Origin of the sequence: Neisseria sp. P0004.S004 (genome assembly GCF_051963335.1) — a bacterium.
Classification (GTDB): Bacteria; Pseudomonadota; Gammaproteobacteria; order Burkholderiales; family Neisseriaceae; genus Neisseria.
This window is the reverse complement of sequence record NZ_JBQCUK010000006.1, coordinates 1-57,671: the sequence shown is the minus strand read 5'-3', so window position 1 is coordinate 57,671 and position 57,671 is coordinate 1. Positions and strand designations below refer to the sequence as shown.

Sequence of the window (57,671 nt, the reverse complement as noted above, 5' to 3'; positions counted from 1 at the left end):
AAGCCCTACAATCACGGCGTAGCCGCTTTGGCATTGTTCCTCCTGCTGGTGTGCAGCCCGATTATCGAACATTTCCTGTTTGACAACGCATTGAGCGAATCCCTTCCCGTCGGTGCCGGCGGCTTGGTCGGCTTACTTGCGGGTTCAGGCTTGGCTTGGCTTTTGGGCAAATCAGGCAGCCTGTTGATTATGCTGGTGATGTTGCTGTTGTCCATTTCCTTGCTGGCTCAGGTGTCATGGCTTGAAGTCATGGCCAAATCCGGCAGCCATGTGGGCGGCCTGTTTGGCAGCTTGATGAAAAAATTGTCGCAATATCAAAATAAAAAAGAAGACGTCAGCTCCGAAGCTTTGGAAACCCAAAATACGCGCCGCATGGTTAAAGAAGCCAAAACCATTACCGCTACTCCGGTTGCTCCGTTGGCAGGCAGCAGCAGCAACCGTAAAACCGTTGCTGTGTCCGTTGCACCGCCTCCTAAAATCCAAACTTCCCTGTTTGACGATACCGAGCCTAAAAACAACGGCGAATACCACAAACCCAATATGAACCTGTTGCGTATGCCGTCTGAAGAACCGGTTACCGTCAATCCGGATGAATTGCAACAAACCGCAGAATTGATTGAAACCAAACTGGCTGAATTCGGCATCGGCGTACAGGTTGTTTCCGCCACTTCCGGCCCTGTGATTACCCGCTACGAAATCGAACCGGCACAAGGTGTCAAAGGCAGCCAAATTGTCGCACTGTCAAAAGATTTGGCACGCTCGATGTCCCTGCAAGCGGTACGCATTGTTGAGACCATTGCCGGTAAAAACACTATGGGGATTGAATTGCCCAATGAGAAACGCCAAGACGTCATGTTGAGCGAAATCCTCTCTTCTCCCGTGTTTACCGATGCCAAGTCCAAACTGACCGTTGCCTTGGGTAAAGATATTGCAGGTACGCCCGTTGTCGGCGACTTGGCAAAAATGCCGCATCTTTTGGTCGCAGGCATGACCGGATCAGGTAAATCTGTCGGCGTGAACGGCATGATTATGTCCATGCTCTTCAAAGCCACGCCCGACGAAGTCCGATTCATCATGATTGACCCGAAAATGCTGGAATTGAGCATTTACGACGGCATTCCGCACCTGCTCTGCCCGGTTGTAACCGATATGCGCAAGGCAGGACAAGCGTTAAACTGGTGCGTTGCCGAAATGGAAAAACGCTATCGTCTGCTCTCACACGCCGGCGTGCGCAATCTGGACGGTTTCAACCAAAAAGTCGAACAAGCCAAAGCGGCAGGCAAGCCATTACTCAATCCGTTCAGCTTAAATCCTGACGATCCCGAGCCTCTGGAAAAACTACCGTTGATTGTGGTCGTCATCGACGAGTTGGCAGACTTGATGATGACCGAACGCAAATCCGTCGAGCAGCAAATCGCACGTCTTGCCCAAAAAGCGCGTGCGGCAGGCATCCACATGATTGTCGCCACCCAACGCCCAAGCGTTGATGTAGTTACCGGTTTGATTAAAGCCAACATCCCGACACGAATGGCCTTTACCGTACAAAGCAAAATCGACAGCCGCACCATTCTTGACCAAATGGGTGCAGATGAATTGCTCAAATACGGCGACTCATTGTTCCTGCAACCGGGCAGCGCAGAACCGACACGCCTGCAAGGTGCGTTTGTTTCCGATGATGAAGTGCATCAAGTCGTCAATTTCATTAAAGAACAAGCGCCGACCAATTATGTGGAAGGCTTGCTCAGCGGTGAAGCGGCCATCGAAACCACCAATATTGTCAATCCGAACGCCAACAGCGATGAACTGTTTGACCAAGCCGTTGCCTTCGTATTGGAAAGTCGGAAGACTTCCATCTCCTCCCTGCAACGCCAATTGCGCATCGGCTACAACCGCGCCGCCAATTTAATAGATGCGCTTGAAAATGCCGGCGTGCTTTCTCCGGCAGATGTCAACGGCAGCCGACGGATTCTGGCACAAAAAGACCAGCTTTAAAAAACAAAGTCAAAGCAAAAAGGCCGTCTGAAAAGAATTTCCCACTTTTCAGACGGCCTTTTTATGTTATTCGTGAAACATTGTGTTATACTAAGCAGCTAAATTTTGACCTTATGCATATTCCCGGAATCCTTCGGGGGATTAAGCAGAAGGATAACCGTTTAACACAACAAATTTAAGGGCTTACGATGAGCGTAACTGTTGAAACTTTAGAAAATCTGGAACGCAAAGTAGTATTGTCTCTGCCTTGGTCCAAAATCAACGCAGAAACTGAGAAAAAACTGAAACAAACCCAACGCCGCGCAAAAATTGACGGCTTCCGTCCGGGTAAAGCACCGTTCAAAATGATTGCCCAAATGTACGGCGCAAGCGCACAAAACGACGTTATCAACGAATTGGTACAACGCGAATTCTACGATGTTGCCGTTGCTCAAGAATTGAAAGTTGCCGGTTACCCACGCTTTGAAGCCGTTGAAGAACAAGACGATCAAGAGTCTTTCAAAGTTGCCGCTATTTTTGAAGTCTTCCCCGAAGTAACCATCGGCGACCTGTCTGCCCAAGAAGTAGAAAAAGTAACTGCAACCGTTGGCGATGCCGAAGTTGACCAAACCGTAGAAATCCTGCGCAAACAACGCACCCGTTTCAACCATGTTGACCGCGAAGCCCAAAACGGCGACCGCGTCATCATCGACTTCGAAGGCAAAATCGACGGCGAACCTTTCGCCGGCGGCGCGTCTAAAAACTACGCTTTCGTATTGGGCGCAGGTCAAATGCTGCCTGAATTCGAAGCCGGTGTTGTCGGCATGAAAGCCGGCGAAAGCAAAGACGTTACCGTAAACTTCCCTGAAGACTACCACGGTAAAGATGTTGCCGGTAAATCTGCCGTATTCACCATCACGTTGAACAACGTTTCTGAAGCTACTTTGCCTGAAGTTGACGCTGACTTTGCTAAAGCTCTGGGTATTGAAGACGGCGACGTTGCCAAAATGCGTGAAGAAGTGAAGAAAAACGTTGGCCGCGAAGTTGAGCGCCGCATCGGTGAACAAACCAAAGAATCTGTAATGAACGCCCTGCTCAAAGCAGCCGATTTGCAAGTTCCTGTTGCTTTGGTCAACGAAGAAGCTGCTCGCTTAGCAAACGAAATGAAACAAAACTTCGTTAACCAAGGTATGGCTGACGCTGCCAACTTGGATCTGCCTTTGGATATGTTCAAAGAACAAGCAGAACGCCGCGTTTCTTTGGGTCTGATTTTGGCTAAACTGGTTGAAGAAAACAAACTTGAGCCAACTGAAGACCAAATCAAAGCCGTTGTTGCTAACTTCGCTGAAAGCTACGAAGATCCTCAAGAAGTTATCGACTGGTACTACGCAGAGCCTTCCCGCCTGCAAGGCCCGACTTCTTTGGCAGTAGAAAGCAACGTTGTTGATTTCGTTCTGAGCAAAGCTAAAGTAACTGAAAAAGCGCTGTCTTTTGACGAAGTAATGGGCGCACAAGCTTAATTGCTCCAAGGCCGTCTGAAACAGACAATCAAAAGCACCGAAGCGCTTTAAATGCTTTGGTGCTTTTCCATCATTAACAGGAGACAAAAATGTCCTTCGATTTCAATAATTACCTTGTCCCTACCGTTATCGAACAAAGCGGTCGCGGCGAGCGCGCATTCGACATCTACTCACGCCTTTTGAAAGAGCGCATCGTTTTCTTGATCGGCCCGGTGACAGACGAATCTGCCAATCTGGTTGTTGCGCAATTACTGTTCTTGGAAAGCGAAAACCCAGATAAAGATATCTTCTTCTATATCAACTCTCCAGGCGGTTCAGTTACTGCCGGTATGTCGATTTACGATACCATGAACTTCATCAAGCCTCATGTTTCTACTTTATGCTTGGGCCAAGCGGCAAGTATGGGCGCATTCCTGTTGTCCGCAGGCGAAAAAGGCAAACGCTTTGCCCTGCCAAACAGCCGCATCATGATTCACCAACCGCTCATCAGCGGCGGCTTGGCCGGTCAGGCTTCCGATATTGAAATTCACGCTAAAGAGCTGCTGAAAATCAAAGAGAAACTGAACCGCTTGCTCGCTAAACATTGTGATCGCGATTTGGCCGACTTGGAACGCGATACCGACCGCGACAATTATATGTCTGCCGATGAAGCTAAAGAATATGGTTTGATTGACCAAGTTTTGGAAAACCGCGCCTCTCTGCAAGCCTAATCTTTATAGTTTTTAAATCAAAAGGCCGTCTGAAAAGTATATATTCAGACGGCCTTTCTTCAATCTTACTTCGTGTTTTCTTTGTTATTCACTTGAACCGGATACAGTAAAATCAAAGGATTGGCTTTCACTTGACTCCAGAAGCTTTTCAGCAAATTACGCATACTGCCCAAACGCGTGCCGCGAGAACGGAGTGCAACGGCCAAAGCTAAAGAAAAGCTGACCACCAGATTCACCATGCCGATTGCCAATACACTTGCCAAGCCAAGCATAAAAGTGAATATATCTGCATGACCGCTAATCGCAGCATAACCCAAATTTGCCGAAGAAAACGCCACATGTCGAATATCCAGCGGCAAGCCGAAAAGATGGCCAAAATAGCCTGTCATGCCTAAAAGCATACCGAAAATAAAATTACCCATAAGCGAACCATAATGCTTATGAATATAAGCGGCCAACCGGCGGCGCGGCTCCGGAGGCATGATTTTTCGTAAAAACGGATTAAACGGCAGGCGCTGACGCAGGTTCAGATAATCGGAACGGTTGTCAAAAAAGCCGGCAATAATACCCGAACAAAACAACCATACGCCGGCAATAGCGGCATACCATAAGGTCGGCTGGGTAAAAATCTCAATGGATTTGAACTGATAGGCCGTAACTGCCTCATTCAGCAAAGGCTGACCATGCGTATGGGCATAGCCAAAAGCAATCCCTGCCGCCAACAATACCGCAATCGATACATTGCCAAACACGGCGACACTTTGCGAACGGCACACGTCAATCAGCAGTTTAGCCAATTTATTGTCCACCGCTTTGCTGCCTTCATTCGAGTCCACCTGTTCGGCAAAGCTCGCTGCCGTCATAGCAGGCTGTTTGGTTGCAACAGTGCAATGCAGCATATGAATCAACATAAAGCCCAAACCATAATTGAGCCCGGCTAAGAATGCAGTAGTAAATTCGCCGAACCCCAAAGACGCAATATGGATTTTATTCAATGCCATCAAAGCAATAATTACGCCGCCGCCTGCTGCGGAATAAAACATTTTGAAATATTCGCTACGGTTGCGCGTAATGTAATGCTCACCATGATGACTTTTGTTTTCCGTAATACTGCGTGCCAGCATTCGGATACTGCTTTTACGCAAGTGGCCGGTGCTGTATTGCTCCACCGCCGCATAAATCATCGCATTCATTAGATTGACGGTTAATCGGGTGCGGCTGGTTTCGATTTGAATATTGGTCAACAATTTCAGGCGGTCTATGGTTTGTTGCAGGCGTTCGAGCAAGTGTGCAACTTTTACTGACGAACCAGACCCGGCTCCCGTACCACGACGGCGCAAATAGTCAATTTGCTTTTCACACTGGTCAAACATAACCTCCAGGTGCGCCGTGTCATAAGTTTCTTCACTATGGCGATAGTGTTCCACCATCTTCGCAACTTCGCGCTGTAAAGCGACAAATGCAGAATCCGCTTCCAACAAACGGGGGGCAATCCGTATTAAATCCGGCTCAATCGCTTCGGAAGCAATCCAGATGGACAACATTTCTACCGCACGCAAACGTGCATCTGTCAATTGTCGGCTGGCCGTCTGAAGCAAAGCGGGATCCGCCTTGGCCAACAACAATTCATACATACCCAGCCATTGTCGCAAACTCAGTGTTTGCAACCATTTATCATCGTTTTCAGAATGAAAAAGATATAAAAACACTTCGCGCAAGTTGGAAAAATCTTTATAAGACGGACTGAACCGCTCATAAATCCGTATGCCCATTTCCCGGGTAAAACTATGGCGAGAGAAAATACCCAGCTTAATCAGCGCAGGATAAATGTGAACTTTAGACAGCCAAGTATAAAAGCGCAGGCTGAATTGACGGCATAAAGCATCGTCTTGTTTTAACGTAGATAAAATCAAATCAAAACGTTCGGAAGCCTGTTTTTTGCCTCCTCGGCGCAGAAATTTGATTAAGGCGTTGAGGATAAGAACAAAGTCGGTATCGTTTAAGCGCTCCGACAAAATAATGTGAAGATTTTGATTAGTCAGTTTTTGCATTGTAGTATTATTACATTAAATCAGATATTTAGCAAGAACCTTGGTAAACAAGTTAAATTATATCGCATTCTTTATCAAACTAAGGCATAAGATTTTGATCAATTTCCCTAAAATTCAAAGAATAATCAGATTACATAACAATTATATAATATGAATCAATAATCAAGAAAGGCCGTCTGAATTTTTCAGACGGCCTTTTACAACAACATACTACATTGTTTTAACTTTATGCAAACAAGAGTTTACCACCCTCTTCTTTAACATGGATTGTGCTATCGGGCGCATATTTGCCTTCAAGCAAGGCTTTTGCCAGCGGGTTTTCGATTTCCGACTGGATGGCGCGTTTGAGCGGACGGGCACCATACACAGGGTCGAAACCGGCTTTGGCAATCAGATCCAAGGCAGCATCATCGACTTTCAGATGCAGATGTTGCGCTTCCAAACGTTTTTCCAAACCTTTAAGCTGGATTTTCGTAATGCTGCGGATATTGGCCTGATCCAAACCGTGGAATACGACGACTTCGTCAATACGGTTGATCATTTCAGGACGGAAATGTTCTTTCACATCCTCCATCACGACTTCTTTTACTGCTTCGTAGTCCTGAGTACCCATTTGTTGGATATGTTGGCTACCGATATTGGAAGTCATGACGATAATAGTATTTTTAAAGTCCACTGTACGACCTTGTCCGTCGGTCAAACGGCCGTCATCCAAAACTTGCAGCAAGATGTTGAACACGTCTGGATGAGCTTTTTCCACTTCGTCCAACAGAATCACGCTGTACGGTTTGCGGCGGACTTGTTCGGTCAGGTAGCCGCCTTCTTCGTAGCCGACATAGCCCGGAGGCGCGCCGATCAGGCGGGCAACGGCGTGTTTTTCCATGTATTCGGACATGTCGATACGAATCAGATGATCTTCGCTGTCAAACAAGAAGCCTGCCAAGGCTTTGCACAACTCGGTTTTACCCACGCCGGTCGGACCTAAGAACAAGAAGCTGCCGTAGGGTTTGTTCGGATCGGCAAGGCCGGAGCGGCTGCGGCGGATGGCATCGGACACGGCGCGCACGGCTTCGTCCTGTCCGACCACGCGGCGGTGCAATACTTCTTCCATTTTCAGCAGCTTGTCACGTTCGCCTTCCATCATTTTGGACACAGGGATGCCGGTCATGCGCGATACGATTTCGGCTACTTCGTCTGCGCCGACTTCGGTACGGAAGAGTTTGTTTTGTTTTTTGCCCTCAGGATTGCTTTCTGCTGCTTGCAACTGTGCACCCAATTTCGGCAACTCACCGTATTCGAGTTCGGACGCGCGGGCGAAATCGCCTTGACGTTTGGCCTGCTCGATTTTGACTTTGATGTCGTCCATCTGTTTCTTGATGTCGGCGGTGCTGGAAGACGCGGCTTTTTCGGCTTTCCAGATTTCGTCCAAATCAGCGTATTCTTTTTGCAAGCCGTCGATTTCTTCGTCTATCAGTTCCAAACGTTTTTTGCTGGCCTCGTCGCTTTCTTTAGCAACGTGCATTTTTTCCATTTTGAGCTGGATGATGCGGCGGTCGAGTTTATCCATCTGCTCGGGTTTGCTGTCCAACTCCATTTTGATACGGCTGGCAGCTTCGTCAATCAAATCAATCGCCTTATCAGGCAGGAAGCGGTCGGTGATGTAGCGGTCGCTCAACTCCGCTGCGGCAACGATAGCAGGGTCAGTAATATCGATGCCGTGGTGGATTTCGTAACGCTCTTGCAAACCACGCAAGATGGCGATGGTGTCTTCCACGCTGGGCTCGCCGACCAATACTTTTTGGAAGCGGCGTTCGAGTGCTGCGTCTTTTTCGATGTATTGGCGGTATTCGTCCAAAGTAGTCGCGCCGATGCAGTGCAATTCGCCGCGCGCTAAAGCCGGTTTCAGCATATTGCCCGCGTCCATCGCGCCGTCGGTTTTGCCCGCACCGACCAAAGTATGGATTTCGTCGATGAAAATCAGGGTGTTGCCGTCGTCTTTCGCCAAATCGTTCAACACGCCTTTCAAGCGTTCTTCAAATTCGCCACGGTATTTTGCGCCGGCAATCAATGCTGCCAAATCCAAAACCAGTAGGCGTTTGTTGCGCAGGGATTCGGGCACTTCGCCGTTAACAATACGCTGCGCCAAGCCTTCAACGATGGCGGTTTTACCCACACCCGGCTCACCAATCAGCACAGGGTTGTTTTTGGTACGGCGTTGCAATACCTGAATCGCACGGCGGATTTCATCATCACGACCGATAACAGGATCGAGCTTGCCGTCTCGGGCGCGTTGAGTCAGGTCGAGTGTGTATTTTTTCAAAGCATCGCGTTGGTCTTCAGCATTCGCATCGTTCACGTTTTGTCCTCCTCGTACCGCATCGATCGCGGCATTGATATTTTGTTCGGTCGCACCGGCTTCTTTCAAAATTTTGCCGGTTGCATCATTCTGCTGAACCAAAGCCAGCAGGAAAAGTTCGCTGGCGATATAGGCATCGCCACGTTTGGTTGCCGCTTTGTCCATCAAGTTCAATACAGCTTGCAGCTCACGGCTAGGCATAATATCGCCACCTTGACCGGATACTTTTGGCAAGCTGCTCAAATGTTGCTGCAAACGTTGTTTCACTTGAGGCACATTCACACCTGCATGAGCCAGCAACGCAGCAGCACCACTGTTTTGATCGTCAAGCAACGCTTTTAAGATAAAGCCGGCCTCGAGATAGCTGCTGTCCGCAGCCAAAGCCAGGCTTTGACCTTCTTGCAGAGCTTGCTGAAATTTAGCAGTCAATTTATCAAATCTCATTTTACGTTCCTCTACAAATATATTTCTGTTGAAGCCTATATAGGCGCAAATGTGGATAACTCAAGAGTTATTTTTTCATTAAATAGTAAATTTTATTTATGTTATTGTTTTATATTGATTTATTTTTATGATTTTATGTGTATAACTTTTCTTTTCCATTTACCCCATACGTAAAAGGCCGTCTGAAAAATCAAGAATAATCAGGTATAATCGGCACCATATTTATTTTCAGACGGCCTTTATGCCGAAGGATACTTTCATGAGCAAAAAACGAGTTTTAACAGGCGTTACCACAACAGGTATTCCACACTTGGGCAACTATGTCGGTGCCATCCGCCCGGCTATTCGCGCGGCGCAAGATTCCAATACCGAATCATTCCTCTTTTTGGCCGACTATCACGGCATCATCAAATGTCATGAGCCGGAAATGATTCATCAATCTACTCAAGCTGTTGCCGCCACATGGCTCGCCTGCGGGCTCAATCCGGAACAGACCACTTTCTACCGTCAAAGCGATATTCCCGAAGTCATGGAGTTGAACTGGATTCTGACCTGTATTACTGCAAAGGGTCTGATGAACCGCGCACACGCTTACAAAGCCGCAGTACAGGCAAATACCGAAAACGGTCAGGAAGATCCGGATCATGGCGTGGAAATGGGCCTATACAGCTACCCCATCCTCATGACTGCTGACATCCTTATGTTCAATGCCCATGAAGTACCTGTCGGTCGCGACCAAATCCAACACGTCGAAATGGCGCGCGATATTGCCGGACGCTTCAACCATCGCTTCCAAGAGCTCTTTACCCTGCCTGAAGTAAAAATCGATGAAAATGTCGAACTTTTGGTCGGCTTGGACGGGCGCAAAATGTCCAAGTCTTACGGCAATACCATTCCGCTTTGGGAAAACGACAAGAAAACCCAAAAATCGGTTAACAAAATCATCACCAACATGAAAGAGCCCGGTGAACCAAAACAGCCTGATGAAAGTCCTCTGTTTGAAATCTACAAAGCCTTCTCCACGCCGTCTGAAACTGCCGAGTTCACACAAATGCTGGCCGAAGGCCTTGCTTGGGGCGAAGCCAAGAAACTCTTGGGCGCAAAAATCAATGCCGAGCTCGCAGAACCGCGCGAGCGTTACAATGAGTTGACAGCCAAACCCTCTCAAATTGAAGATATTTTGCAGGCCGGTGCACAAAAAGCGCGTAAAGAAGCACGCGAATTATTGGATAACGTCCGCGATGCAGTAGGTATTCGTCCGTTGAAATAATAGCAAGGCCGTCTGAAAATCTCAGACGGCCATAATATCGTTTATTATTTGAAATATCACTATTTTTCAGGGTTTCTCATATGAAAAAGACCTTCCCCCTTATCCTGCTCAGCCTTTTATTGGCTGCCTGCGGCGACAAATCTGAAGATACTGCCGCCAATGATGCTGCTTCAGGCAAAGCGCCTAAACCTACCTTCAAAGTCAAATATATCGATGAACAAGCCATAGCCGGTTTGGATTTAGGTACAGCTCAAGAAGGCGAAACCAAAGAAGGTAAAAAACAACACACCTATCCGATTAACGGCATAGAGGGCGGCGTCATCAATCTGATTGGCAAGCACCCTAACGACTTAGAAGTCATCAGCGGCCAATGCATGGAAAAAAATGAAAAAGGCGTTTCAGCCGGCTGGTCAGCCAACGGCGTCTGCCACACTGCCTTTGCAAAAATGGTGGACAATATTGCCCAAGACGGCGGCAAACTGACCGACTATCTGATTTCACACGCTGCTTTACAGCCTTATACCGAAGGCAAAAGCGGTTATGCCGCCGTCCAAAACGGCCGCTATATTTTGGAAATTGACAGCGAAGGCATGTTCTATTTCCGCCGCCGTCATTACTAAAACCCTGCCCACCCTATTTTCCCCTGACACAAGGACTGAATCATGGCTCAAGTTACTTTCCAAGGCTCTCCTATTTCCACAAACGGCAATTTGCCTGCCATCGGCCAAGTTGCACCTGATTTCACATTGGTAGCAGCAGACCTATCTGAGAAATCATTGGCTGACTTTGCAGGCAAACGCAAAGTGCTGAATATTTTCCCTAGCATTGACACCGGCGTATGTGCCCAGTCCGTCCGCACTTTCAACAAACGTGCCTCGTCTTTGGACAATACCGTCGTCTTGTGCATTTCTGCTGATTTACCGTTTGCACAAGCCCGCTTCTGTGGCTCAGAAGGTTTGGAAAACGTAGTAACACTTTCTACATTCCGCAGCAGCTTTTCTAACGATTACGGTGTTACACTGACAGAAAGCCCATTACGCGGCCTAACTGCCCGTGCAGTGGTGGTTTTGAATGAGCAAAACCAAGTTCTCCACGCTGAGTTGGTTTCTGAAATTGCGAATGAACCTGACTACGAAGCTGCTTTAGCTGTTTTGTAATTAACCAAATAAAATCAGGCCGTCTGAAAATTTTCAGACGGCCTTTAGCTTATCCTCAAAATAAAAACGGCAGCTTAAAAGCTACCGTTTTCTGTTTCAAACCTTATACAGATTTATCCGTTTTTTCTGCTTCTACTGATTCAGCAGTCTGAACCTCATGTTGCTCAACAGGTTCAGCAGCTTCAGCAACAGGCGCTTCAGGCTCTTCTACTTTGTCATCACGGACATTGTGGCTGTAATCTTTAGGCGGGCTAGGCTGTTTACCGGCCATAATTTCCAAAACTTGGTCTCGATCGATGGTTTCCCAATCCATCAGCGCTTTGCACATGGTTTCCATCTTATCGCGATTTTCATCCAAGATTTTGTAAGCCACTTGGTATTGCTCATCCAAAATACGGCGGATTTCCGCATCGATATCTTGTTGGGTTTTCTCGGAAATATTTTGAGAACGGGTCACGCTGCGACCCAAGAACACTTCACCTTCATTCTCAGCATAAACCATCACCCCCATTTTGTCGCTCATACCATAACGCGTTACCATCTCGCGTGCCATTTGAGTTGCACGCTCAAAGTCGTTAGAGGCACCGGTAGAGATACGGCCAACAAAAATATCTTCAGCAATACGGCCACCGAACAAAATTGAGATCTGGCTCAACATTTGGTCTTTGTACATGCTGATGCGGTCACGCTCAGGCAGCTGCCAAGTCAAACCCAATGCACGGCCACGAGGCATAATCGTTACTTTGTGAACCGGATCGGTAAACGGCAAGCTTTCCGCTACGATTGCATGGCCAGCCTCATGATAGGCTGTCGCACGTTTTTCATCTTCGTGCATTACCATGCTACGACGTTCCGGACCCATGTAGATTTTGTCTTTCGCATCTTCAAAGTCACTTTGATCGACCTTAACTTTATTACGACGGCCAGCAAACAAAGCTGCTTCATTGACCAAGTTTGCCAAATCCGCACCTGAAAAACCAGGTGTACCGCGTGCTAAAGAAGTCAAATCTACGGATGCATCCAAAGGTACTTTTTTAGCGTGTACTTTCAAGATTTGCTCACGGCCACGGATATCAGGCAATGGAACAACGACTTGACGGTCAAAACGGCCCGGACGCTGCAACGCAGGGTCAAGTACATCAGGACGGTTGGTTGCTGCGATCACAATAACGGTTTGGTTGCTTTCAAAACCATCCATTTCAACCAACAATTGGTTCAATGTTTGCTCACGCTCATCATTACCACCACCCAAACCGGCACCGCGTTGACGGCCGACAGCATCAATTTCATCGATAAAGATGATACATGGCGCGTTTTTCTTGGCCTGCTCGAACATATCGCGGACACGGCTCGCACCGACACCGACAAACATTTCTACAAAATCAGAACCTGAAATACTGAAGAATGGCACCCCTGCCTCACCGGCAATCGCTTTGGCCAGCAAAGTTTTACCCGTACCGGGGCTGCCTGCCAACAAAATACCGCGCGGCACACGACCACCTAAGCTTTGATAACGATTGGGGGCTTTTAAATAATCTACGATTTCTTGTACTTCTTCTTTTGCCTCATCACAACCGGCAACATCGGCAAAAGTCACTTTATTGGAATCTTTATCCAACAAACGCGCACGGCTTTTACCAAAAGAGAAGGCACCGCCTTTACCGCCACCACCGCTTTGCATGCGCATGAAGTAGAACCATGCACCAATCAACAACAAAACAGGCAGCAGGCTGTAAAACAGACTGGCCAGCATGCTTGGTTTTTCTTCCGGAGTTACTTTGACGCGTACTTTGTTGTCCAACAGTGTTTTAACCAAGTTGTCATCCAAAGGCGCATTGGTATAGAAGGCAGTTTTATCGGTGCGCTCACCTTTAATCAGATAGCCGCTGACAACAGATCCTTCAATATTGACATTGGATACTTCGCCACTATTAACTTGCTGAATAAATTGAGAATATTCGATTTGCTGTTTATCTTCCTGCTTATCGCTGAGTGCATTGAATGCTGCTAAAAGCATAGCACCACCCACTACCCAGACTAATATGTTTTTAATGGTATTCCCCACTGAACAGGCTCCATGGTTACAAAATAAATAAAATCAAGGGAAAGAATTTTAAAGCACCCACCCTACATTGTCAGCGTTTATTTTTGCCTAATAGGTAAATCTCACTGGAACGATTGCGGGAAGCATCCGGCTTTCGAGTTTGCACACTGGCAAAAATTTCGCGCATTGCCGCCGTATATTCCTGATAGCCCGCGCCTTGAAACACCTTCACTAAAAAACTGCCTCCGGGTTTCAAATGCTGAGAGGCAAAATCCAAAGCCAGTTCACACAGGTAAAAACTGCGTGCCTGGTCTGTTACGGCATTGCCTGACATATTGGGTGCCATATCACAGATTACAAGGTCTAACGGGCGATTATCCAATAAGGCTTCAAACTGCTCCAAAACAGCATCTTCTCGAAAATCACCCTGAATAAACGACACACCATCAATCGCATCCATCGGTAAAATATCCAAAGCAAACACCGCCCCTGTTTTACCGACCAGCTTGGCCGCCACCTGCGACCAACTACCCGGCGCACTACCCAAATCCGCCAAGACCGTACCCGGCTTGATCAATTTATCTTTCTGATTGATTTCTAATAATTTATAAGCCGCTCGGGCACGATATCCATCCTTCTGTGCCATATGGACATAATGATCGTTGACATGCTCATGCAGCCATGCTTTTGAAGATTTTGAGCGTACAGCCATCTTGGTTTGAAATGCTTAAGTTAAAAACCAGTATTGTACGTTATTTCCCCCGTAAATGTTCTAAATCGCGTACAATATAGCCATTATTCTTTTTAATTGGATACTTATCAAAATGAGCGACAACAAACTAAGCACCAAAGAAATTTTGGCCTTGAAAGCCCAAGCACACCACCTCCATCCTGTTGTTATGGTTGGCCAACAAGGTTTGACTGACTCTGTCATTAAAGAAACCGACGCCGCATTGACAGCACACGAATTGATTAAAGTCCGCGTTTTTGGCGATGACCGTGCAGAACGTATTGAAATTTGCAATGCCCTGTGTGAGACACTGGGTGCCCAACTGGTTCAACACATTGGTAAATTACTTGTTTTATGGCGTAAAAAACCGGACGAAGAGTAATTCAAACTGAACAAACAGCAGAAGTATTTTCTCAACCCACTTTATTCCACCTTCTGTTGTATTTATGCAGCATAAAGCAATTTATTCCATCATTCTAAGTATAAAAATACAAATACGGTTGCCTGTTTTTGTAAATAACCCCAAAATTACAAAATCATAACGGCCGCACCCTGTCGGCCGATTATTTTATCCTTGAATCCTTCATAAACATAAAAAACGATGAATGCTCAACAATATGAAGAATCTTTTCTTCTGGCAAAAAAATTAATTACTCAAGACCCGCCTGACTTTGCGCAAGCTATTCCATTGCTCTGCGAGGCCGCAGAGGCAGGACATATCGAGGCTGCATTTCAGCTGGCAGGATGCCTGTTCGAAAACCACGAAAACGAACAAGATTTGGCAATTGCAGTTGAATATTTAAAACAAGCGGCAAGAGCCGGTCATCCCTATGCCCGCTACAATCTTCTCCAATTACAAGAAAATAACGGCGCAGAAGTAGAAACGCTTATTTCAGCCTATCAAGAACTTGCCGAAGAAGGCTTGGTCCCGGCCCAGCTACGCCTGATGCGTTTATATGCAGATAGCGGCAATGAACAACAAGCAGTCAAATGGGCATTGAAAGCTGCCGAGCAACAAAACCCTCAGGCGCAATATTTCTTAGCCCAACACTACCAATACTCAAGCACCCCCGATTTAGAATATTCCCATACACTCTACCAGCAATCTGCCGCACAGGGATTTATTGCAGCACACTGGCAACTTGGTCTTCAATATAAATTGGGCCAAGGTGTCGCACAAAATCCTGAAAAAGCAATCGAACATTTACGCATTGCCGCCAATTACGACATTGTTCCGGCGCAAACTTCTCTTGCAGAACTCTTGTCGGCATCAAACCCTGCCGAGGCATTAGAATGGTTTGAAAAAGCGGCAGAACAAGGAGACAGCAATGCGCATGTAGCGCTTGCCGAAATCTATCTTTTAGGAAAAAACACCGAGCGAGACCCTCAAAAGGCCTATCAACACGCCAAGTCTGCTGCGGATCAAAATGATCCGGAAGGCTTGCGCCTTTTGGGAGATATCCATCGCTACGGATTGGGACGAGCAGTTGATGCAGACACCGCCCGTCAGTATTATCAACGCGCAGCCGACTTAGGTAATCTTGTCGCTTACCAAAAACTTCTATCTGACAGCGCGTTGAATAACCAGCAAAACTATGAGTTGACCAAAGAAATCGCCCTCCAACGTCAAGAAGCTGAACGTCTGTACAAGCTGGCATTTGCAGCGCACTATGGCCTAAAACGCCAACAAAATTATGCCGAAGCACTGGAGCTATACCTTCAGTCTGCAGAACGAGGACACAGCAAATCACAAACCAATCTTGGCATGATGTATTACAGCGGACAAGGCGTACCTGTCGATTATGCCCAAGCGGCGAAATGGTTTGAAGCGGCAGCCAAACAAAGGGATACAATGGCTCAATATAATCTTGCCTGTCTGTATTACCACGGCCTGGGTGTAGAGAAAGACATCAATAACGCATGTTTTTGGCTGCAAGAAGCCATCCAACATGGACATGAGCAGCAAGATGTTCTCAAAGAGCTTTTAGCTCAATGGAAGCAATTTGCTCAAAAATCCTCTGCAGTTTAAAGGCCGTCTGAAATTCTCAGACTACTAGATAAATGACATGCCCAGCTATTCAACTAGCCTGTGCATGTCATTTTTTTAATTTTCCCATCCTCAATCATCGTCTTCTTAGAATTTCACTCTTTCTTAACCTCTTTCAAAATCTTCAGACGGCCCATTCGCTTGTAAAAAATAACACAGTCTGAATTTTCTTTTCCAAACTCAAAGTCTAAATTTTATTTTCGATTTTAGACAAATTTTGAAAATTAATTTTCGTATCCGAATTTATTCATCTAAACAACAGGGACTTTTACCGTGTCTGTTTAATGTTCCAATTTTAAAACCATCATAACGGCACTCTCAAAAAACCATCAATTCAACCTCTACCCTCCTATTAATATCAACAGCGCAATTTGCCAGTTTGCCCAATTACTGATAGCATTTGCAGGTTAGCCAGTTTGCAAAAAATTTTAATTTTTCAGAATTTTCATTGCTTAATATAACGTATTGAAAATATTTAAATAATTAAAATTTTTTCGAATTTGACTCTTGGAATTTTCGTTTATAAGCCGTATTTGTTCACAAACGAAAATATCGGGGTACTACTCCGTCATTGAAAAACACTCAACACAAGGATAGATATTATGTCCACCCAATTACACGATGTTGACCCAATTGAAACCAAAGAATGGTTAGACGCGTTAAGCTCTGTTTTAGAATACGAAGGCAGCGAACGTGCCCAATACCTGCTGGAAAGTTTGGTCAAATACAGCCGTGACAAAGGCATTCGCATGCCTCACGGCACCACTACTCCATATTTGAATACTGTTTCCGTTGAAAACGAAAAAGGCATTCCCGGCGACCAAAACATCGAGCACCGCATTCGTGCTTTCGTACGTTGGAATGCCGCGGCCATCGTATTGCGCGCAGGTAAAAAAGATTTGGAATTGGGTGGACACATTGCATCTTTCCAATCTGCTGCGACCATGTACGAAGTCGGCTTCAACCACTTCTGGAAAGCCAAAGGCGAAGGCGAAGAAGGCGATTTGGTATTCTTCCAAGGTCATGCCGCCCCCGGCATTTATGCACGTGCTTTCGTTGAAGGCCGTCTGACTGAAGACCAATTGAACAACTTCCGTCAAGAAGTTGCCGGTCATGGTCTGCCTTCCTATCCTCACCCTCACCTGTTGCCTGACTTCTGGCAATTCCCAACCGTATCTATGGGTCTTGGCCCATTGATGGCGATTTACCAAGCCCGTTTCCTGAAATACTTGGAATCTCGCGGTCTGGCTAAAACCAAAGGCCGTAAAGTATGGGTATTCTGCGGTGACGGTGAGATGGACGAGCCAGAAAGCCAAGGTGCTATTGCCCTGGCTTCACGCGAAGGCTTGGACAACTTGGTATTCGTCATCAACTGTAACCTGCAACGTTTGGACGGCCCAGTACGCGGTAACGGCAAAATCATTCAAGAGCTGGAAGGCAACTTTGCCGGCGCCGGCTGGAATGTTGTGAAAGTCATCTGGGGTCGTCGTTGGGACCGCCTCTTGGCAAAAGACAAAGATGGCATTCTGCGCAAACGCATGGAAGAATGCTTGGACGGTGACTACCAAACTTACAAATCCAAAGACGGCGCATACGTCCGTGAACACTTCTTCAATACCCCTGAACTGAAAGCATTGGTTGCCGATATGACCGATGATGAAATTTGGGCATTGAACCGCGGCGGCCACGACCCTCAAAAAGTGTACAACGCTTACGACCGCGCAGTGAACCACGCTGACGGCAAACCTACTGTCATTTTGGCTAAAACCATTAAAGGTTACGGCATGGGTGCATCCGGCGAAGGCCAAAACGTTGCCCACCAAGCCAAAAAAATGGACAAAGCTTCTCTGAAACAATTCCGTGACCGCTTTGACATTCCTGTTACCGACGAGCAAATCGACAGCGGCGACCTGCCTTACCTGACTTTTGCTCCCGACAGCGAAGAATACAAATACCTGCATGCACGCCGTGAAGCTTTGGGTGGCTACCTGCCTCAACGCAAACCTACCCAAGAAGTTCTGGAAGTGCCTGAACTGTCAGCATTTGAGACTCAACTGAAATCCAGCGGCGACCGTGAATTCTCAACCACCATGGCTTTCGTCCGCATCCTGTCTACTTTGCTGAAAGACAAAAAAATCGGCAAACGCGTGGTGCCTATCGTTCCTGATGAAAGCCGTACGTTCGGTATGGAAGGTATGTTCCGCCAATACGGTATTTGGAACCCTAAAGGCCAACAATACACTCCTCAAGATAAAGACCAACTGATGTTCTATAAAGAATCTGTTGACGGTCAAATCTTACAAGAAGGTATTAACGAACCAGGCGCCATGGCTGACTGGATTGCTGCTGCGACCAGCTACGCAAACAACGACTTTGCCATGATTCCTTTCTACATCTACTACTCTATGTTCGGTTTCCAACGCGTTGGCGACTTGGCATGGGCAGCAGGCGATATGCATGCACGCGGTTTCCTGTTGGGTGGTACAGCCGGCCGTACAACACTGAATGGCGAAGGTTTGCAACACGAAGACGGCCACAGCCACATTCAAGCAGACTTGATTCCAAACTGTGTAACTTACGATCCGACATTCCAATATGAAGTAGCCGTTATCGTACACGATGGCTTGCGCCGTATGTATGTTAACCACGAAGACGTGTTCTACTACATCACCCTGATGAATGAAAACTACACCCATCCGGACATGCCTGAAGGCGTAGAACAAGACATCCTGAAAGGTATGTACTTGCTTAAAGCCGGCGGCAAAGGCGATAAAAAAGTCCAATTGATGGGTTCCGGTACCATCCTGCAAGAAGTGATTGCCGGTGCCGAATTGCTGAAAGCCGACTTCGGCGTAGAAGCAGACATCTGGTCTTGCCCATCATTCAACCAGCTGCACCGCGATGCCATCGAAGTGGAACGCTTCAATCGTCTGAACCCATTGGAAACTGCAAAAGTACCGTTTGTTACTTCTCAACTGCAAGGTCATGACGGTCCGGTTATTGCCGCTACTGACTACATCCGCAGCTATGCTGACCGTATCCGCGCCTACATCCCTAACGACTACCACGTCTTGGGTACCGATGGCTTTGGTCGCTCCGACAGCCGTGTCAACCTGCGCAGCTTCTTCGAAGTTGACCGCTACAACGTTGCCGTTGCTGCATTGAGCGCCTTGGCCGAACAAGGCAAAGTCAGCAAAGAAACCGTTCAACAAGCCATTGAAAAATATGGCATCAAAGCCGATGCAGCTCCTAGCTGGAAACGCTAATTGATGTTTCAGACGGCCTGTTTGCTTCATGCCGACATTAGGCCGTCTGAAAACCAAATGCTTGAATGGTTTGAACAGACAAACTGTACCGATGCCGTGTGAAACAGTTTTCAGACGGCATCAAACTGAAAATATTAAAGGAACTCAAATGAGTATCGTAGAAATCAAAGTCCCTGATATCGGCGGTCATGAAAACGTCGACATCATCGCTGTAGAAGTTAAAGCAGGCGACACCATTGCCGTAGACGACACCCTGATTACTTTAGAAACCGACAAAGCCACTATGGACGTACCTGCCGATGCAGCAGGTGTAGTAAAAGAAGTGAAAGTTAAAGTCGGTGATAAAATTTCCGAAGGCGGCGTAATTCTGACCGTTGAAACCGGTGCCGCCGCTGCCGATGCAGCCCCGGCTCCTGCAGCTGAAGCTCCTGTGACTCCGGCTGCCGCTCCTGCTGCAGCCCCTGCAGGCGGTGCAACTGTAAAAGTTGTTGTACCGGATATTGGCGGTCATACAGATGTAGACATTATTGCCGTTGAAATCAAAGTTGGCGACACTGTTGCCGTTGACGACACTCTGATTACTCTGGAAACCGACAAAGCCACTATGGACGTACCATGTACAGAAGCCGGTGTGGTTAAAGCCGTATTTGTAAAAGTTGGCGACAAAGTATCTGAAGGTTCTGCCATTATCGAAGTAGAAACTGCCGGTTCTGCCGCAGCTGCTCCTGCCACTCAAGCTGCCGCACCTGCCCCGGCTGCTGCTCCGGCTCCGGCTGCCGCTCCAGCACCAGCCGCTGCGCCTGCTCCGGCTGCACCTGCAGCTGCCAAAATTGACGAAGCTGCTTTTGCCAAAGCACATGCCGGTCCTTCCGCACGCAAACTGGCACGCGAATTGGGCGTAGATCTGGGTCAAGTCAAAGGTACCGGTCTGAAAGGCCGTATCATGGGCGAAGACGTTAAAGCCTTCGTTAAATCCGTTATGCAAAGCGGTGCTGGCAAACCTGCCACTGCCTCTTTGGGCGGCGGTCTGGACTTGTTGCCATGGCCTAAAGTCGACTTCTCCAAATTCGGCAGCGTCGAAGTTAAAGAGTTGTCTCGCATTAAGAAAATTTCCGGTCAAAACCTGTCCCGCAACTGGGTTGTGATTCCTCACGTTACCGTACACGAAGAAGCGGACATGACCGAATTGGAAGAATTCCGCAAACAGCTGAACAAAGAATGGGAACGCGAAGGCGTGAAACTGTCTCCGTTAGCGTTCATCATTAAAGCCTCTGTTTCTGCGCTGAAAGCCTTCCCTGAATTCAACGCCTCTCTGGACGGCGACAATCTGGTGCTGAAAAACTACTTCAACATCGGTTTCGCTGCCGACACGCCAAACGGCTTGGTTGTTCCAGTGATCAAAGACGTGGATCAAAAAGGCTTGAAACAAATCAGCCAAGAACTGACCGAATTGTCTAAAAAAGCCCGCGAAGGCAAGCTCAAACCGCAAGAAATGCAAGGCGCATGCTTTACCATTTCCAGCTTGGGCGGTATCGGCGGCACAGGCTTCACTCCGATCGTGAATGCTCCTGAAGTTGCCATCTTGGGCGTGTGCAAATCCCAAATCAAACCGGTTTGGAACGGCAAAGAATTTGCTCCTCGCCTGATGTGCCCATTGAGCCTGTCCTTCGACCACCGCGTCATCGACGGTGCCGCCGGTATGCGCTTTACCGTATTCCTGGCTAACCTGTTGAAAGACTTCCGCCGCATTACTCTGTAATCCAAGCATTTTCAGACGGCCTTTTTACTCAGGCCGTCTGAAAAAGGAAGTCCGAACATCATTCAGAAAGATTAGACATGAGCTTAGTTGAATTAAAAGTGCCCGACATTGGCGGTCACGAAAATGTAGATATTATTGCGGTTGAAGTAAATGTAGGCGACACCATTGCCGTGGACGATACCCTGATTACTTTGGAAACCGATAAAGCGACTATGGACGTACCTGCCGAAGTTGCAGGTGTTGTTAAAGAAGTTAAAGTTAAAGTCGGCGATAAAATCTCCGAAGGCGGCTTGATTGCAGTCGTTGAAGCCGAAGGTGCGGCTGCCGCTCCTAAAGCCGAAGCACCAGCTGCTCCTGCACAAGAAGCCCCTAAAGCTGCTGCTCCTCAAGCTGCACAATTTGGCGGTTCTGCCGATGCCGAATACGATGTGGTCGTATTGGGTGGCGGCCCCGGCGGTTATTCCGCTGCATTTGCCGCAGCCGATGAAGGCTTGAAAGTTGCCATCGTCGAGCGTTACAAAACTTTGGGCGGCGTTTGCTTGAATGTCGGCTGTATCCCTTCCAAAGCCTTGTTGCACAACGCTGCCGTAATCGATGAAGTACGTCACTTGGCTGCGAACGGTATCAAATACCCAGAACCAGAACTCGACATCGACATGCTGCGCGCTTACAAAGACGGCGTGGTTTCCCGCCTGACTACCGGCTTGGCAGGTATGGCCAAAGGCCGTAAAGTAGACGTTATCCAAGGCGACGGTCAATTCTTGGATCCTCACCACTTGGAAGTGTCGCTGACCACCGGCGACGTGTACGAGCAAGCGACTCCTACCGGCGAGAAAAAAATCGTTGCCTTTAAAAACTGTATCATTGCAGCAGGTAGCCGCGTAACCAAACTGCCTTTCATTCCTGAAGATCCACGCATCATCGATTCCAGCGGTGCTTTGGCCCTGAAAGAAGTACCGGGCAAACTGCTGATCATCGGCGGCGGTATCATCGGCCTCGAAATGGGTACAGTTTACAGTACGCTGGGTTCACGCCTCGACGTCGTTGAAATGATGGACGGCCTGATGCAAGGCGCAGACCGCGACTTGGTGAAAGTATGGCAAAAACAAAACGAATACCGTTTTGACAACATCATGATCAACACCAAAACCGTTGCTGTCGAGCCTAAAGAAGACGGCGTTTACGTTACCTTCGAAGGTGCAAATGCACCTAAAGAACCACAACGTTACGATGCCGTACTGGTGGCTGCCGGTCGTGCGCCTAACGGCAAACTCATCAGCGCTGAAAAAGCCGGTGTTGCCGTAACTGACCGCGGCTTCATCGAAGTGGACAAACAAATGCGCACCAACGTGCCGCACATCTACGCCATCGGCGACATCGTCGGTCAACCGATGTTGGCGCATAAAGCCGTTCACGAAGGCCACGTTGCCGCTGAAAACTGTGCCGGCCACAAAGCCTACTTCGACGCGCGCGTTATTCCGGGCGTAGCCTACACTTCTCCTGAAGTGGCATGGGTGGGCGAAACCGAATTGTCTGCCAAAGCCTCCGGCCGCAAAATCACCAAAGCTAACTTCCCATGGGCTGCTTCCGGCCGTGCGATTGCCAACGGTTGCGACAATGGTTTCACTAAGCTGATTTTTGATGCTGAAACCGGCCGCATCATCGGCGGCGGTATCGTTGGTCCTAACGGCGGCGATATGATCGGCGAAGTTTGCTTGGCTATCGAAATGGGCTGCGATGCAACCGACATCGGCAAAACCATCCACCCACACCCAACCTTGGGCGAATCCATCGGTATGGCTGCGGAAGTGGCATTGGGTGTATGTACCGACCTGCCGGCTCAGAAAAAGAAATAAGTTCACTCAAATAAAGTTTGAACGAACTTAATGGAACAAAGGCCGTCTGAATGTTTCAGACGGCCTTTTCTCAAATAAGGAGAATTAATATGAAAAAAATCGAAGCCATTATCAAACCTTTCAAACTCGATGATGTGCGCGAAGTCTTGACCGAAATCGGCATTACCGGCATGACTGTCAGCGAAGTTAAAGGCTTCGGCCGCCAAAAAGGCCACACGGAAATTTATCGCGGCGCAGAATACGCGGTTGATTTCCTGCCCAAAGTAAAAATCGAATTGGTATTGGCTGACGACAAAGTCGATCAGGCTGTTGATGCCATTTTGGAAACCGCACATTCCGGCAAAATCGGTGACGGTAAAATCTTCATTTATCCGGTTGAAGAAGCCATCCGTATCCGAACCGGCGAACGTTCGGATGCTGCGCTTTAATAGAAATCACAAGATACAGAATACAAATGCCGTCTGGAAAAAGCCATGTCTTGTTTTAATCAGGGCTTATTTTTCAGACAGCATTATTGAATACCCTCCCATTTTCTAAAATCTATCCAAGTAACCCTATTACCGAAAACCTCACGCTATCAAGCATTGAGGAGTTCGAGGCAATGCTTCATCTGACCTTCGTGAACGACTTTACCGTATCAAATAACTCTTTTCAAAGTAAGACTTACCCAATCAAAACCTCAACGCCCTCCCTTTAAAATCAAATCCCTCGTATTTTTTTCCTATTCTTATTGTTGTCTAACTTTTCAGACGACCCCTTTATCCAAACTCCGTTATAATGACGGCTTTACAATTAATTTATCCAAAGACAGTCTTATCATGAAACACATCCACATTATCGGTATCGGCGGCACATTTATGGGCGGCGTAGCGGCTATTGCCAAAGAAGCAGGTTTTAAAGTCAGCGGTTGCGACGCCAAAATGTATCCGCCGATGAGTACCCAGCTCGAAGCCTTGGGCATTGACGTACACGAAGGCTTTGATGCCGCGCAGTTGGACGAATTTAAAGCCGATATTTATGTTATCGGTAATGTTGCCAAACGCGGCATGGATGTGATTGAAGCCATTTTGAACAAAGGCCTGCCTTATACTTCCGGCCCGCAATGGCTGGCTGAAAACGTATTGCACCGGCACTGGGTACTCGGTGTAGCCGGAACACACGGCAAAACGACCACAGCCTCCATGCTGGCATGGGTCTTGGAATATGCCGGCCTTGCGCCGGGCTTCCTCATCGGCGGCGTACCGGAAAACTTCAGCGTTTCCGCCCGCCTGCCGCAAACGCCGCGCCAAGATCCTAACTCAAAATCCCCATTCTTCGTTATCGAAGCCGACGAATACGACACCGCCTTTTTTGACAAACGCTCCAAATTTGTACACTACCGTCCGCGTACTGCCATTTTGAACAATCTGGAATTCGACCACGCCGACATTTTTGCCGATTTGGGCGCCATTCAAACCCAATTCCATCATTTGGTACGCACCGTGCCGTCTGAAGGCCTTATCGTCTGCAACGGACAACAACAAAGCCTGCAAGACACTTTGGACAAAGGCTGCTGGACGCCGGTGGAAAAATTCGGTACCGAACAAGGCTGGCAGGTTGGTACCGTCCATGCCGACGGCTCGTTTGACATATGCCATCATGGCGAAACGGTCGGACACGTCGCTTGGGAACTGATGGGCGAACACAACCGCATGAACGCCCTCGCCGTTATCGCTGCCGCGCGTCATGCCGGCGTCGATATTCAGACCGCCTGCGAAGCCTTGAGCGCGTTTAAAAACGTCAAACGCCGCATGGAAATCAAAGGCACGGTGAACGGCATCACCGTTTACGACGATTTCGCCCACCACCCGACCGCCATCGAAACCACCATCGAAGGCCTGCGCCAGCGCGTCGGCAACGCCCGCATCCTCGCCGTCCTCGAGCCGCGCTCCAACACCATGAAACTCGGCACCATGAAAGCCGCCCTGCCCGCAAGCCTCAAAGGTGCCGACCAAGTGTTCTGCTACGCCGGCGGCGTGGACTGGGACGTTGCCGAAGCCCTCGCGCCTTTGGGTGGCAAGCTGCACGTCGGCAAAGACTTCGATGCCTTTGTTGCCGAAATCGTGAAAAATGCCGAGGCAGGCGACCATATTTTAGTCATGAGCAACGGCGGCTTCGGCGGAATACACGGAAAGCTGTTGGAAGCATTGAAATAAGCCTTCTCCAATAACCAAGGCCGTCTGAAACAGTTTCAGACGGCCTTTTACTTATCTAACCCTCTTTATTTAACCGCAACCACCGCATTTGCCGCAGCCACTGCTGCAGTCGCGTTTTTTCGGTTTGAACACGAATTTTCGCAAGAGGAAGAATACGCAGGCGAGCATAATCAAGCCGACGATAATATATTGAGTCATGACGATAGTATCCTTGAAGAAAGTTGGTAAACCACAAATGCGGCAAAATAAGCCATCAGGAACAAATAGCCTGTAATCATAAGCATATTTTTCGTGGATTTGGTTTCGCGTCTAATCACGGTCAAAGTCGCGGCACACATCGGAGCATACACATACCAAGCCAAGAAGGCAAAGGCGGTCGGCAAGCCCCAGTTGTTGTGTATGATGGGAATTAATGCGTTTTGTACGGCATCTTCAGACGACGCGCTGACGGCATAAACGGTACCCAATGCGGCAACGACCACTTCGCGCGCGGCAATACCCGGAATCATGGCGATACACATTTCCCAAGTAAAACCCAAAGGTGCAAAAAACGGCTGAATAGCATGACCAAGCGTACCTGCCAAGCTGTAATCGATGGCGGCACCGGTTGCGCCTTCAGGCGGTTGCGGCCAGCTTACCAAGCCCCACAGAACCACGGCCAACGCAAAAATGATGGTACCCGCGCGTTTCAGGAAGGCTTTTACCCTATCCCACAAGCTGGTCATGATGTGTTTGAAGTTAGGCGTACGGAAAGTCGGCAATTCCATCAAAAGTGGGAATTGTTGCACATTGCCTTTCATCCGCGCCAAGCGTTTCATGATATACGCTGCCAATGCGGCCGACAGAATGCCTACGATATAAAGAATAAACAATGTCAGGCCTTGCAGGTTGAAAATCCCACCCACTGTACGGTCAGGAATAACAGCGGCGATAATCAGCGCATACACCGGCAAACGTGCGGAACAAGTCAGCAACGGCGCAACCGCGATGGTAACAAGGCGTTCGCGCGGGTCGTTAATGGTACGCGCCGACATCACGGCAGGAACGGCACAGGCAAAGCTGGACAAAAGGGGAATAAACGAACGGCCGGACAAACCGCTTTTTGCCATGATGTTATCCAGCAGGAAGGCTGCACGCGGCAGATAGCCTGAGTCTTCCAATAGCAGGATAAAGGCAAACAAAATCGTAATCTGAGGCAGGAACACCAACACGCTGCCCAAACCGGCAATGACGCCGTTGACCAGCAAATCGTTGAGGATGCCCGGCTCCATGTTGGCGCCTATCCATTCGCCCAGCGCGGTAAAGCCACCTTCGATGGCGTCCATAATCGGCGCCGCCCATGTGTAAACCGCTTGGAACACCATAAACAGGATGACCAGCAGCATAATCATGCCCCAGACGGGGTGCAGCACGATGTCGTCGAGTTTTTTGTGCCATGCGGGCAGCGTCATCTGGGTGCGTACCACTTGTGCCAAAATCGATTCGACTTCTTGATAAAGTTTGTCGCTATCCAGCGCATCGAGCGTGCGTTCGGCAGAGGCGGGGTTTGCGGGGAAAGAGCGTTTGCGCGGCAGCTTCGCCACGACTTCGCGTACAGCCTGTACACCCGACGCGCTCACTGCAACTGTTTCCAAAACAGGTGCATCCAACAACTCGCTCAGTTTGGCCGCGTCGATATTCAAGCCCCTTTTGCGGGCCACGTCGCTCAAATTCAGCGACACCACCATAGGCAGTCCCAGCGTTTTCAGTTCCAAAATCATGCGCAGGGTCATACGCAGGTTGGTCGCGTCGGCAACGGCAATAATGGCATCGGGCGGAATGCCCATCTTGCCTACCATTACATCTTTCGCCACCGCTTCGTCGGGGCTGGTCGTGCGTAGGCTGTATGTGCCCGGCAGGTCGATAATGCGGACGGCCTCGTCGTCGAGGAAGGCGCCCTCGCGCTTATCGACAGTTACGCCCGGATAATTGGCAACCTTGGCATGTGAGCCGGTCAAACCGTTGAACAAAACGGTTTTGCCGCAGTTTGGCGCGCCAATCAAGGCAAAATAGCTTAGTTCCATCATTTTTCCTTATTCTTTCAGACGGCCTTAAACGGCCTCAACGATACGACACATAATCTTCCCGGCCTCTTCCGAACGCAGGGAAAATTGGGATTGGTTACCCAAGCGTACTGCAAACGGTCCTCTTCCAAAACCGCCGACTGCAATCACTTGCAACGGCATTCCGCTGGAAAAACCCAAATCTGCAAGACGACGGGTTACCAAGGTATCCAAATCACCAAAAACAGGATTGGGAGCAATGGAATCAATATGTACGACTGCGCCTTTTTTCAGGCGCGACAAAGGAACAGCAGACATAAGTCTCTCTTTTCTTTTTGTTTTAAAAATAGATTATTGAAAAAACGTGAGAAGTATGATGAATGTGTAGCACATTTGAAAGATTGTTTACGAATGGCTATTTGCCCCTTCTTTCGATAAGTGCGGTTTGTTTTGAATACTGTTATTGTTTCCCTTAATGATAAGGTATATCAATATAAAAATCAAATGTAACAAGATAAACTAAAAAGGCTAAAATCCTTTTATCATTAGGATTTCAGCCTTTTTATGCACTCAACAAACTAAAGGCCGTCTGAAAGGTTTCAGACGGCCTTCAAAATAAAAAACCGAATCAAATCGGTTTTTTATTCCCATTCAGGGAAAGACTCTAAATTACAGAGCGTCTTTCAATGCTTTACCGGCACGGAATTTAGGAGTTTTAGCAGCAGCAATAGTCAAAGGCTCGCCAGTTTTTGGGTTGCGGCCTTGACGTTCGGCGCGTTCGCCGACGTAGAAAGTACCGAAACCGACCAGAGTAACAGTGTCGCCGTTTTTCAATGCGTTGGTTACGGCATTAGTAGTAGCATCCAAAGCTTTTTGCGCAGCAGATTTGGAAATGCCGGCTTCTTGAGCAATTGCTTCGATCAATTCAGACTTGTTCACAATTAGTCCCTTCCTATCGTAAAAAATGATGAAATGCCCGAATACTCGGGGCTTAAGCACTTTTAAAGCACATACGCACTTTATAGCAATTCTGAAATTATCATGTCAAGTAAAAGATGTGGAATTGCCCTATTTTTGTGGCATTCAGGGCAAAACCACATTTTTTGCAACATCAGACGACCAACTTAATGCTTGGTTGCCTTTGTTCTTGACTTCGTCTTAGAAGTTTGCGGGGTCTCGGCAACTGCCAATTCAGCCGCCCATTGCTCAGGCTGAGCTTCCAAACCCAAAGCCAACACTTCATCAATCCATTTGACCGGATGAATAGTCAGACCGGTTTTGACATTTTCAGGGATTTCTTCCAAATCTTTGACGTTGTCTTTTGGAATCAATACATGCTTGATACCGCCGCGCAAAGCAGCCAGCAGTTTTTCTTTCAAACCGCCAATCGGCAAGACTTCGCCACGCAAAGTGATTTCGCCGGTCATCGCCACGTCTGCACGCACCGGAATTTTGGTGAAGGCAGAAACCATCGCCAAAGTCATGGCGATACCTGCGCTCGGACCGTCTTTCGGCGTCGCACCTTCAGGTACATGGACGTGAATGTCTTTCTTCTCATAAAAATCAGGAGCCAGACCCACTGATTCAGCACGAGAACGGACAACCGACCATGCGGCCGATACCGATTCTTTCATGACATCGCCCAGTTGGCCGGTACATTGAATCGTACCTTTGCCCGGCAAAGCTACTGCCTCAACAGTCAACAACTCGCCACCGACTTCGGTCCAAGCCAAACCGGTTACCTGACCGATGCGGTTTTCGCTTTCGGCCACACCATAGTCGAAACGGCGCACGCCCAGATAGTCATGCAGATTTTTCTCAGTAACTTTAATTGCTTTAGGCTTGGCCTTGCTTACTGTTTTGGATTTGGACGCTTTTTTCTTGTCCTCATTCAAAGTAACCCGCATCACCACTTTACGGCAGATTTTGGCAATTTCTCGATCCAACGAGCGGACGCCGGCCTCGCGGGTGTAGTAACGGATAATATCGCGCACTGCACTTTCATCAACCACCAACTCGCCCTCTTTCACACCATTGCGCTTCATTTGTTTCGGCACAAGGTATTGCATGGCGATATTGATTTTTTCATCTTCCGTATAACCGGACAGACGGATGATTTCCATACGATCAAGCAGCGGAGTCGGGATATTCAAGCTGTTTGAAGTGGCAATAAACATCACATCGCTCAAATCATAATCGACTTCGGCATAGTGGTCGGCAAACTTGTTGTTTTGCTCAGGATCCAGCACCTCAAGCAATGCACTGGCCGGATCACCGCGGAAATCGCTGCCCATCTTGTCGATTTCATCAAGAAGGAACAATGGATTTTTCACCCCTGCTTTTGCCATGTTTTGCAGGATTTTGCCCGGCATAGAGCCGATATAGGTGCGGCGGTGGCCGCGGATTTCGCTTTCATCACGCACACCGCCTAATGCCATACGCACATATTGACGGCCTGTGGCTTTGGCAATTGATTCGCCCAAGGAAGTTTTACCGACCCCCGGAGGGCCGACCAAACACAAAATCGGGCCTTTGAGCTTATCCATACGTTTTTGAACGGCCAAATATTCCAAAATACGTTCTTTGACTTTTTCCAAACCATAGTGGTCGGCATTCAAAATCAAATCAGCCTTGGCAATATCTTTGCTGACACGGGATTTTTTCTTCCACGGCAGCTCAAGCAAAGTATCGATATAGTTGCGCACGACGGTAGATTCCGCAGACATTGGCGGCATCATTTTCAGTTTTTTCAATTCAGACAGACATTTTTCTTCAGCCTCTTTGCTCATGCCTGCTTCTTTGATTTTGTTTTCCAGCGCATCCAGCTCGCCGCGCTCGTCTTCTTCGCCCAACTCTTTCTGAATCGCTTTTACTTGCTCATTCAAGTAATACTCACGTTGGGATTTTTCCATTTGACGTTTTACACGGCCACGAATGCGCTTCTCGACCTGCATGATGTCGAGTTCGGCTTCCAACTGAGCCAGCAGAAATTCCAAACGCTCAACAATGCCGGCAGTCTCCAGCACATATTGACGCTGCTCTAATTTCAGCTGTAAATGCGCGGCAATAGTATCGGCAAGACGGCTGTTGTCATCGATACTGCTGATGGTGCTGATGACTTCGGCAGGGATTTTTTTGTTCAATTTCGCATATTGCTCAAATTGAGTCAGCAAGGTACGGCGCAAGGCTTCAATTTCAGGATTGTCCTTGTCGCTGTTTTCATCAATCGCCTCAACATGGGATAAAAACAGTCCGCCTGTTTCGTCAACCGTCAATGCGCGCGCACGACGGATACCTTCTACCAACACTTTAACGGTGCCGTCAGGCAGCTTCAAAACCTGCAAAACTTGGGCAACCGTACCAGTTTGGTGCAAATCTTCGGCTTTAGGGTCTTCTGTATTAGGGTCAAGCTGGGCCAACAGGAAAACCGGATCATCATTGGCCATTGCCGCCTCAAGGGCTGCAATCGATTTAGGACGACCGACGAACAGCGGCAATACCATATGCGGATACACCACTACATCGCGTAAAGGCAAAGTAGCCAGCGCACTGTATTCCTCGAAATATTTGTCTTTTGTCGGCATAGTTAATAATCTCAATCATTGTTAAATCAGAATGTAGCTCAAAATTGGGCTGAAGCGCTCCATTTCAAGACTTGAAAACAGCTTATCCGCACCTATTTTCAAAAACATCATTTTTAATAGCCCGATATGGACGTTTACGATAAAATATATCGGATTTTGGGCCGTCTGAAAACTTTTCAGACGGCCCTGGCTAACCAAACAAGGTAGTAAACCATGACAGACTCAACCGAAAAAAAATCATTAATTGAATTCCCTTGCACCTTCCCTGTAAAAGTCATGGGCGCGGTTCATCCGGAATTTGAATCCGCCATCTTGGAAACCGTGCGCAAACATGCTCCCGATACCGAGCCGCACCACATCACTACGCGCCCAAGCAGCAAAGGCAACTATACCGGCGCGACTGTCCATGTAAATGTTGAAAATCAAGAGCAGTTGGACAATATCTACCGCGACCTGACTTCCCACGAATTGGTTAAAGTGGTGTTGTAATGAAAATCGTGCACAAAGGCTTGGTCGATTACCTGCCGACTTTCGAAGCCATGAAGGCATTCAATGCCTCGCGTGACGAAAATACCGAAGACGAATTATGGGTGGTCGAACATCCGCCCGTATTTACCCAAGGCTTGGCCGGTAAGCCCGAACACCTCCTCATCCGCGACGATATACCCGTTGTCCAAATTGACAGAGGCGGTCAAATTACTTATCACGGTCCCGGCCAATTGGTCGTCTATACGATGATCAATTTCAAACGCCGTAAGACCAGTGTGCGCCATATCGTTTCCGCACTTGAAAACAGCATCATCGCCACCTTGGCAGAATACGGCATTGAAGCAGCCGCCGATCCCAAACGTCCCGGCGTTTATGTCGGCGAGCGTAAAATTGCTTCCCTCGGCCTGCGTATCAAAGACGGCTCCGTTTACCACGGTTTGGCGCTCAACGTGAGCATGGATTTAAGTCCGTTTACCCACATCAATCCCTGCGGTTATGCCGGTATGGAAATGACCCAAATTGCCGACTACGTCTCTCCGGCACCCAGTTTGGCAGAAGTTGCAGACAAGCTGACCAAGCATTTACAAAAAGAGCTGGCATAAGGCCGTCTGAAAAAATCCAGTCACACTGCCATCTTTTAACCGCCCTCTGAACTTTTACCCATAAACTTTTAGGTACAAATCCTCCTATAAGCTTTTCAGACGGCCTTTATAACGACAGAAAGAACACATCACCATGAGTGAAGAAGTAAAAAACGACCCCAAACGCGGCATCAAACTGAAAGGTGCAGACAAAACTGCACGCATTCCGATTAAAGTGGTTCCATTGGAACAAAAATTGAAAAAGCCCGAATGGATCCGCGCCAAATTGCCGGGCAAGAAATTCTTTGAAATCAAAAACATTCTTCGCGAACAAAAAATGCATACCGTGTGCGAAGAAGCATCTTGTCCCAATATCAGCGAATGCTTTACCAAGGGTACGGCCACATTCATGATTATGGGCGATATTTGTACCCGCCGCTGCCCATTCTGCGACGTTGGCCACGGCCGCCCGAATATGCTGGATCCTGATGAGCCTAAGCACTTGGCCGAATCCGTCAAAGCCATGAACCTGCGCTATGTCGTCATTACATCTGTCGACCGAGACGACTTACGCGATGGCGGCGCACAACACTTCGCCGACTGCATCAAAGCCATCCGCGAAACCAGCCCGAATACCAAAATCGAAATCCTCGTTCCCGACTTCCGCGGCCGCTTGGACATCGCATTGAAAATCTTGGCAGAAACACCGCCTGACGTGATGAACCACAACTTGGAAACCCATCCGCGCCTGTATAAAAAAGCCCGTCCGGGTGCCAACTACCAGCACTCCCTCGACCTTCTGCGCCGCTACAAAGAAATGATGCCACATATCCCGACCAAATCCGGCATTATGGTCGGCCTGGGCGAAACAGACGAGGACGTGCGCGAAATCATGCACGATATGCGTGCCAACAATATCGAGATGATTACCATCGGCCAATATCTGCAACCTTCAGACGGCCACTTACCCGTCTTGCGCTATGTAACGCCTGACCAATTCAAAGTTTTTGAAAAAGAAGCATACGAATTGGGCTTTACCAATGCCGCCATCGGCGCAATGGTTCGTTCCAGCTACCACGCTGACGAACAAGCAGCAGAAGCTTTGCGTGAAACCCACGGCGGGTGTAGCCATCACTAAGATATAAATAGCTAATGCCTTTACAACACAGCCTTTTCCTATCAAGAGTCGGGACTCAAACAAAGTTTTTTGGCTATTGATGGAAAAGGCTGTTTTATATTCGAATATAAATGATGAAAAAACTCTCCTTATCAGTATCTAGCTTACTATAATTAATTCTTTAGCCTTTACAGAGTGCCCCATTGATTTCCTTATTACTGTTCAGGTTCATAATAATCAAATCGTCTAACTTATAAAGCAGCTATACGTTTCTCTACTTATACCCTAGTACAAGTTGTCCATAATTACCTATATACAATAAACAAATGTAACTACAAAACAATCATTTCCCATCCAAGAATTCTTAAAAATACCTTCCCCCAACAATAAAGAAATGTCCAAAATGATTAATATGTTGATTCACTAGTTTATTCGTGTAAAATAAAAAGCCATCTGCACCAGTCTTTGGACTATCCCTCTATTCTAATAGGACAACCTAATGAAACCGATGATCGTATTATTGACTGCAGCCTTGCTTTCAATTTTCAGCATAAGTGCTTGCAGCAATTCGGAGAACAGTATGAGTATTCAACAAGAGACAGAAGCCAAATTTCATTTAAATCCTCAGCCTAAACAAGCATACCGCCTCAAGATTAAAATCAATGATGCCCCAGGCCCCTTAAAACTCATAGGAAAGATGGGCGTTGGCTATAAAGCTGAGGATTGCACATACATCATCAATAAAATTGAAGGTGCTCCCGCCCATCCTGAAAAAAATGTACAGTTTGATATCCATCAAATCAATGAGTTTGAATATGAATCCATTGTATATGCAGATGCTGTTTTAAATGAAGACTACTTTGGCGACGGAGTTTGTCATTGGAACCCAGAAGGATTTGGTTTTTCACTATCAGCAACGGGTAAACCTGAAGAAACCAGATTCAATTTTAGCGATATATTGGAAAAGCTACTGAGTAAAAAAACACTAACGCAATATTTCTCAACACGACCATATCCTTTTTCAAAAAAAGAAGACGGTACTATTTATATTGATAATCCCACTCATTACGGAATAACACCCTCAGAGCTATATAATCCAAATCAAGACAAAGAAAAATTCAGCATCACCGTTTCTTTAGAGGAAATTCGACCATGAGTGAAATTACTAGACAGCAACATGCCGATTTGGCTATAGATGCTTATACCTCACGCTCCGTTACCAAAGGAAACGAAACTATTAAAATCGGAGGTAATGAATATAAAGTAGCTGCTGTATGGAATAATCCGAGAACTGGATATTATGGTGCCGTATATCAAGATGTCCGTACCAATGACTTTATTGCTGCCCATAGAGGAACCGCGATCAGTCTTAAGGATTTGAGTGATGGGTATACAGACTTAAAAATGGTTACCCGGAGTATGAATAATCAATCAGCCGATGCAGAAAAACTAACACGCATGGCTATTTCAAAAGCAGAAGAGTTTCATCGTAATCGCCCATATCTACCCAAACCTTCTGTTACTCATACCGGACATTCACTCGGTGGAACACACGCTCAAATTCAAACATACCGCTTTGGCCATGAAGGAGTGACCTTTAATGCATATGGCGCTGTCCTTATGCATGGTGTACGACAGGGTAACGGTAATGTAACCAATTACGTTAAAGCTGCAGATGCCGTTTCTGCTGCTAATCCGCATTACGGTAAAGTTATCATTCTAGCCGAACAAGACGACCTTGCCCCTTTAAAAAAATCTGGCTATAACAATAAAAGCAATACGTCTGTTTACCATGCGGTGACTGCAGCAGCAAGAGCATTTAAAGCTCACTCATCTGATCATTTTGTGGGTAAAGATTCGATCCTTTCTGAACATAATTACACTCGTGCTCGCCAATTAGCGGAAGCAAATAAATTTATGATTTCAGACTATCGAGGTGATGTAGCTACCTCAAAAACTTTATTTGCTGCAGTCAGTTTTGCGAATGCCAATCTTTACGAAAAAATGAAAATCATGCGTAACATGACAGAAAAATTTGATAGAGATCAGGAAAAGATTAAAGAGCTTATTAATAGTACGCCTACTCCAAAATCTATATTCGATAGTCGGTCAATGCATCTTATGCAAGATAAGGGTAAACATCCTCATAGCGATAAAACTATTTATGCTGATGCAAATAAACTTGATCTTAGCAAACCTTTAGCTTCAAATGCTTCCTCTAAAGAATTCCGTGAATACGGTTTTGCAGCATTATTAGCAGACGACAAAACAATGCAACATTCGCTAGACAGTCTACTTGCTTCCAACATTAATCGAGGTTTACAACAAAATACGGAAAAAATGTTCCAGGAGCAAGAAAATATGAGATTAGCCGAAGAGCAATCAAAATCTTCAGGTATCGTCCGAAGTTAAGGAAAACATATGGATCTAGACCAAAAAATTGATCATCTGACTGATAATATCATTGCTTTAGCTGGACAAACGGAAAAGCGGGCAAAAAATGCTGAACTATTAATTTCACAAGCATTCCAAGAATTGAATACAGCAACTACCGATTTGAACCGCTCAGCAGATACTATTAAGCAAACAGCCGCAGAAGAAGTACATCGTGGTTTAAATCAGTCAGTAGATAAATTTACCGAAAGGATGGAGACAAGTGGAAGATGGTTGCTCGAAAATTCTCGTGAAATTGAAAAACAGCAGCAGCAATCAGCTAAAAATTTAAAATATTTGGTAATAGCATCAATCACTCTATTTTGCCTAACTGCTCTATTATGTTTAGGTACAATAGTTTATTCTATTCAACTGGCTAATACCCAGATAAAACGTATAGAATGGGTTGAGGAAATTAATAAAGCTATTGACAATGGTAAACTGATGCGATGTGGAGAGGATGGAGGTATTTGCACCAAAATAAAAGGCAAGTTAATCCGATTGGATCAATAAGTATTATTACGACCTAGCCAAAAACTGAGAATCAAATACAGGATTTCAGCTATTTTTGTTCCAAATCCCCCTTTATTTCCCCTCTCCTCCCTAAATATCCGATAATTGGCCATTCGGATTACCTTTTAGCTACTTAGTCTGAAAAATCAGTTTGCTGTTTTTTCAGACGGCCTTTATTTAATATGTAAAAACTCTTTAGTTTTCAAAAATGAACCTTAGTCGGACTCTAAAGAAAACTAAGAATTTAACACACTGATATTTATAATGAATTGAGAAAAAAAATGGGATTTATCCTTTTCCTCCTAATGGGTTTATGCTTAGTTGCAGCCGTCATTGCCTTTATCAGACTTGCTATATTCTACTCTAAGAAGCAGCTTGGAAAACAAGTTATTTTCTATGGTGTATTACTATCCATATTCCTACAGACCTTTATTTTTTTGAAATACGTCCGCATAAAAGAATATTGGGCATTTGATCCACTATTTACACAAATGAATTATCTATTTTTTAAACCATTTGTGCTTTCACTAGTTATCGTGCCTCTTGAGTTTGAGAAACTGTCCAAATTAAGCAAAATCGTCCTATCCGGCGTGATATGCGGTGCTGCTTTTTACTACTTGGCACTCCCACCTTTCATGACATTACTGTATTTCATTATTGCTGTGGCTTTGGCTTTTTCAAAAACTCAATATGCTCAATTTTTAAATAAGATTATTCTGATAAGTATCGTATCCTCATTAATACTGTCGTTCGTTACCATGCCGTTGCTTGAAAACGTATTGGAAGCCTTAGGCACCAGACGATATTATTAAAAATAAACCATAAATTTCAAATTGCATAAATTGAAATTCAGTAGCTTAAATCTTAATAAACTCTATTAATAACTATATGTCCGTATCAAGGCCGTCTGAAATATAATGATTGAGCCAATCTTAAGTAATACAAAAAAGCGGCAAAACAGGATAAATACTGTTTGCCGCTTTTTAATTTACTTCTTTATTTTACTTCTTCAACAATTTTGCCGCTTCAATCGCATAGTAAGTCAAAATACCATCGGCGCCGGCGCGTTTGAATGCCAACAGGCTTTCCAAAATAGTTTTTTCACCATCCAACCAGCCGTTTTGAATGGCAGCCTGAAGCATGGCATATTCGCCGGAAACTTGATAAGCATAAGTCGGTACGCCGAACTCATCTTTAACTCGGTGGACGACATCCAAATACGGCAGACCCGGTTTTACCATGACCATATCTGCGCCCTCTTGAATATCCAATGCTACTTCGTGCAAGGCTTCGTTAGTGTTTGCAGGGTCCATTTGGTAGGTTTTCTTGTCTGCCTTACCCAAATTGCCGGAGCTGCCGACAGCATCACGAAACGGGCCGTAGAATGCTGAAGCATATTTTGCCGAATACGCCATAATGCGTGTATGGATGTGTCCGGCATCTTCTAAGGCTTCGCGGATGGCAAGAATACGTCCGTCCATCATGTCTGATGGGGCGACGACTTGTGCACCTGCATCGGCATGACACAAAGCCTGTTTTACCAAAACTTCAATGGTTTCATCGTTGAGGACATAGCCATTTTCATCGGTTAAACCGTCTTGGCCGTGAATGGTATAGGGGTCCAAGGCAACGTCGGTCATAATCCCCAGCTCTGGGAATTTCTCGCGCAGGGTTCGCACTACTGTCGGTACCAAGCCTTCCGGGTTATAAGCCTCCTCCGCAAATTCGGTTTTGTTTTGCGTTACCACGGGAAACAAAGCCAGCATAGGAATACCGAGATTCAGTGCTTCTTCAGCGGTAAACAACAATTTATCCAAACTTTGGCGTTTGACGCCGGGCATAGACGGCACTGCCTCTTCCTGATTCTGACCTTCCAATACAAAAACCGGATAGATTAAATCATCTGCCGTCAAAGTATGCTCGCGCATCAGACGGCGTGAAAAATCGTCTTTACGCATACGGCGCATACGGGTGTTTGAGACATAACGCGGAGGGAAATTCATAACAATTGCCTTTCAATAATGAAGTCTTAAAATCAGTCTTCGACTTGACGTATGGCTTTGACCGAACGTTTGATTTCGCTGAGCGTACCGGTTTTATAACTATTACGTTCCTGCTCGGTCATACCGTTTTGATCCAATTTGGCGATATTTTTCAATGCTTCGGCATATTGGCCGTCTGAAAGTTTTTCCTGTTTGATGTGCCAACGGTTTTTCACTTCGGAAGCCGTCCACAAGCCTACTTTGTTGTAGTAGAACAAAATGCTTGCCGCAAGCGTCTTCATATCGCTGTCGGGTTTGGCACTGCCGATACTGCGGCCGATACGGTTGTTACGTTGATCGACTGCCTGGTCGGCAAGGTAACGGCTGAAGTAGTCGTCTTTACCTTCTCGCAACTCCATATCCGTCAGGCGCGCATTACCTGCTTTTTCAGCAATAATGCTGTCGAATTTAGAAGCAATCGCCGCCTGCCATAATGCTTGGCGTACGGCATTAACCTGTGTTCCCCTGCTGTCGCCGTTTGCTTTGTCATCCAAACCTGTACGCTCGGCAAAGCGTGTGGCATTACTGGTCATATTGATTAAGCCCTCGTCCTCCATCCCGATGACTTGGGCGGCCACGGGATGGTTAAGCGCAAATTGTGCCATTTTACTGCGGCGGCTTTGATCTTCCTGATACGATTGGCAACCGGACAATACCAGCATGCCGAGAACGGCGCATTGAATGTGTTTTTTAATATGTTTCATGATGTAACTATCGATATTATTGTGTGAGTTCAACTGATTGTTTAACATAGAAACGCCCGTAAGAGCAAAATAATTCCCATACGGCCAAATCGGCGCATGAATGGCTATTTTATAATAAAAATAAGGCCGTCTGAAAATTTTCAGACGGCATAAGTATTTTTAACCCACCAAGCTTCGAATTTGCGGCCAATAAAACAAACAGGCTATCGAGCAAATAGCAATACTGATACCGGCTGCATTAATGCTGCTGATTTTTTCTTTAAACATTGCCGCACCAATCAGCGTACCCAAAACAATCACGCCGATGTTCATACCGGCAAACACCAAGGTCGGATTATCCTTCATGATTTGGTGTGCCGAGATATAGGTAACAATATTTAAAAAGTTCAGGCAGCCTAAAATCATGCCGCCCACTATACCCTCTTTGGTCCATTTGCTTCCTTTGGCAAACAGGTAGCCAAACATCAAGATACCGGCCAAACAAAATGCCACCAGCAAATTGCCGGCAAACGCGGTACCGCTCTTTGCCACTTGTTTGAACAAAATATCAATGACGCCATAGCCGCACCAAACACCCAAAAGCAGCATCACTTGCGTGCTGAGACCGCCGGATTTCTTACCGCCATCGCTTTTCCAAAGCAAGAAAAACAATGCCGTAAATGCCAATACCAAACCAATCAGACGGCCTTCGGTCAGTTGTTCATGAAAAAGCGTGAATGAAGCGATAATGGGCAAAAACAGCGATAAGCGTTGTGCCGCGTCCGATTTAACGATACCTGCCGCATCGACGGATTTGCCCATAATGACAAACACGCTTGGCAACAAGATACCCAAAGCCGCAAAGAGCCACCAAGTCGGTAAAAATACCTGCGGATTGCTTAAATCGGGTTTTAACACCAGCATGGTCAAAGTGACGGCAACGATATAGTTCACCGCTACCGCCTGCTCAATATTGATTTTTTGCTTACGCGCCACTTTCAGCAATACGGAAACCAACACGCTGCAAACGATACTTGCCAATAAATATGCCATGCTTTAGAACCATCCTTGAGTAGGAACAGGCTTATCTTCATTCAGTTTAATCAGTCCGACGACTACGCGATAAATGAGCCAAATACCGGTTGCCACCAAAATCAGCCAACCGATTAAGATAAGTATGGTCAACATCCCGAAAAGCATACCCACCAACGATACCCAAAATGTCTTGGTCAAATAGTCAATATGGCTGGCATAAATACTGCCTTGCGCCTCATCGCGTTTGACATATGCCAAAATCACACCGACAACAGGCGCAAACCAGATAAACAGGCCCAACGCATAGGTAATATAGGCGATAAAAACATAGTTTTTCACTTCAGAATTAGACGTATTGACCATATTGGCCTCCGTATTATTGTTCCCTGTATTATGATTTTCCGTATGATTGACCACCGTATTATTGAAGCCGTTGTCTTGGACTTCCTGAGGCTCGTACTGCATCGCCGCATCATAAGCCAGACGTTTTTCCGGATGAGACAATACTTCAAACGCCTGTCCGATGGCTTTGAAACGCTCCGCATCTTTCTGAATATCCGGATTGGCAACCAATTTGCCGTAAGCCTCGCGGATAACGTTAATATCCGCATCCTGAGACACACCCAAGATTTCGTATAAATTTAATTGTTCCATCTTTATTCCTATCCTTTATGCATCCACTGCAACATGAACATCTTGCGGGTTGAGCGTACGCAGGTTTTCAGGCTTCATGCCCACGATAAACCCGCGTTTGCCGCCATTGATAAAAATCTCGTCCAAAGCCCAAATGCTTTCTTCCACATAAACCGGCAACGCGGTTTTCATACCGAACGGCGACGTACCGCCGACCAAATAGCCCGTCCATTTCGCCGCCTGATCCGCCGTTGCCGGCTCGATGTGTTTCAAGCCCAGTTCGCGCGCCAGATTGCGGGTGGAAATATGTTTGTCGCCGTGCATTAACACAACCAAGCCTTTTTTGTGTTCATCCTGCAGGACGATTGTTTTGATGACTTGATGCTCAGGCTTGCCCGCGCACTCGGCAAAACGCGCCGTGCCACCATGTTCTTCATACGCATAAACATAAGGGACAAAATCGATTTTCTTACTGCGTAAAAAGCGCACTGCCTGCGTAACCGGATATTCTGCTTTACTCATGGTTGTTTGCCGCCACCCTGTTCAGACGGCCCCTCTTAAATGTGGAACGTAAACAACTGCAATGTTACCATACCTTCTTTTTGAAATCAGGAGACAACATGGACATCCGCTATCTTGGCACAAGCAAACGCTATTCGGAAGCCGTCGTAGCCAACGGCTTGGTTTTCCTATCCGGCATGGTTCCCGAAAATCCTGAAGCCGATGCCAAAGCGCAAACTGAAAATGTTTTGGCACAAATCGATTCATGGCTCGCCCAATGCCAATCCGACAAGGCCCATATTTTAGAAGCTACCATCTATCTGCCCGATATGAACGACTACGCCGCCATGAACGAAGCCTGGGACGCATGGACAGCCCCCGAGCGCGCTCCGGCCCGCGCCTGCGTGGAAGCAAAACTGGCCTCACCCGACTGGAAGATTGAAATCAAAATTACCGCCCTTCAAATCAAATAAAGCACAAATATCAGGCCCTCTGAAAATGCCGCATTGACCAAACAAGCTCAGTTTTTCAGACGGCCTTTATTCTTTTGCGGTACAATACCGCCCTTAAATTTTTCTATTATTTCAAAGCACAAACAGCCATGTCCAAAAAAACCAAGCAAGAATTAGAAAACAACAAACTCAGCAAACGCCTGCGCCATGCCGTCGGCGATGCCATTAACGATTTCAACATGATCGAGCCGGGCGACAAAATCATGGTCTGCCTCTCCGGCGGCAAAGACAGCTACGCCCTGTTAGACATTCTGCGCCAGCTTCAAGCCAGCGCGCCGATTGATTTCGAGCTGATTGCCGTCAATCTCGACCAAAAGCAGCCGGGTTTCCCCGAAGAAGTATTGCCGACCTATCTCGAAAGCATCGGCGTTCCCTACAAAATCGTTGAAGAAGACACCTACTCCACCGTCAAACGCGTGTTGGACGAAGGCAAAACGACTTGTTCGCTGTGCAGCCGCCTGCGCCGCGGCATCCTCTATCGCACTGCAAAAGAATTGGGCTGCACCAAAATCGCCTTGGGACACCACCGCGATGACATCCTTGCCACCATGTTTCTGAATATGTTCTACGGCGGCAAACTCAAAGCCATGCCGCCCAAACTGGTCAGCGACAACGGCGAACACATCGTCATCCGTCCTCTCGCATATGTCAAAGAGAAGGACTTGATCAAATATGCCGAGCTGAAACAATTCCCAATTATTCCATGCAACCTCTGCGGCTCTCAGCCCAACCTGCAACGCCAAGTCATCGGCGACATGCTGCGCGATTGGGACAAACGCTTCCCCGGCCGTATCGAATCGATGTTCTCCGCGCTGCAAAACGTTGTTCCATCACATTTGGCCGATACCGAGCTCTTCGACTTTGTCGGCTTGGAACGCGGTCAAAACCTGAAACATGGTGGCGACTTGGCGTTTGACAGTGAAAAAATGCCGGAACGTTTCTCCGACGGCAGCGAAGAAGACGAAAGCGAAATCAAAATCGAGCCGCAAAAAGCCGAACGCAAAGTCATCAATATTCTGGCAAATAAACCTAAAACCTGCGGTTTATAATTCCATTTAATTTTCAGACGGCCTTTCGGTAGCTATTTACCGAAAGGCCGTCTGAATATTCATATTTGAAATTTTTCTATTCTTTTTTATCTATTCTTTCCCTGACAAACCGTGCAGCAGCAATCCCAATACGTCTTGCGGCAGCTTTTGCGGCGCGGCGGCATAAAGCGCGGCCAGTTGCGGATGGCGCATCAATATATCCGCCTGTCGGATGAACAGGTCGATGAGTTCCACCGGCAAATCGGGCTGGATCAGGCGGCGTTGTTGCAGGGTGTGGAAGAATCCGCGCATAAAGGCGTATTTTTCTTCGTTCAATTCGTGGAAAAACCGCTCCAGCTCCAAATCGGTGTTCTCTTCAATGTCGCGCAGGAAGGCGGCGGAATAAAGTTCTTCAAACGATTGTTTTTGCAGGGCAAACACAGCCTCGGCGGCTTCGCGCAGGCTGCATTGCCGTGCAAGCAGATTTTCAAATTCGGCACGGACGCGGTTTTTCTGCTCGGTAACAATTTTCTGCAAGAGTGCGTTTTTACCGCTGTAATATTTGTAAAAGGTAACGCGGCTGACGGCGGCCTCGGTACATATGCTGCCTACGGATACGGCGGAAAAGCCGTGTTCGCGGAACAGGCGGCGGGCGGTGTCGATGATGGTTTGTTGTTTGCTGGCAGTCATGACGGTAGTAAGGTTTTGATTTTGTTCATAAAGGAGGTTCATTAAAGTTATCCGCAAGTCGGATACCCATCATATAGTGGATTAACTTTAAACCAGTACGGCGTTGCCTCGCCTTAGCTCAAAGAGAACGATTCTCTAAGGTGATGAAGCACCAAGTGAATCGGTTCCGTACTATCTGTACTGTCTGCGGCTTCGTCGCCTTGTCCTGATTTTTGTTAATCCACTATATTTCCCCACGGCTGCAATGGCAATACGGCGGGGTTTCAGACGGCCTCTTTCCTTGTCCCTCCGCTCCGCCCTACGGATGAGGGCTGTCGGATGCTTGGCAGGCCAAATTCATGAAGATTACAGAATCTTCCTCCTCCAACCTTCTCCTGCCGAATAGGAGAGGGATTTTTTTAGACGATTCACAAGATAAGAGGGGAAGTAAAGTGAATGATAAACACTTGCATTCCTGTTTCTTATTTCTTATACTTTACATTAATAGTTTGTTTTATGTAAATGTGTAAACACAAATATTTGCATACTGACGGAACAATTGGATTGCCTGATGTTCAATCTGCCCCGACGTATGCCGTCTGAAAGGATAAGGAAATGCAGAAACCTACCCTCCGCCGCCTGCCGCTACTGCTTGCCGCCGCCTTTGCTTCCGAATGGATTTATGCCGCCGATGCGGCGCAAGACGCGGAACAAGTGCAGTTGGAAGAAGTCGTCGTCACCGGCGAACGTGCCAACCGCAGCGGCTTTGAAACCGCCACGTCCAACCGCGTTTTCACCACGCCCAACATCGACCGCAGCGGCCACAACCTTTCCGCAACCGACCTACTCAAACAGACCGTGAACACAGTGGACTTGGGCAGCGGAAACGATTTGCCGACCGTGCGCGGCGTGGACGGCTCCGGCCCCGCCGTCGGCGCGGTGGCGTTTTTCGCGGGCACACGGCCGCGCCTGAACCTGTCCATAGACGGCCGCTCTGCCACTTACAACGAATACGCCTTCGGCACGCAGTCGCTGTGGGACATGCAGCAGGTGGAAGTCTTGCGCGGACCGCAAAGCCATGTGCGCGGGCAGAACGCGGTGGCGGGCGCAGTGGTGATGCGCTCCAAAGACCCGACCGACGAATGGGAAGGCACGCTGCGCTTGGGTTTGGGCAACCAGAAAACGCGTAATGTCGCCGGCGTAGTGTCCGGCCCGATTGTGAAAAACAACCTTGCTTTCCGCCTGAGCGCGGAGCGGCAGCAGCGCGAAAGTTACGAGCCATTCGTGTCCTACGAGCCGACCGGCAACCCGCGCCGCGTGGAAAACACCAACGTGCGCTTCAAACTCCTGCTCACGCCCGAAAACCACCCCGATTTTTACAGCCGTCTGACGCTGAACCACATCCGTTCGCGCGCGCCGCAAAACGAAATCATGGGCAACACCGCCAGCCGCCGTTTTTTAAAAGAAAAGCCCGTGTTCGTAACCGGCTCGACATCGGGCATCTGGGACGTATCGTGGCAGCTTAACGACTATCTGAAACTGGAAAACAAACTGGTTTACGGCCGCTACCACAACGAGCGGCTGCACCTGCCGATGACCGTCAGCCCGCAAGGTGTGCCTGCAGAACTCAAAGGCCGCGAACTGCAATGGGAGCCGGTATTGCATTTTTCAAACAAAGGCCGTCTGAAAGGCCTTGCCGGACTGCACTACTTCCGCAGCAAACAAGACGAATGGGTAGATATCCGCAGCGTCGGCGGCCGCAACACCTTTGACGACCGCAACAGCGTGCGCGCCCTGTTTGCCGAAACCACATACAGCCCCAGCGAAAAATGGGACATCACGGCCGCCGCCCGCATTGAAAAAGAAACGCACAAACGAAGCGGCGGCAGCGGCGCGCTGCACCTTGATTTAGACAAAGGCCAGACCGTCTTCCTGCCCAAAATCGACATCGCCTTCAAACCTACCGACCAATGGGTCAGCGGCATCAAAGCCGCGCGCGGCTACAACCCCGGCGGCGCGGGCATCACCTTCGGCCGCCCCGTCGTAACCTACACTTATGAACCCGAATATGTGAACAACTACGAGTGATACACCCGCTGGCGCAGCGCAGACCGCCGCCTGCAACTCTCCGGCAACCTGTTCCTGAACCACTACCGCGACATGCAGCTCCCCTTCTATCTCGGCACCAACTCCGTCGTCATCCGCAACGCCAAAAAAGTCCATACCTACGGCGCGGAACTCGCCGCCGACTGGCAGGCGACCGACAGCCTGAAACTCACCACCGGACTGGGGCTGCTCAACACCAAAATCAAAAGCTATCCCGACAGCGGCATCGAAGGCAACAAACTCGGCCGCGCGCCCAAATACACCGCCAACATCGGCGTGAAATACCTGAACGACGAAGGCTGGGAAGCCGGCGGCGACGTGCGCTTCTACGGCGGCTACTACTCCGCCGCCGACAATGCCGAATCAGGCAAAATCGGCGCATACAACCAAGTCAACCTCTACACCGCATACAACTTCAAACAAGGCCGCGTCTCGCTCTACGCCGACAACGTGTTCAACCGCCGCCGACCCATATTCATTTCCAGCGCCGACCGCCAAGACGCACTCTACCAACGCCCCAGAAGCGTAGGTTTGAGCGCGGAATGGAAGTTTTAGACGAGGCTGAAATGATGGAGGCCGTCTGAAAAAACATAGGTCGGACATTTATGCCCGACCTACCATTTATTCCGCTAAAACACCCAAAGGAATCCCATGCACTACTTCACCCACGCCAAAACCCTGCCCGAAGGCACCATCTACCTGACCGACCTGACCCACGTCGCCGACTTCGCCGACTGGCTGGCCGAATTCAAAATCCTGTTAAGCCAAAACCGCCGCTTCGCCACCGTCTGCACCCCGATGCGGCGGCAGGTGAGCGACGAACAGCGCATTGCCGACCGCAAAACCTACATCGAATGGATAAAGGCACACCGGCCGCAACTGTCCGAACGCTGCGCCGCCATGCTCCTTATCGAACCCGACGCGGCGCAACTGGCGTTCTTCCGCGAACAATCCTCCAAACTCGGCCCTGCATTGGGCGTGAACTACATCGTCGAAGCAGATGAAACAACCGCCCTGCTTCGCGCAGAAGAAGCATTGAAGGCCGTCTGAAAAGATACTAAACCTATTTAAATACAAATCAAGTATTGCCACCCAATATGTTCAGACGGCCTTGTCCCTTTATTCGCCTCATCTTCAAAAGAATCATGTGATGTCCGACAATCAGATTTCCCCAAACTCACGCGACTGGCTGATGCTTATCGGCGGCAGCACCTACAAATTCACGCTAACCGGTTTTTACCTGGTCGCGCTGGTCGCCATTTTGAAAAACCACGGTTACAGCCTGAACCAACTAAGCTGGATTCATTTAATCGGCAGTATCGAAGCGGCGAAGGTGTTGTTTGCCGCGCTAATGGAACGGCGGCCGGCGGGGCGGTTCGGGCGGTTTCGCGGCTGGCTGCTGGCGGCGACGCTAGGGCTTTCGGCAGTGTTCGGGCTGATGGCCTGCACCGACATCACGCAGAACTTCCCGCTACTTCTGGCCTGCTGTGTTTTGCTCTCGGCCATGTCGGCAGTGTACGGCTGCGCGATGCTGGGTTTGTCGTGTATTGTCCTGCCTCACCGCGAACGCGGTTTCGGCGGCGTGATTCAAACGATGGCGGCGCGCGGCGGCAAGATGATCGGCGGCGCGCTGGTGTTGTGGCTGTATCAGGAATACGGACAGACGGCGGCGGCCGGCTTTATGCTGGCGTTCAGCCTGCTGATGCTGCTGCAACTCTTGTACTACCGCGAGCCGGAAAGCCCGACCGCGCAAGGCAGTTGGACGGCGTTGGCGGCGCGGCTGGTTTCTTTTTGGCAGCAACCTGAAACGGGCTGGCGGTGGCTGGTTTTGCTGTTTGCCGTTGCCGCACCGTATGCGTTTATGGCGGCAACTTTTGTACCCAAACTGGCGGATTTGGGCTTTACTCCGAAACAGACGGGCGGGATTCTGGCGGTAGGTATTCCTGTTGCCTGCCTGATTGTGACGCCGCTGTCGGGCTGGTTTTCGCGCAATTATCCGCGCCGCAAACTCGTGTTCCTGCTCTACGCGCTGCAACTGCCGCTTTTGGCATCTATGAACGCTATCGACGCGCTCGCCCGCGTCCACCCTTGGCTGCCGCCCGCTCAAATCATCGCCCTGAGCCTGAGCTACACGCTGCTGCTGCCGGTGATACTAGCGTTGGTGATGGACAAGTCCGACCGCGCCACCGCCGCACTCGACAGCAGCCTGCAATTTTCCGTCGTCCTGCTCGGCAGTTACGTGGCCGGTTTCGCTGCCCTGCGGCTGGCAAAGGCTATTGGTTATACAGATGCGTATTGGGTTGCAGTGTACTTGGCCGTATTGGTAGGACTGCTTTTATATTTGAATAGAAATTTATTCAATTATTCGGATCGTGATGCACAATAATTCGCTTAGATATTTATCCATCGATTTTAATTGAGCGCGCCTCCGGATAATTTTTCATTTTATTGCACAATCTCTCATGAAAATATAACAAAACGTGCCCATAATACTGCCGTTATTACACTCTTACATTCAAAAGGAACCTCATGACTGCTGTTCTCATCGTTCTCGGCTTGATTGCTATTGTTGTCGGCATCTTAGGCACTATTTATCCCGCCCTGCCTGGATTGGGTTTGATGTTTGGTGGCGCATGGTTGTTGGGTTATGCCGGCGATTATCAAGTGTTTGGCTCGGGCACGCTGACCTTTTTGGCCATCGTTGCCGTATTTGGTACTGCGATGGACTATGTGGCAGGGGCATTGGGTGCAAAATATACCGGCGCAAGTAAAACTGCGGTTTGGGGCGCGTTTATCGGCGGCATCGTCGGCGCATTCTTCTCTATTCCCGGTCTGTTGCTCGGCCCGTTGGCAGGTGCGGCCATCGGCGAATTTATCGCACGCAAAGACACTTGGCAGGCAGGTAAAGTCGGTATCGGTACGTTTATCGGTTTTATCATCGGTACCGTGGCCAAAATCGGCTGCGCCTTGACCATTGCAATGACCATCCTGTTTGTTTGGTTGGCCTCGTTGTTCTAAGACAAAACATTAAAGGCCGTCTGAATTTCAAGCATTCAGACGGCCTTTTCATTTCATTGTTTATTTGCCGCAGCAAGCTTTGTATTTTCTACCACTGCCACACGGACAAGGATCGTTGCGACCCACTTTTTCGCCTTCGCGGCGGACGGTTTGCGGTTTATTGATGATGGCCTGCCAGTACCAGTAAATATCCAACAGGACATGCGGCAAATCAGATTCCAGCTGGGTCAGCTCTTTTTCATTCAGATGCAAGATGACTTCGCCGTTTTCCTCATCGTCATAAATACCGCCCAAAGCCATAATCGGATAGAACAAATCTTCAAACTCTTCCTGATCGACTGCTTCAAACCAATCGGTAGGCACAATATCCAGTGCATAAAGATAGGCGTTACACCATGTGTAGAAATCCGGATTACCGGCTTCGTCTTCATAAAACCACAAATCCGGCAGGATTTTCTCATTGAGCTTCATGCGCATATCGGCGGCCATTGCCATCACCAAACGCTCGATTTCGGTACGCTCTTTGGCATCAAACAAAGATTCTTCACCCAAAATTTCAGGCAGCCAGTTGGTCGGATTCAAAGCATCCGGACCGCTCAATAAAGCCATCATAAAACCTTGAACTTCATCACAACGCATAGTGTTGTGTGCTTCGGATTTGGCATCCAGCAATTCCATCAATCGGCTGCGTGCCGCTTCATCAAAAGTCAGTATTTGCATTTTCGTTCCTTAAAATAAAATCATATTATGGTTTTCAGACGACCTGGGCATGGATACGCTGCCGCATTTGTTCAAACAGACAAACTGTTGCCGCCATCGCGACATTCAAGGATTCGGTTTGCCCCAACATGGGGATTTTGACACAGGCTTCAGCCTTCTCTTTTATTCGTTCACTCACGCCGCTGCCTTCGTTGCCAAACACCCAAGCGCAGGGTTGACTGAGGTTCATCTCATACAACCCGATATTGCGGCCGCCCAAAGCTGTTGCCCAAATTGGATGCTGATACGTTTCCATCCAAGCGGATAATTCCACCCGGCTGAAAATAGACAGCAAAAAATGCGCACCCATCCCCGCCCGCAACACTTTGGGCGACCAGATATCCACGGAATCATTGCTGCACACGATTTGCTTGACTCCGGCCGCCGCCGCGCTGCGCAAAATTGTGCCTGCATTGCCGGGGTCTTGTACCCGCTCTAATACCACGCAATCGCCGTCTGAAGGCAAGCCTGCCTGTTTCGGAATATCAATCCAAGTCATCACATCATCGGCATCGGTCAGACTGGTGATTTTAGACAGCGCTTCGTTACCAACCCAAGTAATCAATCCCTCGTCCAACTGCGCCGTAATTTCTTGAATTTCAGGATGTTGCTGTTTCTTTTCAGGCAGGTAAACCTGTTTGGGCGTACCGCCGCTTTGCAAATAAGTTTGCAGCAGATGTACGCCTTCCAATACGGTTTCACCGCTTTCGCGCCTTGTTTTGGCCTGCGTCAAAAGACGGAATAAATGTTTGAGCTGTTCGTTTTGAGCAGAGGTAATCAGTTTCATGGAGCGCATTATAACTGTTTTTGACTTCTTTGAAGCTATGCTTTCAGACGGCCTGACGGTTTTACTGCAAAAATAAAAACCCTTGCCATAAAGCAAGGGTTTTGCATGATTTCATTTTTTACTGCACAACAGTCTGCTGCTCATTTTTCTGCTCGGTACGGACAGTCGGACGGTTTTCAATCTTGCCGTCTTTCGCCGCATTCGGCACAACGGTTTCACCTGGTTCGGAAGCCGCTTTATCGTCAGGCGTACCGCTTACCGGAATGATATCTTGTGCAGGCTGAACATTAGACTTCTCGGCAACCGGCATAGCGTCACGAGAAGTTTGCGGCGTAAACTGCCATGCCGTCACAGCAATGGCACACACGCTGGCAGCGGCCGCAAAAAATTTAAAGAAGCCGTTATTGGCCGCTTCGCGATGAGTATATTTTTTCTGCTTGCCGGCAATCTCAGCTTGAGGCACTGTAAATGCTTTGCTTTGCATGGTTTCATCAGCCACCTTCGCAGCCGCACCCTGACGGATACAGTCGCCGATAATGTGGTACTCATGCCAAGCGCGCAATGCTTCCTCGTCTGCCAATACGGCATCCAGCATCTCATCAGTCAATGCTTCACCGTCCATCAATGCGGACACATACTCCAATGCTTTATTTGTTTTATCGTTCATTTTTATTACCACCTTTGATCTTCAGAAGTATCCAACAGCGGCCGCAAATCTTTTGCAATCAGTTCACGCGCTCTGAAAATACGCGAACGTACTGTACCTATCGGACAATCCACTACCCGAGCTATTTCTTCGTAAGACAAGCCGTCCATTTCCCTAAGCGTAATGGCTTGACGCATATCGTCTGGCAGTTGCGCAATGCTTGCTTCGACGGTCTGCAAGATTTCCCGATTCATCATCTCAGCTTCCGGCGTATGGTAATCCGCAATCTGATCAGTTAAATCAAGAACATCTCCTTCCTCATTGGCTGCTTCCGAACTGACAAAAAACTGACGACCCGAAGTAGTCAGGAAATTCTTTGCCGTATTGATACCGATACGGTACAGCCATGTATAAAATGCACTCTCACCTCGAAAATTAACCAGCGCACGATAAGCCCTAATCATTGCCTCTTGGGTTACATCGTGCACTTCATGCTCATCCTGAATAAAACGGGAAATCAGTCTGTTTAGCCGACGCTGATATTTGGACATCAGCATCTCGAATGCCTTATGGTCACCTTTCTGCGCGCGCTCCACCAAAACTTGATCTATTTGGCGATCGTTCATACTCACCCTTTAATCGTTTTACTGCTTTAAACCAAAAAATAGTAAAGCGTGCTGTGCACAATAAAGACAACACTGCTTTGAAATAGTTCCATAAGATTACATTTAATGGCAAAAGTTTATTCGTGTAGGTACTCTAATATAAGCTGTATTGCTTAATATACCTACACTTAGCACAAGTAGTTAAATTACTGATACTTACTAAATTTAGAGTTATTTACTTTACTTTTGCCATATATTCGACCAACTTTCTATGAACTGGCAGATAGCCTTGCTCTATTTGAACATCGCTTCCAACCCTAAGGTTAGCAACAGCAAGGCACTTGTTGCCCATACTTATGATAATCGGCCAATATTTACGCACGAGTGGCATGATATGACACTCCTGCAATAGTTTTTCGACTGATTTTTCCTTCTGACCGGACTGAATCACGTCGCCCTCGGATACAGTTCTAAGCACAGCCGGCTTTTCCAACTCCTCTTCCGGCAAACCGCCTTTAAACGGTAATAAAACAAAACCGTTTTCCAGCAAAATATCTTTCAGACGGCCTCGAACTTCCCAACCATTACACCAAGGCAGCTGTTGAAATTCACTTTCTTGCCAAATAAACAACTGATCCTGATAGGCGACCAATTCGCCGTTTGGCAAACTCAACTGCGCCTGTTCTGCGGTTTCCAATACTCGGGTAAAATCGACAATACTGTGATAAGAAGGCAATGATTCCGCTTGCTTTCGCAAAAAATACCAAAGCAACCGACGGCGCAAGAGTTGCGTACATTGCCGCCACAGACTGATACTGAATATTCCGTCCGGACTGATGCGCTGATATTCAGACTCAACCAATTCATCTAAAAGCTGCAAATCTTCCTGCAATAATCGGATATTGGCACAAATTTGCCGCTCAAAATTCGGAATCCGCTGCTGCCATTGCGGCAAGGTCTGATTTCTCATCCAATTGCGTAAATAGCCGGAGTCTTCGTTACTTTCGTCTTCGACAAAAGACAGCCCCCATTGTTGCGCATACCCTGCCAATTCCTGACGGGAAAATGCCAAAAGCGGCCGCCAGATTTGGATCTCTTCATTTAAATCACGCCATACCGGCATGGCCGCCATACCGCGCAATCCGCCGCCGCGTACGGCCGACAGCATAAATGTTTCAATTTGATCATTGCGATGGTGGGCCAAAACAATAATTTTCTTCAGGCCGTCTGAAAATGCCTGATATCGGGCAGCCCTGGCCGCCGCTTCCAAACCTTTTCCTTGTTTTTCCACATTGACACGGCACACCCTCAAGGCAACATCCAAACGCCGACAATAATCCTGACAAAATTTTGCCCAACTGTCGGCATTGGTGCTTAAACCATGATGAACATGGACGGCACGCAAATCAAAACGGCGAAATTCACGCATCCGGTGCAAAAGATGCAACAGGACAACGGAATCCAATCCGCCGCTCAAACCAACTTCAAAAACAGTATGGCTCGGCAAATCAAGAAAAGCTGCTTGAAAACTTTTAAATAGGGAATCAGGGGATAGTTGCGACATTTCAGACGGCCTGAAATTATGAATGACTCAAAAATAGAATACAAAAAAAGCAAGCAGCGACATCTGCTTGCTTTTTCAGCAGCCAAACTTATTTATCGGTAAATTTACCGTAAGCCATGATGCGGTCGAAACGGCGGGAAAGCAAATCAGGCATGGTCATGCTTTGCGCTTCGCTTAATTGCTGTTCCAAAACGGTTTTAACGTTTTTCATCGTGGTTTCGTAATCACGGTGTGCGCCGCCCAACGGCTCGTCAATGACTTTATCGATGAGATCCAATTCTTGCAGGCGTTTGGCGGTAATCCCCAATGCTTGCGCGGCGTCTGCTGCTTTTTCGGCAGTTTTCCAAAGAATAGAGGCGCAACCTTCGGGAGAAATCACCGAATAGGTCGAGTATTGCAGCATATTGATGTAGTCACCGACAGCTACTGCCAACGCACCGCCCGAACCGCCTTCGCCAATGATGGTGCACAATACCGGTACATGCAGGCGGGTCAGTTCGTACAAATTACGGCCGATGGCTTCAGACTGGCCGCGTTCTTCCGCGCCAATGCCCGGATACGCGCCCGGAGTATCGACAAAGGTCATGACCGGAATATTGAATTTCTCGGCAGTCTGCATCAAGCGCAACGCTTTACGGTAACCTTCGGGACGCGGCATACCGAAATTGCGGCGGATTTTTTCTTTGGTATCGCGGCCTTTCTGATGGCCAATGACCATCACGCTTTGACCGTTGAAACGTGCCAAACCGCCGATAATGGCATGATCGTCAGAATAATGACGATCGCCGTGCAACTCTTCAAAATCGGTAAAAATACCGTTGATATAGTCCAAAGTATAAGGACGTTGCGGATGGCGGGACACTTGTGAAATTTGAGCCGGAGTCAGCTTGCTGAAAATCGACTTGGTCAACTCGTTGCTTTTCTTTTGCAGTCTGGCAATCTCGTCGGAAATGTCGACGGCCGATTCATCTTGTACGAATCGCAACTCGTCGATTTTATTGGTTAATTCGGCGATGGGTTGTTCAAAGTCCAAAAAAACGGGTTTCATAAAACGAAGCTCTCGGTAATGGTTGCTGACATGATACGCTAATCAGACGTATTTGACAGCATTTCTCAAAGGGAAACTGCCATCTTTTGCAATAAAAAACTTTCAGACGGCCTTTAACAAAGAAATAGTATATCTGCACTAAACTCATGGAGTGCCGTATCTTATGATAAACTTCAATTCAGTTCAATCATTTCAAACAGGCTATGAAAAACGATCATGACAATTCGTCCATGCGCTTGGACAAATGGCTGTGGGCCGCGCGCTTTTTCAAGACCCGTGCGCTGGCACAAAAACACATTGAGCTAGGCAGGGTTTTGGTAAACGGCTCGAAGGTGAAAAACAGCAAAAATATTTCCACCGGCGACACCATCGACATGACTTTGAACTCCCTCCCCTACAAATTCAAAGTCGCCGCGCTCAATCATCAACGCCGCCCGGCACCGGAAGCGCGTTTATTGTACGAAGAAGACATGAAAACGGCTGCCGAACGCGAAGCTCAAAAACAACTCGACCAGGCCAGCCGCATCAGTGCCGCTTATCCGGACGGACGCCCGACCAAACGCGACCGCCGCCAGCTTGACCGCATGAAGCGCGATAGCTGGTAAAGCGTTTCATCCATTGTTTCAGACGGCCCTATATCCATGCCGTCTGAAAACCAAAAACAGGCAGGACATCCTGCCTGTTTTTTATTTGTGGTAATTAAAATTTATATTCTAACTGACCGCGAATAACGTTCACGTCCTGCTTATCCGTGCCAACGGTAGGCGTAACCTGTTTGCCGGCCAAATAGAAGCCTTTGAGTTTCCAGTTTTTCCAAGGAATATAGGTTGCACCGATTTGCACGCCTTGGACGTTTTTGCTGTAATCCTCAACAGAAGAGACACCGGACAACGAACCGACACGGCGGTAGTTCAAGAATACGTCGTAAGAATTACGGACGTTCCAGTCGGCCGATTTATAGCGCACTTCAGTGAACACGCCGTCATTTTTGATTTTTTGTCCGGCATCATTATAAGCTTTGATATTGGACTTGCTGACCGCGGCCATCCAACGCCAATCGTCATTAAATTTAATGTCCGTACCGATTTCTCCGAAGACCGCGTTTTTCTTCGCGCCGCGTACATCGATGTCTTTCATGTAGCTGACGGTTGCGCCGACGTTGATATTCTCATTCACAGGCAACACGCTTTGAACCGCGGCAAAATGTCTGCGGCGGCCGCCGATGCCCCATGCGTTGTCGTTCAGATTGCCTGTACGGCGGCCCGCATAGATTTTGGTCGGCAGGGTTTTATTGTCAAAGAAGATTTCACCGCCGGTAACTTCGGTATCCCACACGCGGCCGTATGAAGAGAACGCGCCAAATTTACCAACACGCGCTTTGATGTTGTTGTACACAGTCCCTTCGGCATACAGTTTATTGACCGGCACATCATGATCGCCGTTGAATTTACCGGTTTCCAAATCGATATTCGGCTCGATTTGCGCTACCAATTTCCAATCTTTGTACAGTTTTGCGCGTAACCAAAATTCCGCGTTGAAGTTGGCATTGGTGTCTTCAGGCGTCGGATTAACGCTGCTGTTGTTGGCATTGATGTCTTTGGTATCCGCACGTACGCGCAAACCACCGTTCACAGTTAACAAATCATTGAAAATGCTGATTTTATCGTCATCTTTGCGAATGATGCTGCCGGAATTGACATAATCGTTGGTGGTGGCCAAAGCCGCCGCATCACGCCCGCCATCAGCATTCTCTGCCAATGAATAAGATGATGAAGCCAATAAAATACAGGTTGCAATCAGTTTGGTTTGAAATTTCATGCCGACTCTCCAAAAGAAGGTATTGAAAGTGAAGTATTCGATAAAGCGTACAAAATCGTGGATTTTGTAAAAATTATTCATTTTGTTTACTAATTATTTTTATCGTATGTAAATTAGTGTAATCAGTCAAGCAGATTTAAACGCTTTATCCGCTTTCAGACGGCCTCTTGATTCAGGTCAAACAGAAGCCTGCATATCAGGCTGTTCAAACTGCCGTTCCAAGGCATCGGCTAATGCCGTCCTGCGTTTTTGGTGGCATCCCACAGCCTTAACCAATTCCTCTGCATTTCCCCAAAACACAAAACATTCACGCGCGCGGGTAATGGCTGTGTAAAGCAAAGCCTTATCCAACCCTCGAGCTTCCTCTTCGCCCTCCGTCGTTGCAGGCACTGACGGCGGTAAAAGCCATACTTCCCGATATTCCGAACCTTGGCTCTTGTGCACCGTCATGGCAAAAGCCGATTCAAAATCGGGCAAACGGCTGATGGCAATTTTTTTGAATCCATCTTTCTCAGGAAAATAGGCAGACAAACCATTCAACGATTCTTCATCTTTCATAATCAGCCCGATGTCGCCGTTAAACAATTCCAGCATGTAATCATTGTGGGTAATCATGATGATTTGTCCGGCAAACCAAGGCGTTTCGCCCGAAACCTTGCCTTGCCGTTGCAAATATTCTTGATAAGCCTGATTCAAATCATCCGCATCCTGCCGCCAAGCCGCCAATACCACCACATCGGCCGCATGACCGTAGGCGAGTGCAACATTATTCTCTGCCACAGCCTGCCAATAATCCTGTTGCTTTTGATACAGCAAGGCGACCTGCTCTTTCAGACGGCCTGATTTCATTTCCAACTCTTTGGGGAACTTGTCAAACTGTTCGACCGCAGTTTGCTTTTCCCCGGATACCACCGCCCTTGCCAAACAACCAATACCGCTGTCTGCGCCAAAACGGTGGCTGAACGTCAATTTAGCATTGTTTTGCGATAAAGCATGAGGCCGCTCTTTAATCTCAAAGCCATGATTGGGCAGGTACACTTCCAGCTTTTCAGCAGTTTCTTTATCCAAAGCCGTCGGACGCGACAACGCCGCCAATACGGCACCCAAGCCAACCGACGGCAACTGGTTTTCATCACCCAGCAACACCAGACGACAACCGGTCGGCACGGCGCGCAATAAATCCAACACCAGCGGCAAATCCAACATCGAAGCCTCATCCACCACCAAAACATCCAAAGCAAGCGGATGTTCATGATTGAACGCAGGGCGCATTTGCGGCGGCCGCAATTTCAACAATCGATGGACAGTTTGCCCTTCCAAGTTTTCCAAATGCACTTTAATGCTCGGAGACAAATCAAAACCGTCTAAAGCACGCTGCAAAGCCCGTGCCATATGTGCAGCCGCTTTGCCCGTCGGCGCAGCCAACGCAATACGGGGCAGCTTCGTACTGTTATTGCAAATCAGGCCCAAAAGCTTTGCGACGGTCGTGGTCTTACCCGTGCCCGGCCCGCCGGTAATCAGCATAAAGTTTTGCAGCAAGGCCAAAGCCGCAGCATCCCGTTGCTCTTTGCTGTCTTTAGGATCAAACCAATCACTCAGGCTTTTTGAAGCCGCCATGAAATTCACTTCTTCCGCCTCGGCACTTGCCAGCCGTTTGATTTCGACAGCCAAATCATGCTCCAACTGCCACATCCGCCCTAAAAACAATTTCCGGCCTTGCAGGATAAGCGGTTTATCCGCATTGCCGACTAAATTCGGCAAGTTGCTTAAGGCATCGACATCCGCTTTATCCAAATAAATAAACGAATGCCCGTTTTGCAAGGCTGCAAACAGTCGAACCACATAAGGCTCAATAATGGATGCGCCCTGTACTTCGTGGCGGCGGAAAAACGCTATGGCCGCATCTGCGGCAGAGGAAAGGATAGAGTCGGTCGGGTTCATGGCTCAGGATTGATGGATACGGAAAAAGAAAGGCCGTCTGAAAAACAGCGTTTCCATAAATGAAAGGGGCTGACGTAGATTAGCAGTTATGCTAGGCTACGAAAATGCAGATAACCAATTGTAAATTAAGCAAGAGATTTC

48 protein-coding genes and 3 pseudogenes (1 of these 51 running past the window's edge) are annotated in these 57,671 nt (G+C 47.8%); 28 read left to right on the top strand and 23 right to left on the bottom strand.

Annotation, left to right across the window (positions count from 1 at the left end; genetic code table 11):
* The 4 genes and pseudogenes from ACTHRY_RS06530 to clpP form a co-directional block, all read left to right on the top strand.
* Positions 1–250, top strand: a pseudogene (locus ACTHRY_RS06530) (DNA translocase FtsK 4TM domain-containing protein) (its annotated part extends 453 nt beyond the left edge of the window); the annotation flags it as partial.
* A gap of 101 nt (positions 251–351) precedes the next feature.
* Positions 352–1,992 (top strand): annotated as a pseudogene (locus ACTHRY_RS06525) (DNA translocase FtsK); the annotation flags it as partial.
* 188 nt (positions 1,993–2,180) lie between these two features.
* Positions 2,181–3,491, top strand: coding sequence for a trigger factor (gene tig, locus ACTHRY_RS06520; protein ID WP_049323216.1), 1,311 nt, complete (start codon positions 2,181–2,183; stop codon positions 3,489–3,491).
* An 89-nt stretch (positions 3,492–3,580) separates the two neighbouring features.
* On the top strand, positions 3,581–4,201 hold the full coding sequence (gene clpP / locus ACTHRY_RS06515; protein ID WP_003683589.1) for an ATP-dependent Clp endopeptidase proteolytic subunit ClpP: 621 nt from the start codon (positions 3,581–3,583) through the stop codon (positions 4,199–4,201).
* A gap of 65 nt (positions 4,202–4,266) precedes the next feature.
* On the opposite strand, the gene ACTHRY_RS06510 is transcribed toward clpP, so the two are convergent.
* Positions 4,267–6,252 (bottom strand): site-specific recombinase, encoded by a 1,986-nt coding sequence (locus ACTHRY_RS06510; protein ID WP_049323214.1) that lies wholly within the window; start codon positions 6,250–6,252, stop codon positions 4,267–4,269.
* A 226-nt stretch (positions 6,253–6,478) separates the two neighbouring features.
* Positions 6,479–9,052, bottom strand: coding sequence for an ATP-dependent chaperone ClpB (clpB, locus tag ACTHRY_RS06505; RefSeq protein ID WP_049323213.1), 2,574 nt, complete (start codon positions 9,050–9,052; stop codon positions 6,479–6,481).
* A 259-nt stretch (positions 9,053–9,311) separates the two neighbouring features.
* On the opposite strand from clpB, the gene trpS reads away from it, so the two are divergent.
* The 3 genes from trpS to tpx all read left to right on the top strand — a co-directional run bounded on the left by trpS (position 9,312) and on the right by tpx (position 11,479).
* A complete protein-coding gene (gene trpS, locus ACTHRY_RS06500) occupies positions 9,312–10,322 on the top strand; it encodes a tryptophan--tRNA ligase (RefSeq protein ID WP_049323211.1) in 1,011 nt (336 codons plus the stop codon).
* 80 nt (positions 10,323–10,402) lie between these two features.
* Positions 10,403–10,942 (top strand): hypothetical protein, encoded by a 540-nt coding sequence (locus ACTHRY_RS06495; protein ID WP_440374117.1) that lies wholly within the window; start codon positions 10,403–10,405, stop codon positions 10,940–10,942.
* A 42-nt stretch (positions 10,943–10,984) separates the two neighbouring features.
* Complete coding sequence (tpx, locus tag ACTHRY_RS06490; protein WP_049323208.1) at positions 10,985–11,479, top strand: thiol peroxidase; 495 nt, start codon at positions 10,985–10,987, stop codon at positions 11,477–11,479.
* Between the two features lie 103 nt (positions 11,480–11,582).
* Here the strand turns inward: tpx and ftsH are convergent, their stop codons facing one another.
* The gene (gene ftsH / locus ACTHRY_RS06485; protein ID WP_049323207.1) at positions 11,583–13,544 is read right to left on the bottom strand and encodes an ATP-dependent zinc metalloprotease FtsH; all 1,962 of its coding nucleotides are present in this window, start codon (positions 13,542–13,544) and stop codon (positions 11,583–11,585) included.
* Positions 13,545–13,614: 70 nt separating this feature from the next.
* Positions 13,615–14,235: a 23S rRNA (uridine(2552)-2'-O)-methyltransferase RlmE gene (gene rlmE, locus ACTHRY_RS06480; protein ID WP_049323206.1), complete on the bottom strand. Its 621-nt coding sequence runs from the start codon at positions 14,233–14,235 to the stop codon at positions 13,615–13,617.
* A 112-nt stretch (positions 14,236–14,347) separates the two neighbouring features.
* Here rlmE and yhbY point away from each other — a divergent pair, with 112 nt between their 5' ends.
* The 7 genes from yhbY (at position 14,348) to mpl (ending at position 25,376) form a co-directional block, all read left to right on the top strand.
* On the top strand, positions 14,348–14,635 hold the full coding sequence (yhbY, locus tag ACTHRY_RS06475; RefSeq protein WP_049323205.1) for a ribosome assembly RNA-binding protein YhbY: 288 nt from the start codon (positions 14,348–14,350) through the stop codon (positions 14,633–14,635).
* 219 nt (positions 14,636–14,854) lie between these two features.
* Positions 14,855–16,282, top strand: coding sequence for a tetratricopeptide repeat protein (locus ACTHRY_RS06470; protein WP_049323204.1), 1,428 nt, complete (start codon positions 14,855–14,857; stop codon positions 16,280–16,282).
* Positions 16,283–16,902: 620 nt separating this feature from the next.
* A complete protein-coding gene (aceE, locus tag ACTHRY_RS06465; protein WP_049323203.1) occupies positions 16,903–19,566 on the top strand; it encodes a pyruvate dehydrogenase (acetyl-transferring), homodimeric type in 2,664 nt (887 codons plus the stop codon).
* Positions 19,567–19,714: 148 nt separating this feature from the next.
* Entirely contained in the window at positions 19,715–21,325 is a 1,611-nt protein-coding gene (gene aceF, locus ACTHRY_RS06460; protein ID WP_049323202.1) for a dihydrolipoyllysine-residue acetyltransferase, read from the top strand.
* 77 nt (positions 21,326–21,402) lie between these two features.
* Positions 21,403–23,181 carry a dihydrolipoyl dehydrogenase gene (gene lpdA, locus ACTHRY_RS06455; protein WP_049323197.1) on the top strand — a complete coding sequence of 593 codons (1,779 nt, stop codon included), beginning with the start codon at positions 21,403–21,405 and terminating at the stop codon, positions 23,179–23,181.
* A gap of 89 nt (positions 23,182–23,270) precedes the next feature.
* Entirely contained in the window at positions 23,271–23,609 is a 339-nt protein-coding gene (locus ACTHRY_RS06450) for a P-II family nitrogen regulator (RefSeq protein ID WP_003746874.1), read from the top strand.
* Between the two features lie 390 nt (positions 23,610–23,999).
* Positions 24,000–25,376, top strand: coding sequence for a UDP-N-acetylmuramate:L-alanyl-gamma-D-glutamyl-meso-diaminopimelate ligase (mpl, locus tag ACTHRY_RS06445; RefSeq protein WP_049323196.1), 1,377 nt, complete (start codon positions 24,000–24,002; stop codon positions 25,374–25,376).
* A 69-nt stretch (positions 25,377–25,445) separates the two neighbouring features.
* On the opposite strand, the gene ACTHRY_RS06440 is transcribed toward mpl, so the two are convergent.
* The 5 genes from ACTHRY_RS06440 to lon form a co-directional block, all read right to left on the bottom strand.
* Positions 25,446–25,574, bottom strand: a complete 129-nt coding sequence (locus tag ACTHRY_RS06440; protein ID WP_003683546.1) for a FeoB-associated Cys-rich membrane protein — start codon at positions 25,572–25,574, stop codon at positions 25,446–25,448.
* Positions 25,571–27,439: a ferrous iron transporter B gene (gene feoB / locus ACTHRY_RS06435; protein ID WP_440374150.1), complete on the bottom strand. Its 1,869-nt coding sequence runs from the start codon at positions 27,437–27,439 to the stop codon at positions 25,571–25,573. The genes ACTHRY_RS06440 and feoB overlap by 4 nt, the downstream gene beginning before the upstream one ends.
* A 27-nt stretch (positions 27,440–27,466) precedes the next feature.
* Positions 27,467–27,736 carry a FeoA family protein gene (locus ACTHRY_RS06430; RefSeq protein ID WP_003746882.1) on the bottom strand — a complete coding sequence of 90 codons (270 nt, stop codon included), beginning with the start codon at positions 27,734–27,736 and terminating at the stop codon, positions 27,467–27,469.
* A gap of 351 nt (positions 27,737–28,087) precedes the next feature.
* A complete protein-coding gene (locus ACTHRY_RS06425; RefSeq protein ID WP_003683413.1) occupies positions 28,088–28,357 on the bottom strand; it encodes an HU family DNA-binding protein in 270 nt (89 codons plus the stop codon).
* Between the two features lie 185 nt (positions 28,358–28,542).
* A complete protein-coding gene (lon, locus tag ACTHRY_RS06420; RefSeq protein WP_049323194.1) occupies positions 28,543–31,002 on the bottom strand; it encodes an endopeptidase La in 2,460 nt (819 codons plus the stop codon).
* A gap of 213 nt (positions 31,003–31,215) precedes the next feature.
* Here lon and ACTHRY_RS06415 point away from each other — a divergent pair, with 213 nt between their 5' ends.
* From ACTHRY_RS06415 to ACTHRY_RS06385, 7 genes are all read left to right on the top strand, one after another.
* Complete coding sequence (locus ACTHRY_RS06415; protein WP_003746890.1) at positions 31,216–31,491, top strand: HP0495 family protein; 276 nt, start codon at positions 31,216–31,218, stop codon at positions 31,489–31,491.
* The gene (gene lipB, locus ACTHRY_RS06410) at positions 31,491–32,093 is read left to right on the top strand and encodes a lipoyl(octanoyl) transferase LipB (RefSeq protein ID WP_049323192.1); all 603 of its coding nucleotides are present in this window, start codon (positions 31,491–31,493) and stop codon (positions 32,091–32,093) included. The genes ACTHRY_RS06415 and lipB overlap by 1 nt, the downstream gene beginning before the upstream one ends.
* 133 nt (positions 32,094–32,226) lie before the next feature.
* A complete protein-coding gene (gene lipA, locus ACTHRY_RS06405; RefSeq protein ID WP_049323190.1) occupies positions 32,227–33,210 on the top strand; it encodes a lipoyl synthase in 984 nt (327 codons plus the stop codon).
* A gap of 559 nt (positions 33,211–33,769) precedes the next feature.
* The gene (locus tag ACTHRY_RS06400) at positions 33,770–34,345 is read left to right on the top strand and encodes a hypothetical protein (RefSeq protein ID WP_234398652.1); all 576 of its coding nucleotides are present in this window, start codon (positions 33,770–33,772) and stop codon (positions 34,343–34,345) included.
* A complete protein-coding gene (locus ACTHRY_RS06395; RefSeq protein WP_049359052.1) occupies positions 34,342–35,601 on the top strand; it encodes a hypothetical protein in 1,260 nt (419 codons plus the stop codon). The genes ACTHRY_RS06400 and ACTHRY_RS06395 overlap by 4 nt, the downstream gene beginning before the upstream one ends.
* A 9-nt stretch (positions 35,602–35,610) precedes the next feature.
* Entirely contained in the window at positions 35,611–36,135 is a 525-nt protein-coding gene (locus tag ACTHRY_RS06390; protein ID WP_049323184.1) for a hypothetical protein, read from the top strand.
* 281 nt (positions 36,136–36,416) lie between these two features.
* The gene (locus tag ACTHRY_RS06385) at positions 36,417–36,947 is read left to right on the top strand and encodes a hypothetical protein (RefSeq protein WP_049323182.1); all 531 of its coding nucleotides are present in this window, start codon (positions 36,417–36,419) and stop codon (positions 36,945–36,947) included.
* A gap of 189 nt (positions 36,948–37,136) precedes the next feature.
* On the opposite strand, the gene hemB is transcribed toward ACTHRY_RS06385, so the two are convergent.
* The 5 genes from hemB to ACTHRY_RS06360 form a co-directional block, all read right to left on the bottom strand.
* A complete protein-coding gene (hemB, locus tag ACTHRY_RS06380; RefSeq protein WP_049323181.1) occupies positions 37,137–38,138 on the bottom strand; it encodes a porphobilinogen synthase in 1,002 nt (333 codons plus the stop codon).
* A 32-nt stretch (positions 38,139–38,170) separates the two neighbouring features.
* Positions 38,171–38,881, bottom strand: coding sequence for a DUF6973 domain-containing protein (locus ACTHRY_RS06375; protein ID WP_036491232.1), 711 nt, complete (start codon positions 38,879–38,881; stop codon positions 38,171–38,173).
* A 159-nt stretch (positions 38,882–39,040) separates the two neighbouring features.
* Entirely contained in the window at positions 39,041–39,913 is an 873-nt protein-coding gene (locus ACTHRY_RS06370) for a DMT family transporter (protein ID WP_049323180.1), read from the bottom strand.
* A gap of 3 nt (positions 39,914–39,916) precedes the next feature.
* The gene (locus tag ACTHRY_RS06365) at positions 39,917–40,549 is read right to left on the bottom strand and encodes a DnaJ domain-containing protein (protein ID WP_049323179.1); all 633 of its coding nucleotides are present in this window, start codon (positions 40,547–40,549) and stop codon (positions 39,917–39,919) included.
* 15 nt (positions 40,550–40,564) lie between these two features.
* Entirely contained in the window at positions 40,565–41,050 is a 486-nt protein-coding gene (locus ACTHRY_RS06360) for an aminoacyl-tRNA deacylase (RefSeq protein WP_049323178.1), read from the bottom strand.
* A gap of 98 nt (positions 41,051–41,148) precedes the next feature.
* On the opposite strand from ACTHRY_RS06360, the gene ACTHRY_RS06355 reads away from it, so the two are divergent.
* Together ACTHRY_RS06355 and ttcA are read left to right on the top strand one after the other, a co-directional pair.
* Positions 41,149–41,502 carry a RidA family protein gene (locus ACTHRY_RS06355; protein ID WP_049323177.1) on the top strand — a complete coding sequence of 118 codons (354 nt, stop codon included), beginning with the start codon at positions 41,149–41,151 and terminating at the stop codon, positions 41,500–41,502.
* Positions 41,503–41,630: 128 nt separating this feature from the next.
* Positions 41,631–42,590: a tRNA 2-thiocytidine(32) synthetase TtcA gene (gene ttcA / locus ACTHRY_RS06350; RefSeq protein WP_049323275.1), complete on the top strand. Its 960-nt coding sequence runs from the start codon at positions 41,631–41,633 to the stop codon at positions 42,588–42,590.
* A 90-nt stretch (positions 42,591–42,680) separates the two neighbouring features.
* On the opposite strand, the gene ACTHRY_RS06345 is transcribed toward ttcA, so the two are convergent.
* Positions 42,681–43,301 (bottom strand): TetR/AcrR family transcriptional regulator, encoded by a 621-nt coding sequence (locus tag ACTHRY_RS06345; protein WP_049323176.1) that lies wholly within the window; start codon positions 43,299–43,301, stop codon positions 42,681–42,683.
* A 552-nt stretch (positions 43,302–43,853) separates the two neighbouring features.
* Between ACTHRY_RS06345 and ACTHRY_RS06340 the strand changes: the two are divergent.
* The 4 genes and pseudogenes from ACTHRY_RS06340 to ACTHRY_RS06325 all read left to right on the top strand — a co-directional run bounded on the left by ACTHRY_RS06340 (position 43,854) and on the right by ACTHRY_RS06325 (position 48,362).
* Positions 43,854–45,899, top strand: a pseudogene (locus ACTHRY_RS06340) (TonB-dependent receptor).
* 96 nt (positions 45,900–45,995) lie between these two features.
* Positions 45,996–46,394, top strand: coding sequence for a hypothetical protein (locus tag ACTHRY_RS06335; protein ID WP_049322766.1), 399 nt, complete (start codon positions 45,996–45,998; stop codon positions 46,392–46,394).
* A 100-nt stretch (positions 46,395–46,494) separates the two neighbouring features.
* Positions 46,495–47,730 carry an MFS transporter gene (locus ACTHRY_RS06330; protein ID WP_049322765.1) on the top strand — a complete coding sequence of 412 codons (1,236 nt, stop codon included), beginning with the start codon at positions 46,495–46,497 and terminating at the stop codon, positions 47,728–47,730.
* Between the two features lie 143 nt (positions 47,731–47,873).
* Positions 47,874–48,362, top strand: a complete 489-nt coding sequence (locus ACTHRY_RS06325) for a DUF456 domain-containing protein (RefSeq protein WP_049322764.1) — start codon at positions 47,874–47,876, stop codon at positions 48,360–48,362.
* A 60-nt stretch (positions 48,363–48,422) separates the two neighbouring features.
* Here the strand turns inward: ACTHRY_RS06325 and ACTHRY_RS06320 are convergent, their stop codons facing one another.
* The 6 genes from ACTHRY_RS06320 to ACTHRY_RS06295 form a co-directional block, all read right to left on the bottom strand.
* Positions 48,423–49,082 carry a YecA family protein gene (locus ACTHRY_RS06320; protein WP_049322763.1) on the bottom strand — a complete coding sequence of 220 codons (660 nt, stop codon included), beginning with the start codon at positions 49,080–49,082 and terminating at the stop codon, positions 48,423–48,425.
* Positions 49,083–49,116: 34 nt separating this feature from the next.
* Positions 49,117–49,908 (bottom strand): TrmH family RNA methyltransferase, encoded by a 792-nt coding sequence (locus ACTHRY_RS06315; protein WP_049322767.1) that lies wholly within the window; start codon positions 49,906–49,908, stop codon positions 49,117–49,119.
* A gap of 118 nt (positions 49,909–50,026) precedes the next feature.
* Complete coding sequence (locus ACTHRY_RS06310; RefSeq protein WP_003746920.1) at positions 50,027–50,575, bottom strand: sigma-E factor negative regulatory protein; 549 nt, start codon at positions 50,573–50,575, stop codon at positions 50,027–50,029.
* A gap of 5 nt (positions 50,576–50,580) precedes the next feature.
* Positions 50,581–51,180, bottom strand: a complete 600-nt coding sequence (gene rpoE, locus ACTHRY_RS06305) for an RNA polymerase sigma factor RpoE (protein WP_004519728.1) — start codon at positions 51,178–51,180, stop codon at positions 50,581–50,583.
* Positions 51,181–51,394: 214 nt separating this feature from the next.
* Positions 51,395–52,723, bottom strand: a complete 1,329-nt coding sequence (tilS, locus tag ACTHRY_RS06300) for a tRNA lysidine(34) synthetase TilS (protein ID WP_049322762.1) — start codon at positions 52,721–52,723, stop codon at positions 51,395–51,397.
* 88 nt (positions 52,724–52,811) lie between these two features.
* The gene (locus ACTHRY_RS06295; RefSeq protein WP_049322761.1) at positions 52,812–53,771 is read right to left on the bottom strand and encodes an acetyl-CoA carboxylase carboxyltransferase subunit alpha; all 960 of its coding nucleotides are present in this window, start codon (positions 53,769–53,771) and stop codon (positions 52,812–52,814) included.
* A gap of 203 nt (positions 53,772–53,974) precedes the next feature.
* Between ACTHRY_RS06295 and ACTHRY_RS06290 the strand changes: the two genes are divergently transcribed.
* On the top strand, positions 53,975–54,376 hold the full coding sequence (locus ACTHRY_RS06290; RefSeq protein WP_049322760.1) for an RNA-binding S4 domain-containing protein: 402 nt from the start codon (positions 53,975–53,977) through the stop codon (positions 54,374–54,376).
* A 94-nt stretch (positions 54,377–54,470) separates the two neighbouring features.
* Here the strand turns inward: ACTHRY_RS06290 and ACTHRY_RS06285 are convergent, their stop codons facing one another.
* Positions 54,471–55,670 carry a hypothetical protein gene (locus ACTHRY_RS06285; RefSeq protein ID WP_049322759.1) on the bottom strand — a complete coding sequence of 400 codons (1,200 nt, stop codon included), beginning with the start codon at positions 55,668–55,670 and terminating at the stop codon, positions 54,471–54,473.
* 96 nt (positions 55,671–55,766) lie between these two features.
* Entirely contained in the window at positions 55,767–57,530 is a 1,764-nt protein-coding gene (recD, locus tag ACTHRY_RS06280) for an exodeoxyribonuclease V subunit alpha (RefSeq protein WP_049322758.1), read from the bottom strand.
* Positions 57,531–57,671 lie beyond the last annotated feature (141 nt).

Bases quoted from the DNA above. Each gene is read 5' to 3' on its own strand.
- ACTHRY_RS06325 (WP_049322764.1), top strand. From the start codon at position 47,874: ATGACTGCTGTTCTCATCGTTCTCGGCTTGATTGCTATTGTTGTCGGC.
- rlmE (WP_049323206.1), bottom strand. From the start codon at position 14,235: ATGGCTGTACGCTCAAAATCTTCAAAAGCATGGCTGCATGAGCATGTC.
- ACTHRY_RS06400 (WP_234398652.1), top strand. From the start codon at position 33,770: ATGAGTATTCAACAAGAGACAGAAGCCAAATTTCATTTAAATCCTCAG.
- ACTHRY_RS06360 (WP_049323178.1), bottom strand. From the start codon at position 41,050: ATGAGTAAAGCAGAATATCCGGTTACGCAGGCAGTGCGCTTTTTACGC.
- lipA (WP_049323190.1), top strand. From the start codon at position 32,227: ATGAGTGAAGAAGTAAAAAACGACCCCAAACGCGGCATCAAACTGAAA.
- ACTHRY_RS06365 (WP_049323179.1), bottom strand. From the start codon at position 40,549: ATGGAACAATTAAATTTATACGAAATCTTGGGTGTGTCTCAGGATGCG.
- ACTHRY_RS06285 (WP_049322759.1), bottom strand. From the start codon at position 55,670: ATGAATAATTTTTACAAAATCCACGATTTTGTACGCTTTATCGAATAC.
- mpl (WP_049323196.1), top strand. From the start codon at position 24,000: ATGAAACACATCCACATTATCGGTATCGGCGGCACATTTATGGGCGGC.
- clpB (WP_049323213.1), bottom strand. From the start codon at position 9,052: ATGAGATTTGATAAATTGACTGCTAAATTTCAGCAAGCTCTGCAAGAA.
- lpdA (WP_049323197.1), top strand. From the start codon at position 21,403: ATGAGCTTAGTTGAATTAAAAGTGCCCGACATTGGCGGTCACGAAAAT.
- trpS (WP_049323211.1), top strand. From the start codon at position 9,312: ATGAGCAAAAAACGAGTTTTAACAGGCGTTACCACAACAGGTATTCCA.
- ACTHRY_RS06310 (WP_003746920.1), bottom strand. From the start codon at position 50,575: ATGAACGATAAAACAAATAAAGCATTGGAGTATGTGTCCGCATTGATG.
- ACTHRY_RS06495 (WP_440374117.1), top strand. From the start codon at position 10,403: ATGAAAAAGACCTTCCCCCTTATCCTGCTCAGCCTTTTATTGGCTGCC.
- rpoE (WP_004519728.1), bottom strand. From the start codon at position 51,180: ATGAACGATCGCCAAATAGATCAAGTTTTGGTGGAGCGCGCGCAGAAA.
- ACTHRY_RS06335 (WP_049322766.1), top strand. From the start codon at position 45,996: ATGCACTACTTCACCCACGCCAAAACCCTGCCCGAAGGCACCATCTAC.
- ttcA (WP_049323275.1), top strand. From the start codon at position 41,631: ATGTCCAAAAAAACCAAGCAAGAATTAGAAAACAACAAACTCAGCAAA.
- ACTHRY_RS06470 (WP_049323204.1), top strand. From the start codon at position 14,855: ATGAATGCTCAACAATATGAAGAATCTTTTCTTCTGGCAAAAAAATTA.
- clpP (WP_003683589.1), top strand. From the start codon at position 3,581: ATGTCCTTCGATTTCAATAATTACCTTGTCCCTACCGTTATCGAACAA.
- lipB (WP_049323192.1), top strand. From the start codon at position 31,491: ATGAAAATCGTGCACAAAGGCTTGGTCGATTACCTGCCGACTTTCGAA.
- ACTHRY_RS06330 (WP_049322765.1), top strand. From the start codon at position 46,495: ATGTCCGACAATCAGATTTCCCCAAACTCACGCGACTGGCTGATGCTT.
- feoB (WP_440374150.1), bottom strand. From the start codon at position 27,439: ATGGAACTAAGCTATTTTGCCTTGATTGGCGCGCCAAACTGCGGCAAA.
- yhbY (WP_049323205.1), top strand. From the start codon at position 14,348: ATGAGCGACAACAAACTAAGCACCAAAGAAATTTTGGCCTTGAAAGCC.
- tpx (WP_049323208.1), top strand. From the start codon at position 10,985: ATGGCTCAAGTTACTTTCCAAGGCTCTCCTATTTCCACAAACGGCAAT.
- ACTHRY_RS06345 (WP_049323176.1), bottom strand. From the start codon at position 43,301: ATGAACCTCCTTTATGAACAAAATCAAAACCTTACTACCGTCATGACT.
- ACTHRY_RS06290 (WP_049322760.1), top strand. From the start codon at position 53,975: ATGAAAAACGATCATGACAATTCGTCCATGCGCTTGGACAAATGGCTG.
- ACTHRY_RS06375 (WP_036491232.1), bottom strand. From the start codon at position 38,881: ATGAAACATATTAAAAAACACATTCAATGCGCCGTTCTCGGCATGCTG.
- ACTHRY_RS06390 (WP_049323184.1), top strand. From the start codon at position 35,611: ATGGATCTAGACCAAAAAATTGATCATCTGACTGATAATATCATTGCT.
- ACTHRY_RS06320 (WP_049322763.1), bottom strand. From the start codon at position 49,082: ATGCAAATACTGACTTTTGATGAAGCGGCACGCAGCCGATTGATGGAA.
- ACTHRY_RS06370 (WP_049323180.1), bottom strand. From the start codon at position 39,913: ATGGCATATTTATTGGCAAGTATCGTTTGCAGCGTGTTGGTTTCCGTA.
- ACTHRY_RS06385 (WP_049323182.1), top strand. From the start codon at position 36,417: ATGGGATTTATCCTTTTCCTCCTAATGGGTTTATGCTTAGTTGCAGCC.
- tig (WP_049323216.1), top strand. From the start codon at position 2,181: ATGAGCGTAACTGTTGAAACTTTAGAAAATCTGGAACGCAAAGTAGTA.
- aceF (WP_049323202.1), top strand. From the start codon at position 19,715: ATGAGTATCGTAGAAATCAAAGTCCCTGATATCGGCGGTCATGAAAAC.
- ACTHRY_RS06395 (WP_049359052.1), top strand. From the start codon at position 34,342: ATGAGTGAAATTACTAGACAGCAACATGCCGATTTGGCTATAGATGCT.
- tilS (WP_049322762.1), bottom strand. From the start codon at position 52,723: ATGTCGCAACTATCCCCTGATTCCCTATTTAAAAGTTTTCAAGCAGCT.
- ACTHRY_RS06440 (WP_003683546.1), bottom strand. From the start codon at position 25,574: ATGACTCAATATATTATCGTCGGCTTGATTATGCTCGCCTGCGTATTC.
- ACTHRY_RS06430 (WP_003746882.1), bottom strand. From the start codon at position 27,736: ATGTCTGCTGTTCCTTTGTCGCGCCTGAAAAAAGGCGCAGTCGTACAT.
- ACTHRY_RS06315 (WP_049322767.1), bottom strand. From the start codon at position 49,908: ATGAAACTGATTACCTCTGCTCAAAACGAACAGCTCAAACATTTATTC.
- lon (WP_049323194.1), bottom strand. From the start codon at position 31,002: ATGCCGACAAAAGACAAATATTTCGAGGAATACAGTGCGCTGGCTACT.
- ACTHRY_RS06415 (WP_003746890.1), top strand. From the start codon at position 31,216: ATGACAGACTCAACCGAAAAAAAATCATTAATTGAATTCCCTTGCACC.
- recD (WP_049322758.1), bottom strand. From the start codon at position 57,530: ATGAACCCGACCGACTCTATCCTTTCCTCTGCCGCAGATGCGGCCATA.
- ACTHRY_RS06510 (WP_049323214.1), bottom strand. From the start codon at position 6,252: ATGCAAAAACTGACTAATCAAAATCTTCACATTATTTTGTCGGAGCGC.
- aceE (WP_049323203.1), top strand. From the start codon at position 16,903: ATGTCCACCCAATTACACGATGTTGACCCAATTGAAACCAAAGAATGG.
- ACTHRY_RS06355 (WP_049323177.1), top strand. From the start codon at position 41,149: ATGGACATCCGCTATCTTGGCACAAGCAAACGCTATTCGGAAGCCGTC.
- hemB (WP_049323181.1), bottom strand. From the start codon at position 38,138: ATGAATTTCCCTCCGCGTTATGTCTCAAACACCCGTATGCGCCGTATG.
- ACTHRY_RS06295 (WP_049322761.1), bottom strand. From the start codon at position 53,771: ATGAAACCCGTTTTTTTGGACTTTGAACAACCCATCGCCGAATTAACC.
- ACTHRY_RS06450 (WP_003746874.1), top strand. From the start codon at position 23,271: ATGAAAAAAATCGAAGCCATTATCAAACCTTTCAAACTCGATGATGTG.